General features: G+C 70.2%; 50 protein-coding genes (2 of these 50 running past the window's edge). 28 read left to right on the top strand and 22 right to left on the bottom strand.

Going from position 1 to position 57,516, the window contains the following annotated elements; all coding sequences use genetic code 11:
- Positions 1–1,550, top strand: partial view of a family 20 glycosylhydrolase gene (locus ACIBF5_RS21005; RefSeq protein ID WP_396814308.1) — the 3' portion only. 940 nt of this gene lie to the left of the window's left edge; the window shows 1,550 of its 2,490 coding nt (coding positions 941–2,490); its start codon lies off the left edge, out of view; it ends in the stop codon at positions 1,548–1,550.
- Between the two features lie 102 nt (positions 1,551–1,652).
- On the opposite strand, the gene ACIBF5_RS21010 is transcribed toward ACIBF5_RS21005, so the two are convergent.
- From ACIBF5_RS21010 to ACIBF5_RS21020, 3 genes are all read right to left on the bottom strand, one after another.
- Entirely contained in the window at positions 1,653–2,255 is a 603-nt protein-coding gene (locus ACIBF5_RS21010) for a class I SAM-dependent methyltransferase (RefSeq protein WP_396814048.1), read from the bottom strand.
- A gap of 68 nt (positions 2,256–2,323) precedes the next feature.
- Entirely contained in the window at positions 2,324–3,367 is a 1,044-nt protein-coding gene (locus ACIBF5_RS21015) for a T3SS (YopN, CesT) and YbjN peptide-binding chaperone 1 (RefSeq protein ID WP_396814050.1), read from the bottom strand.
- Positions 3,354–3,710: a hypothetical protein gene (locus ACIBF5_RS21020; protein WP_396814052.1), complete on the bottom strand. Its 357-nt coding sequence runs from the start codon at positions 3,708–3,710 to the stop codon at positions 3,354–3,356. Before ACIBF5_RS21020 ends, ACIBF5_RS21015 begins: the two co-directional genes overlap by 14 nt.
- A 244-nt stretch (positions 3,711–3,954) precedes the next feature.
- Between ACIBF5_RS21020 and ACIBF5_RS21025 the strand changes: the two genes are divergently transcribed.
- Positions 3,955–5,604: a hypothetical protein gene (locus ACIBF5_RS21025; protein WP_396814310.1), complete on the top strand. Its 1,650-nt coding sequence runs from the start codon at positions 3,955–3,957 to the stop codon at positions 5,602–5,604.
- A 212-nt stretch (positions 5,605–5,816) separates the two neighbouring features.
- Here the strand turns inward: ACIBF5_RS21025 and ACIBF5_RS21030 are convergent, their stop codons facing one another.
- The 6 genes from ACIBF5_RS21030 to ACIBF5_RS21055 form a co-directional block, all read right to left on the bottom strand.
- Positions 5,817–6,356, bottom strand: coding sequence for a hypothetical protein (locus ACIBF5_RS21030; protein WP_396814054.1), 540 nt, complete (start codon positions 6,354–6,356; stop codon positions 5,817–5,819).
- A gap of 340 nt (positions 6,357–6,696) precedes the next feature.
- Positions 6,697–7,734 carry a glycosyltransferase family 2 protein gene (locus tag ACIBF5_RS21035; protein WP_396814056.1) on the bottom strand — a complete coding sequence of 346 codons (1,038 nt, stop codon included), beginning with the start codon at positions 7,732–7,734 and terminating at the stop codon, positions 6,697–6,699.
- Positions 7,731–8,744 (bottom strand): glycosyltransferase family 2 protein, encoded by a 1,014-nt coding sequence (locus ACIBF5_RS21040; protein ID WP_396814058.1) that lies wholly within the window; start codon positions 8,742–8,744, stop codon positions 7,731–7,733. Before ACIBF5_RS21040 ends, ACIBF5_RS21035 begins: the two co-directional genes overlap by 4 nt.
- Positions 8,741–9,712, bottom strand: coding sequence for a UbiA prenyltransferase family protein (locus ACIBF5_RS21045; RefSeq protein WP_396814060.1), 972 nt, complete (start codon positions 9,710–9,712; stop codon positions 8,741–8,743). The genes ACIBF5_RS21040 and ACIBF5_RS21045 overlap by 4 nt, the downstream gene beginning before the upstream one ends.
- A gap of 12 nt (positions 9,713–9,724) precedes the next feature.
- Positions 9,725–10,774 (bottom strand): NAD-dependent epimerase/dehydratase family protein, encoded by a 1,050-nt coding sequence (locus tag ACIBF5_RS21050; protein WP_396814062.1) that lies wholly within the window; start codon positions 10,772–10,774, stop codon positions 9,725–9,727.
- Positions 10,768–12,081, bottom strand: a complete 1,314-nt coding sequence (locus ACIBF5_RS21055; RefSeq protein ID WP_396814312.1) for an aspartate aminotransferase family protein — start codon at positions 12,079–12,081, stop codon at positions 10,768–10,770. Before ACIBF5_RS21055 ends, ACIBF5_RS21050 begins: the two co-directional genes overlap by 7 nt.
- A 275-nt stretch (positions 12,082–12,356) precedes the next feature.
- On the opposite strand from ACIBF5_RS21055, the gene ACIBF5_RS21060 reads away from it, so the two are divergent.
- The 3 genes from ACIBF5_RS21060 (at position 12,357) to ACIBF5_RS21070 (ending at position 14,971) form a co-directional block, all read left to right on the top strand.
- Positions 12,357–13,358 (top strand): glycosyltransferase family 2 protein, encoded by a 1,002-nt coding sequence (locus ACIBF5_RS21060; protein ID WP_396814064.1) that lies wholly within the window; start codon positions 12,357–12,359, stop codon positions 13,356–13,358.
- On the top strand, positions 13,355–14,071 hold the full coding sequence (locus ACIBF5_RS21065) for a polysaccharide deacetylase family protein (RefSeq protein WP_396814066.1): 717 nt from the start codon (positions 13,355–13,357) through the stop codon (positions 14,069–14,071). Before ACIBF5_RS21060 ends, ACIBF5_RS21065 begins: the two co-directional genes overlap by 4 nt.
- A 93-nt stretch (positions 14,072–14,164) precedes the next feature.
- Positions 14,165–14,971: a BTAD domain-containing putative transcriptional regulator gene (locus ACIBF5_RS21070; protein ID WP_396814068.1), complete on the top strand. Its 807-nt coding sequence runs from the start codon at positions 14,165–14,167 to the stop codon at positions 14,969–14,971.
- Positions 14,972–15,030: 59 nt separating this feature from the next.
- Here ACIBF5_RS21070 and ACIBF5_RS21075 read toward each other — a convergent pair whose 3' ends face one another.
- The 5 genes from ACIBF5_RS21075 to ACIBF5_RS21095 all read right to left on the bottom strand — a co-directional run bounded on the left by ACIBF5_RS21075 (position 15,031) and on the right by ACIBF5_RS21095 (position 20,497).
- On the bottom strand, positions 15,031–15,699 hold the full coding sequence (locus tag ACIBF5_RS21075) for a class I SAM-dependent methyltransferase (protein ID WP_396814070.1): 669 nt from the start codon (positions 15,697–15,699) through the stop codon (positions 15,031–15,033).
- Positions 15,700–15,726: 27 nt separating this feature from the next.
- Entirely contained in the window at positions 15,727–16,728 is a 1,002-nt protein-coding gene (locus ACIBF5_RS21080) for a lysylphosphatidylglycerol synthase domain-containing protein (RefSeq protein ID WP_396814071.1), read from the bottom strand.
- Entirely contained in the window at positions 16,725–17,792 is a 1,068-nt protein-coding gene (locus tag ACIBF5_RS21085; protein ID WP_396814073.1) for a glycosyltransferase family 2 protein, read from the bottom strand. The genes ACIBF5_RS21080 and ACIBF5_RS21085 overlap by 4 nt, the downstream gene beginning before the upstream one ends.
- A 195-nt stretch (positions 17,793–17,987) precedes the next feature.
- On the bottom strand, positions 17,988–19,100 hold the full coding sequence (locus ACIBF5_RS21090) for an endonuclease/exonuclease/phosphatase family protein (RefSeq protein ID WP_396814075.1): 1,113 nt from the start codon (positions 19,098–19,100) through the stop codon (positions 17,988–17,990).
- A 176-nt stretch (positions 19,101–19,276) separates the two neighbouring features.
- Complete coding sequence (locus ACIBF5_RS21095) at positions 19,277–20,497, bottom strand: glycosyltransferase 87 family protein (protein WP_396814077.1); 1,221 nt, start codon at positions 20,495–20,497, stop codon at positions 19,277–19,279.
- A gap of 330 nt (positions 20,498–20,827) precedes the next feature.
- On the opposite strand from ACIBF5_RS21095, the gene ACIBF5_RS21100 reads away from it, so the two are divergent.
- Positions 20,828–25,207, top strand: coding sequence for a S8 family serine peptidase (locus ACIBF5_RS21100; RefSeq protein ID WP_396814079.1), 4,380 nt, complete (start codon positions 20,828–20,830; stop codon positions 25,205–25,207).
- An 81-nt stretch (positions 25,208–25,288) separates the two neighbouring features.
- Here the strand turns inward: ACIBF5_RS21100 and ACIBF5_RS21105 are convergent, their stop codons facing one another.
- Positions 25,289–25,600, bottom strand: coding sequence for a DUF6289 family protein (locus ACIBF5_RS21105; RefSeq protein WP_396814315.1), 312 nt, complete (start codon positions 25,598–25,600; stop codon positions 25,289–25,291).
- Between the two features lie 420 nt (positions 25,601–26,020).
- Here ACIBF5_RS21105 and ACIBF5_RS21110 point away from each other — a divergent pair, with 420 nt between their 5' ends.
- The 5 genes from ACIBF5_RS21110 to ACIBF5_RS21130 all read left to right on the top strand — a co-directional run bounded on the left by ACIBF5_RS21110 (position 26,021) and on the right by ACIBF5_RS21130 (position 30,055).
- Positions 26,021–26,233, top strand: coding sequence for a hypothetical protein (locus ACIBF5_RS21110; RefSeq protein WP_396814081.1), 213 nt, complete (start codon positions 26,021–26,023; stop codon positions 26,231–26,233).
- Positions 26,217–26,735 carry a DUF6879 family protein gene (locus ACIBF5_RS21115; RefSeq protein WP_396814083.1) on the top strand — a complete coding sequence of 173 codons (519 nt, stop codon included), beginning with the start codon at positions 26,217–26,219 and terminating at the stop codon, positions 26,733–26,735. The genes ACIBF5_RS21110 and ACIBF5_RS21115 overlap by 17 nt, the downstream gene beginning before the upstream one ends.
- The gene (locus tag ACIBF5_RS21120; protein ID WP_396814084.1) at positions 26,716–27,567 is read left to right on the top strand and encodes a helix-turn-helix domain-containing protein; all 852 of its coding nucleotides are present in this window, start codon (positions 26,716–26,718) and stop codon (positions 27,565–27,567) included. Before ACIBF5_RS21115 ends, ACIBF5_RS21120 begins: the two co-directional genes overlap by 20 nt.
- Positions 27,568–28,118: 551 nt before the next feature.
- Positions 28,119–28,364, top strand: coding sequence for a hypothetical protein (locus ACIBF5_RS21125; RefSeq protein WP_396814086.1), 246 nt, complete (start codon positions 28,119–28,121; stop codon positions 28,362–28,364).
- Between the two features lie 143 nt (positions 28,365–28,507).
- The gene (locus tag ACIBF5_RS21130; protein WP_396814088.1) at positions 28,508–30,055 is read left to right on the top strand and encodes an MFS transporter; all 1,548 of its coding nucleotides are present in this window, start codon (positions 28,508–28,510) and stop codon (positions 30,053–30,055) included.
- Positions 30,056–30,088: 33 nt separating this feature from the next.
- Here ACIBF5_RS21130 and ACIBF5_RS21135 read toward each other — a convergent pair whose 3' ends face one another.
- Positions 30,089–30,505 (bottom strand): winged helix-turn-helix transcriptional regulator, encoded by a 417-nt coding sequence (locus ACIBF5_RS21135; RefSeq protein ID WP_396814317.1) that lies wholly within the window; start codon positions 30,503–30,505, stop codon positions 30,089–30,091.
- 108 nt (positions 30,506–30,613) lie between these two features.
- Here ACIBF5_RS21135 and ACIBF5_RS21140 point away from each other — a divergent pair, with 108 nt between their 5' ends.
- Positions 30,614–31,156, top strand: a complete 543-nt coding sequence (locus ACIBF5_RS21140) for a PaaI family thioesterase (protein WP_396814090.1) — start codon at positions 30,614–30,616, stop codon at positions 31,154–31,156.
- A gap of 63 nt (positions 31,157–31,219) precedes the next feature.
- Here ACIBF5_RS21140 and ACIBF5_RS21145 read toward each other — a convergent pair whose 3' ends face one another.
- The gene (locus ACIBF5_RS21145; protein WP_396814092.1) at positions 31,220–32,677 is read right to left on the bottom strand and encodes a PLP-dependent aminotransferase family protein; all 1,458 of its coding nucleotides are present in this window, start codon (positions 32,675–32,677) and stop codon (positions 31,220–31,222) included.
- A gap of 169 nt (positions 32,678–32,846) precedes the next feature.
- Here ACIBF5_RS21145 and ACIBF5_RS21150 point away from each other — a divergent pair, with 169 nt between their 5' ends.
- A complete protein-coding gene (locus ACIBF5_RS21150) occupies positions 32,847–36,104 on the top strand; it encodes an AfsR/SARP family transcriptional regulator (RefSeq protein ID WP_396814094.1) in 3,258 nt (1,085 codons plus the stop codon).
- A gap of 13 nt (positions 36,105–36,117) precedes the next feature.
- On the opposite strand, the gene ACIBF5_RS21155 is transcribed toward ACIBF5_RS21150, so the two are convergent.
- Positions 36,118–36,612, bottom strand: coding sequence for a Calx-beta domain-containing protein (locus ACIBF5_RS21155; protein WP_396814096.1), 495 nt, complete (start codon positions 36,610–36,612; stop codon positions 36,118–36,120).
- Positions 36,613–36,824: 212 nt separating this feature from the next.
- On the opposite strand from ACIBF5_RS21155, the gene ACIBF5_RS21160 reads away from it, so the two are divergent.
- The 10 genes from ACIBF5_RS21160 (at position 36,825) to mmsB (ending at position 48,990) form a co-directional block, all read left to right on the top strand.
- A complete protein-coding gene (locus ACIBF5_RS21160; RefSeq protein WP_396814098.1) occupies positions 36,825–37,439 on the top strand; it encodes a hypothetical protein in 615 nt (204 codons plus the stop codon).
- A 22-nt stretch (positions 37,440–37,461) separates the two neighbouring features.
- Positions 37,462–38,157 carry an SdpA family antimicrobial peptide system protein gene (locus ACIBF5_RS21165; RefSeq protein ID WP_396814100.1) on the top strand — a complete coding sequence of 232 codons (696 nt, stop codon included), beginning with the start codon at positions 37,462–37,464 and terminating at the stop codon, positions 38,155–38,157.
- Entirely contained in the window at positions 38,151–39,161 is a 1,011-nt protein-coding gene (locus ACIBF5_RS21170; RefSeq protein WP_396814102.1) for a sporulation-delaying protein SdpB family protein, read from the top strand. The genes ACIBF5_RS21165 and ACIBF5_RS21170 overlap by 7 nt, the downstream gene beginning before the upstream one ends.
- A 447-nt stretch (positions 39,162–39,608) precedes the next feature.
- Positions 39,609–40,595 (top strand): LacI family DNA-binding transcriptional regulator, encoded by a 987-nt coding sequence (locus ACIBF5_RS21175; protein WP_396814320.1) that lies wholly within the window; start codon positions 39,609–39,611, stop codon positions 40,593–40,595.
- Between the two features lie 255 nt (positions 40,596–40,850).
- A complete protein-coding gene (araB, locus tag ACIBF5_RS21180; protein WP_396814104.1) occupies positions 40,851–42,590 on the top strand; it encodes a ribulokinase in 1,740 nt (579 codons plus the stop codon).
- The gene (locus ACIBF5_RS21185; protein ID WP_396814106.1) at positions 42,587–43,264 is read left to right on the top strand and encodes an L-ribulose-5-phosphate 4-epimerase; all 678 of its coding nucleotides are present in this window, start codon (positions 42,587–42,589) and stop codon (positions 43,262–43,264) included. Before araB ends, ACIBF5_RS21185 begins: the two co-directional genes overlap by 4 nt.
- A 2-nt stretch (positions 43,265–43,266) precedes the next feature.
- A complete protein-coding gene (gene araA, locus ACIBF5_RS21190; protein WP_396814108.1) occupies positions 43,267–44,808 on the top strand; it encodes an L-arabinose isomerase in 1,542 nt (513 codons plus the stop codon).
- A gap of 140 nt (positions 44,809–44,948) precedes the next feature.
- Positions 44,949–46,076 carry a multiple monosaccharide ABC transporter substrate-binding protein gene (gene chvE / locus ACIBF5_RS21195; protein WP_396814110.1) on the top strand — a complete coding sequence of 376 codons (1,128 nt, stop codon included), beginning with the start codon at positions 44,949–44,951 and terminating at the stop codon, positions 46,074–46,076.
- A 106-nt stretch (positions 46,077–46,182) separates the two neighbouring features.
- Entirely contained in the window at positions 46,183–47,715 is a 1,533-nt protein-coding gene (mmsA, locus tag ACIBF5_RS21200; protein ID WP_396814112.1) for a multiple monosaccharide ABC transporter ATP-binding protein, read from the top strand.
- A gap of 6 nt (positions 47,716–47,721) precedes the next feature.
- Entirely contained in the window at positions 47,722–48,990 is a 1,269-nt protein-coding gene (gene mmsB / locus ACIBF5_RS21205) for a multiple monosaccharide ABC transporter permease (protein ID WP_396814114.1), read from the top strand.
- A gap of 118 nt (positions 48,991–49,108) precedes the next feature.
- Here mmsB and ACIBF5_RS21210 read toward each other — a convergent pair whose 3' ends face one another.
- The gene (locus ACIBF5_RS21210; RefSeq protein ID WP_396814116.1) at positions 49,109–49,843 is read right to left on the bottom strand and encodes a hypothetical protein; all 735 of its coding nucleotides are present in this window, start codon (positions 49,841–49,843) and stop codon (positions 49,109–49,111) included.
- A gap of 62 nt (positions 49,844–49,905) precedes the next feature.
- Complete coding sequence (locus tag ACIBF5_RS21215; RefSeq protein ID WP_396814118.1) at positions 49,906–50,919, bottom strand: zinc-binding dehydrogenase; 1,014 nt, start codon at positions 50,917–50,919, stop codon at positions 49,906–49,908.
- A 203-nt stretch (positions 50,920–51,122) separates the two neighbouring features.
- Here ACIBF5_RS21215 and ACIBF5_RS21220 point away from each other — a divergent pair, with 203 nt between their 5' ends.
- Positions 51,123–52,835 carry a dihydroxy-acid dehydratase gene (locus ACIBF5_RS21220; protein ID WP_396814120.1) on the top strand — a complete coding sequence of 571 codons (1,713 nt, stop codon included), beginning with the start codon at positions 51,123–51,125 and terminating at the stop codon, positions 52,833–52,835.
- A gap of 60 nt (positions 52,836–52,895) precedes the next feature.
- Here the strand turns inward: ACIBF5_RS21220 and ACIBF5_RS21225 are convergent, their stop codons facing one another.
- Complete coding sequence (locus ACIBF5_RS21225; RefSeq protein ID WP_396814122.1) at positions 52,896–54,545, bottom strand: ABC-F family ATP-binding cassette domain-containing protein; 1,650 nt, start codon at positions 54,543–54,545, stop codon at positions 52,896–52,898.
- A 271-nt stretch (positions 54,546–54,816) separates the two neighbouring features.
- On the opposite strand from ACIBF5_RS21225, the gene ACIBF5_RS21230 reads away from it, so the two are divergent.
- From ACIBF5_RS21230 to ACIBF5_RS21240, 3 genes are all read left to right on the top strand, one after another.
- On the top strand, positions 54,817–55,155 hold the full coding sequence (locus tag ACIBF5_RS21230; RefSeq protein ID WP_396814124.1) for a hypothetical protein: 339 nt from the start codon (positions 54,817–54,819) through the stop codon (positions 55,153–55,155).
- Between the two features lie 104 nt (positions 55,156–55,259).
- Positions 55,260–55,592 (top strand): putative quinol monooxygenase, encoded by a 333-nt coding sequence (locus tag ACIBF5_RS21235; RefSeq protein WP_396814126.1) that lies wholly within the window; start codon positions 55,260–55,262, stop codon positions 55,590–55,592.
- Positions 55,593–55,600: 8 nt separating this feature from the next.
- Positions 55,601–56,161 carry a gamma carbonic anhydrase family protein gene (locus ACIBF5_RS21240; RefSeq protein ID WP_396814128.1) on the top strand — a complete coding sequence of 187 codons (561 nt, stop codon included), beginning with the start codon at positions 55,601–55,603 and terminating at the stop codon, positions 56,159–56,161.
- Here the strand turns inward: ACIBF5_RS21240 and ACIBF5_RS21245 are convergent.
- Positions 56,148–57,098 carry an N-acetylglucosamine kinase gene (locus tag ACIBF5_RS21245; RefSeq protein ID WP_396814130.1) on the bottom strand — a complete coding sequence of 317 codons (951 nt, stop codon included), beginning with the start codon at positions 57,096–57,098 and terminating at the stop codon, positions 56,148–56,150. The genes ACIBF5_RS21240 and ACIBF5_RS21245 overlap by 14 nt on opposite strands.
- Positions 57,099–57,227: 129 nt before the next feature.
- Here ACIBF5_RS21245 and ACIBF5_RS21250 point away from each other — a divergent pair, with 129 nt between their 5' ends.
- Positions 57,228–57,516 carry the beginning of a MurR/RpiR family transcriptional regulator gene (locus ACIBF5_RS21250; protein ID WP_396814132.1) on the top strand. It continues 629 nt past the right edge of the window, so the window shows 289 of its 918 coding nt (coding positions 1–289); its start codon is at positions 57,228–57,230; its stop codon lies off the right edge, out of view.

A 57,516-nucleotide genomic window follows, 5' to 3' on the forward strand; every position in this document is an offset into this window, starting at 1 on the left:
ACCCGGTGCTGCCCGACATCAACTGCACGAACCGTACGCCGCCGGTCTGGAACCTCACCGGGGCGGTCGGTTACAGCGCGTTGTGCCCGGAGAGCCCCAACACCTGGGCGATCCTCAGCGACATCACCGCACAGCTCAGTGCGCTGAGTCCCGGCCCGTACTACCACCTCGGCGGGGACGAGGTCCCGGCGTCGACCCTGGCCCACGCCCGGTATGTCAACTTCGTTGACCAGGCGGCCCAGGTCGTCAAGGCCCAGAACAAGATTGTCATGGGTTGGTCGGAAATCGCCGCCGCCAACTTCGACCGCCCCGACGCGCCGGCCGCGGTGGCCCAGTACTGGAACAACGGGAACCCGACCGGCGCCGCCGGTGACACCGCCCGGACGGCCGTGCAGAAGGGCATGAAGGTCGTCATGTCGCCGGCCAACCACACCTACCTCGACATGCAGCAGTTCGTCGGCAGCCCGCTCGGGTTGAGCTGGGCCGGCCGGCTCGACGTCTCCCAGTTCTACAACTGGTCCGGCAACACCAGCGACCCGGCCACCTACATCCCGGCGCGGACCGCCGGCGGGGTCACCCTGCCCGCGGTGACCGACACCCACATCCTCGGCGTCGAGTCGCCGATCTGGTCCGAGACCCTACGCACGCTGCCCGACATCGAGTTCCAGGTCTTCCCCCGGATGCCGGCCACGGCGGAGATCGGCTGGTCGCCGAAGGTGCACCCGGACCGCAACCTCGCCTCGTTCGTCGGCCGGCTGGCCGCGCACGCACCCCGCTGGCAGTTGCTCGGTCAGAACTTTTACCCCTCCCCGCAGGTGCCGTGGCGGGTCGACGTGGCCGCGCCGGACCGCACCACCGGTGACCGTACGGTCGGTGGCGAGGTCGCGTCCGTCGTCGCCCCGGGCACGACGGCCGGCCAGGTGTCGGTGACCGTCGACTGGGGCGACGGGACCAGTTCACCGGCGACGCTGAGCGGCACTCCCGGCACCAACAAGAGCGTCAACGGCATCTACTCCGCCACGGCGGGCCACACCTACGCCCGGGACGGTGTCTACCAGGCCACGGTCACCGCGACCAGGCCGGGCGGCGCCCCGACCACCGCCGAGTTCACCGTGACCGCGACAAGCTGCACCACCTCGGTCTCCGGTACCCACCGAGGGCCGCTGGTGGTGGCGGACGGGGTCACCTGCCTGGCCGGGGCCACCGTCTCCGGACCGGTGGTGGTACGCCCCGGCGCTTCCCTGATCGCCACCGGCGCGTCGATCCAGGGCCCGGTGACCGCCACCGGTGCGGTTCTGGTCGAGCTGCTCGGTGGTGTGGTCAACGGGCCGGTCAGCATCAACGGGACCACCGGCGACGTGATCGTGGAGCGGGTGGGGGTGAGCGGACCGGTCGTCCTGCACGGCAGCGCCACCGGCCCGTCGCCCCTGGTCTCCGGTAACACGATCAACGGCCCGCTCTCCTGTACCGGCAACAACCCGGCCCCGGCCAACAACGGCCTGCCGAACATCGTGCGCGGCCCGACCTTCGGGCAGTGCGCGGGCCTCTGACCGATCGTCGCCCACCGGTGGACGGTGGTGCGGGCGGCGGGTCCGGCCGGAACCCCGGTCGGACCCGCCGTCAGGCGGGGCGGCGGCGCACGGCGACTGGGGTCAGGCGGGGCGGCGAAGCACCGTGACCGCGAAGTCCGCCTCCTCCCGCCAGGGGCGTAGGTCCCACGTGGCGAAGCGTTGCTCCAGCCGTAGGCCGGCGGCGGACGCGTGCTGGTCGAAGTCCTCCAGCCGGTAACCCCGGTCGGTGCCGAAGCCGACCACCACCGGCCCGTCCGGGCGTACGTGCGCGGCGATCCGCCGCAGTATCTCCTCCTCGGTACCGGGCGCGACGAACGTCATCACGTTGCCGGCGACCACGACCGCGTCGAACGGTTCCGGTTCCCCTGCCGAGGGAAGGTCGAGTTCGGCCAGGTCACCGACGAGCAGGGTGAGGTCGGGGTGGTCGGCGCGGGCGGACTCGACCAGGTCGGCGTCGGCGTCGACGCCGACCACCCGGTGACCGCGGGCGGCGAGCGCGGCACCGACCCGCCCGGTCCCGCAGCCGGCGTCGAGGATCCGGGACGCCGGCGCCACCATGGCATCCAGCAACCGTGCCTCGCCGGCGAGGTCCGCGCCCTCGGCCGCCAGTCGGCGGAACCGGTCGATGTACCACTGTGAGTGTCCGGGTTTGGTGTCGGTCACCCAGCGCGTCGGTTGTCCCATGCCCTCACCGTAGACACACTGGTAGCGGCGTCGACTGCCGGCCGGTCATTCCGTTCGGGCCGGCGGAATCAGCGGTCGGACCGGTGCCGATCCGTACGCTCCTGGAGCAGTTGGACCGCCTCGTCGACCCGGCCGACCTCGGTCAGCAACGCGAGCAGGAGCCCGACCGCTCGCCAGTCCGCCTCCATCTCCTCACGGAGCAGGTCGATCGCCTCATCGAGGCGTCCCTTGCCGACCAGCAGGCTGGCCAACTCGGTACGGGCGGCGGGCTCGCCCTGGTCGGCGGCGAGGCGCCAGAAGTGTTCGGCGTCGTCGGTCTGCCCCTGTTCGCGCAGGAGGGCCGCGAGGCGGGCGGCGGCGTGCCCGTTACCGTTCTCGGCCCGAGTCCGGAGTTCTTCGGTACGCCCACGGTCGGCCAACAGGTCGGCCAGGATTCGGCCGGCGCGGGACTCACCGGAGTCGGCGAGGTCCCGCAGGTAGCCGGTGGGATCGGGGACGGGAGTGATGCCGGATGCCTCCGCGCCGAAGAATCTGCTGCCGCCGAACTCCTGGCGGAGGTGGTCGTCGAGGTCGTCGGCGAGTTCGATCATCGCCTGGATCGCCAGCAGCAGGTGGGTCGGCTGGAAGTCCTGTCCGAAGACGGGGATGGAGGCCCAGATCGTGTCGCCGGTGCAGTAGATCCGACCGATGACCATTCCGTTGGTCAGGTCGGAGAGTCGCCGGTAGAGCGTCTCGGTCGGCTGTACGCCGGTGAGCAGCGGGGAGAAGACGTCCACCAGTGGCGGGTCCTCCTGGGCCCGTACGAAGATGATCGCCGAGCCGGCGCGGATGCCGATGTCTCCATCGGAGTCGACCCGCAACTGGTCGGGTTCGGTGCCGAGCAGGTGCGCCAGCACCCACTTGACGCGATCGGCGAGTTTGTCGCTGTGTGCGGTGTGCCGGTCCAGCGCAGGGCTCCGGCCGTGCGTGGCACCCGTACGGGCGACCGGTCGGGCGGCGAGCGCGGCGGCGAGGCGGGTACGGGTCGGCAGTGGCGCGGAGGCGGTGGTGGTGGAGGGGTGGGCCGACAGTGCCCAGGCCAGTCGGCGGAGGTAGCTGTCAGGCGGCGTCATCATCGCTTCCCCCCGACCGGACGTCCTCTTTCGAGGGTTGGTCCAGCACCCTGATCTGGTCGAATATCTTGGCGATGACCAGGGGGGCCGCCACGCCGAAGGTGAACGTGGCGAAGGCGGTGGTGGCCATCCCGCCGGCCCATGCGGCAGCCGCCAGGCCGGTGCCGGCGAGCGCCCGGAGCGCCACCGCGAACAGCACGATCGGGCGGTCGCGTCTGTCTCGCCATGGCCACTGCCAGCGACCCTTGGACTCCGTCGTGGGTCGCATCATGGCGTAGAGGTTCAGCGCCTCGGAGACGGCGCTGCCGACAAGTCCCCAGACTGCGGCGATCCATAGAGACACGTCCCTACTGTACTGATCGTGGTCGCACGCCTACCTACCCGGTGCCGGTCCGGTAACGACCCCCCTGTCCGACTCCCGTTCCGTCCGACGGTAGCGGGCGAGGACAAGGGGCCTTGTACCAAATGTGTGAAGTCTTCATATAAGCCCGCATTGCCGGGAACCTCCACCTACGGTAATGATCAGTGGCCCCGAGCCCGTTTGGTGGCCCGTCGGCCAGTCACGTAGGAGGAAGGAACAGCCAGTGATGATGTCCAACCAACTACCGGAACACCAAGATGCCCCGCGCGGTGCCCAGGACGACCGTTCTGTGCCGTCGGGCAAGGCTCGGCGGCTCCGCAGGTACGTGACCGGTGCCGTCAGCCTGGCAGGTGTGGCCAGCCTGGCGGCTGTGGCCGGAATGAGCGGCGCGCCGGCTGTGGCCAGTGCGACCGATGCGCTGGGACTGCCGAGGCTCTTCCTGAGTGCGGATGGTGGCGTCGACGATGGCGGCTACGACAATGGCGGCCAGGATCCCGGGGGTTGGCGTCCGGAGTGGGACAAGGACGCCAAACAGGTGGGGTGCGACTCGAACGAGCTGATCTCGGCGTTGGTCGAGGCGAACGCGGGACACGGCGCCAAGCTCAAGCTGACCAAGGGGTGCACGTACAGCCTGACCGTGTACCAGGGGCCGGACGGGCTACCGCTGATCACCCAGCCGATCGCGATCAAGGGCGAGGGGGCGACGATCGAGCGCGCGGCGAACGCCGACCCGTTCCGCATCTTCAACGTCGCGACCGGCGGCGAGCTGGTTCTGCGTGACGTCACTGTTGCCGGCGGGGATGACCGGAGCGGCGCCGGCGGCGGTGGGCTGCTGGTCCAGGCCGGTGGCAAGGCGGTGATCGAGAAGAGCGCCGTGGTCGCGAACCGCAGCACGGGTGACGGTGGCGGAATCGCCAACTACGGCATCACCGCGCTGCTCTCCGGCGAGGAGAAGGACTCGAAGCGGGACAAGGATCCCGAGCAGTCGAAGGACGCGCAGTCACCGGCGGCCGAGGCTGAGGAAGCGGTGATGGACGGCGCCACGGCAGAGCCCGCGGACGCGTCCGACGCCGGTGGCGGCAGCGAGTCGGGCCCGAACGACTGGACCGAGGAAGGCTGGAGCAAGGACGGCTGGGACCACGACAAGACCGAGTACGTGACCAAGGTCAGTGGCAACAGCGCCCTCGGTGACGGCGGCGGGATCTACAGCGGAGGGCTCCTCGTCCTCGACGGTGCCGAGGTGAGCCGGAACAACACCGCCCAGGACGGTGGCGGGATCTCCAACACCGGCGGCACCGCCTCCCTGACCCGGAGCAAGGTCTCGGACAACGTCTCCGTGGGGCTCGGTGGTGGCGTCCACGCCGGCTACGGCGCCGTTACCAAGATCGTGTACAGCGGGGTGATCGGCAACGAGAGCACCGCCCCCACCGCCGCCGGCGGCGGCATCCTCAACTACGACTCGTCCCTGTACATCCGGCACAGCGAGGTCGTCCGCAACAACGCGGGTGGCCTGGCCGGGGGTGTCTACAACGGCGGCGGCCGGGCCGTGGTCGAGCAGACCAAGGTCGGCGAGAACACCGCCCAGGTCAACGGCGGCGGCCTCTACAACGTGGACGGCACCCTGGTCGTCCGCAAGAGCCTCGTCGACTCGAACCGTACGGTCGGCGCCAATTCGGTCGGCGGTGGCATCTTCACTGTCGACGGAAGCCTCGCGCTCACCGAGAGCCGTGTGTCGCGCAACGACGCGGTGAACCCGCCCGGCGGCATCTTCGCCGACGGCACGCTGGTGACCGTGGACGAGCGGACCGTCATCGGCAACAACCGGCCGACGAACTGTGTGGGCAGCCCGGACCCGGTGCCCAACTGCTTCGGCTGACCGTTTCGCAACGGCGAGACCGCCGTCCGGGATCGAGGAAACGTACTCGGCCCGGACGGCGGTTCGTCGCGTGCGCGGGTGCGCCCGCCGCACGGGCGAAAGCCGCTGCACGGGCACAAGCCGCCGCGCGGGCAAAAAGAAGGGCCGGGCATCCACGGGGGGAGATGACCGGCCTTTCTGGCACCAATGTAAGCACGATCGCGGCGATCGCGCTACCCGGGAAGGGGATCGACTGTCGCGGAGGTCGAACGGGGCGTCTCGATCCGGTCGAGCCCTTCGAGCTGTCGGCAGCGTTCGACGATCCGCTCGATCAGCTCGGAGGTATCGGCGGAGAGTCCCTGCTGCCGTAGCACCCAACGCAGGGCCACCTGACGTACGTCGAGCTGGCGCAGTTCGTTGAGCAGGTCGATCTGCTCCTGCACGTTCCTGGCCGCTCGACGGTCGATGAGGAATCCCGGATCCACGCCGAACGCCCGGGCCAGGGCCAGAATGTGGGAGGCCCGGGGATCGGTGCTCACGCCCCGGCGCATCTCGCCGATGTAGGCCGCGCTGATCGTCGGAGCGTCGGGATCCGTCTCGGCCGCTTGATTGATCTTGTTCGCGATCTCCCTGATCGTGTACCGGCGCCCGGGTTCGTCGTTCACGCCCAACTCCTCGGCGGTGGGCCGGATGTTGTCGAACAGGTACTCAAGCTTTCCAGCCAGGGTGTCGAGGTCGGGCAACTCGGCGCCGCACGGGCTCTCCTCGACCATCGTCACTCCTCCGGTGAACGACCGATGAACGCCCGTACGGTACCGCCGTCGGCCGAAGAGGCAACTGTTGAGACGGTTTCTCATGCGGGCGTATGCTCACCGCCGTCGCGCGCAACAGGCGTAGCCTGAAGGACGGAATTTACGCAACAGGTGTGCCCTGGAGCGCGGCGGCCGTCGATTGCGGCGGATGGATGGAGGCGCTCGCCGCCACGGCGGCAACGGGGGAGTGTTCTCACCACTGCCGCCGATGGCCGTGGCCGCCCAGGGCTGCTGCGTCAGCTCGCAGCCCTGGGGCCGCCCGATCTCCGCTCGCCGGCCGGGCCGCCGCCGCCGACCGTTGTCATGCCGCCCCCGGCAGTGCCCTCCCCTCGACCGGGAAGGACGCGTCGTAGAGCTGCCGGAAGGTTCGCGACCCGAGCCACTGGAGCGCGCCGGTCGCCACCCCGAGTGTGATCGTGACGTTGACCACGAAATGCAGCCCCGCGAAGAAGAGCAGGAAGGGGAGGCCGTGACGGCGGTGGACGAAGGCGTACATGCCGGCGTCGCAGGCGAGGGAGGCGGCCAACAGCCCGATCGGGAGCACCGCCGCCCACGGGCCGAACAGCAGCGGTGCCACGAGCGCCGGTAACACGGCGAACGCGGCGAGGCTGCCCCAGGCGCGGGACGCCGTTTCGAAGCCCTTGCCGAAGCGGCGTGCACGGGCGTACAGCGGGATCCGTAACCGGCCACGGTGGAACAGCTTGCGCAGCAGCCCGCGCAGCTCGTGGTCGTGGTCGTGCCGACCACGTACGGTCGAGGTCAGCACCATCCGATAGCGCCGGGTCAGCCGGTAGCCGTAGTCGACCTCCTCGGTCTGCCGCAGCGCCGGATTGAACGGGCCGATCTCGTCGAAGACAGCCCGTCTGATCAGACAGACCGCGGGGAACAGGAAACCGATGTCCCCCTCCGAGCTGATCGACCAGAAGTGGTACTGGAGTCCCCGGTAGCGGGCCACGGCCGTGTCGTGCAGCAGCGGCTCCGGATCCTCGATTCCGCAGACGGCCCCGACGTCCGGCTGCTCGCGGAGTAGACGCACCGCGTTCGCCACCGCGTCCGGGGCCATTACCAGGTCGGAGTCGACGTAACAGAGCAACTCACCGGCGGTGTTCGCGGCGCCGATGTTGCGGGCCTGCCCGCAGCCACCGTTCACCCCGGTGCTGACCACCCGCACCCCGAGCGTCTCGGCGACCTCGATCGACTGGTCCGTGCTGCAGTCGTCGACGACGAGGATCTCGATGTTCGGGTACGTCTGGTCGAGAATGGAGCGCAGACACAGGTCCAGCGACTCGGCGTAGTTGTAGTTCGGCACGATCACCGAGACGAGTGGCATCGACCTCATCGGGTGACCGCCTCCGGACGCTGGTAGAGCCGGCGGAACCGGCCGGAGGTCAACCACGCCACCACCCCACTGAACGCGGCAGCGGCGATGACCAGGTTCAGGAGGAAGTGCATCGCCACGAAGTAGACCAGGAAGAGCGGTCCCCGCTCCCGGGCCACGAACCGGTGCATCGGCAGGTCCCCGGCGACGAACGCGGCGAAGGCCACCAGAGGAACCAGCAGGTACGCCGCTCCGAACAGCGCCGGTAGGGCCAGAGCGAGTACGGTCGCCAGCGCGGCGATGCTCACCCACGCCCGGGGACCGCTGCTCAACCCGCCGGGAAACTCCGGCTTGTGGGCGTACATCGGAATGTGCAGGGCGGTCCGGGTGAACACCTTGCGGACCAGCACCCGCAGCTCGTGGTCGTGGTCGTGCACTCCGCGCACCCTCGGGGTGAGCCAGATCTGGTAACGCTGCGCCAGCCGCAGCCCGTAGTCGGCGTTCTCGGTCTCGCGGAGCCGGGGGTTGAACGGGCCGATCTCGGCGAAGACCCGTGCCGGCACGGCGAGCAGCGCGGTGTAGAGCGTCATGATCCGGCCCTCGTCGGCGATCAGCCAGTAGGACTGTTGCAGGCAGCGGTACTCCTCGACCAGGCTGTCGCGGATCAGTGGCACCGGGTCGTAGTTTCCGCAGACAGCACCGATCTCGGGGTCGGAGCCGAGCAGTTCCACCGCGTTGGCGACAGCGTCCGGCTTGGCCGCCACGTCCGAGTCGATGAAGAAGAGGATCTCGCCGGAGGCGTTCGCCGCGCCCAGGTTGCGGGCCGCCGCCGGTCCGGAGTTCTCCGGCGTACGGAGCACCCGCGCGCCGTACGACTCGGCGACCCGTACGGAGTCGTCGGTGCTGCAGTCGTCCACCACGATGAGTTCGAGGTTCGGGTAGGTCTGTTCCTTGACCGAGGTGAGGCACAGGCCCAACGCGCGGGCGTAGTTGTAGTTCGGCACGATGACCGACACGAGCGGCTTGTTCACTTGTCCATCCATCTCAGCAGTTCCGGATAGCGGGCAGCGACCTCCGCGACGACCAGCGTCGTACCGATCAGCACGGCACTGGTCACGATCATGCGATCCCGGAGCAGGGCCCGGATGGGGTCACCGCCCAGCCGGAGTACCAGGACCGATTGAAGGTAGCGAAAGGCGGCGAGCAGGCCCAGCGGCACCACGACCGCCAGCACCACCGGGCGGTACGGGTCGATCGGCGCCTCCGTGTGCAGGTAGAACAGCCCGGTGGCGGCGGCCAGCGAGGCGTTGAGGCCGAGCAGGTGGTCGGCGAGCAGGACGTTGTAGCCGGCCAGCGCCGGGCGGTGGGTGACGCCGGCCGAGGAGAGTTCGGCGCGGCGCTTGCCGAGCACCAGCACCAGGCAACCGGTGAAGACGGCGGTCAGCAGCAGGCCGGACGGTGGGCCGTCGGCTGCGGCGTATCCCTGGAGCACACGCAGCACGAACCCGGTCGCGATCACGCAGATGTCCAGCAGCGGCAGGTGCTTGAGTCGCCGGCTGTATGCGGCGCACAGCGCGAGGTAGGCCACCAGAGGCCACCAGGACATGCCCGGTCCGGCGACGACGCTGACGGTCAGCAGCCCGGCCAGGCCGGCGGCGAGCAGCCAGGCTACCGGCAGCGGAACCAGGCCGGAGGCGATCGGACGGTGTCGCTTGACCGGGTGCGCCCGGTCCAGTCGGCGGTCGGCGATGTCGTTGACGACGTAGACCAGGGACGAGGCGAGTGTGAACGCCACCACCGCCCAGCCGGTACGCAGCAGCGTCGACGCGTTCCAGACCGGCGCGTCGACCAGCGCCAGCGGTACGGCCAGGAGGTTCTTGACCCAGTGTCCGGGGCGGGTCAACGTGATGAGGTGCCGGGCCAGCGCGGGTGCGCTGGCCGCACGGCCGGTCGCGGGGGCCGGGACGGCCCGTTCGACCGTGGTCTCGACGGCGGTCATGATGCCCCCGGCTCAGAAGAAGATCTTCGCGAAGGCCAGGGCACCCTGCCGCCAGGGATCGCGGCTGGTCCGGCCGCGCTGTCCGGCGCGGCCCGACCCGTCTCCCGACGCGTCCGATGGGACCTGGTGCCGCTCCTGGCGCCACCATTGGTAGGTGTGCAGGATGGCGTCGGCGTTGGAGAACGTGGGGGAGAAGCCGAGGCGCTGCCGGGCCTTGTCGATGCTCACGTACGAGTCGCCCATGAGTTTGTGCAGCAACCGGCCGTACACCGGAGAGAGCCGGGTGCGTTCCAGCAGGCCGAGCGCGGCGAGGGCGGGGCGGGCCGGCATCGACACCACCCGTTTGCCGTGGCCGGCCGTGTCCAGCACCGCCTGGAAGTCCTCGCGCAGGGTGCCGAACCGTTCCGCCCCGAGGTTGTAGGTGTCGTTCGCCACCTCGTCCGGCGCGTGCAGCACGGTCACCACCGCGTCGACCAGGTCCTCGACGGCGAACATCTGGATGCGTACGTCGCCTCGGCCGAGCACGGGGAAGTTGCGTCCCTCCTCGGCCCACTCGAAGAGCATGGCGAACAGTCCCATCCGCCCGGGACCGAGAAAGGTCTTCGGACGCAGGATCGACACCAGCGCCCCGTCGGCCCGGTGACGTTCGGCGATTTCCTCGGCGGCTGCCTTGGCCGCGCTGTACGGGTCGACGGGCGCGCGGGGGTGCTCCTCAGGGGTGGGCACCACCTTCGGCAGGCCGTACACGGCGGTGGAGGAGATGTGGACGAGGTGGCGTACCCCGGCCCGATGTGCCGCGCCGAGCACGTTCTCGGTGCCGTCCACGATGATCGAGCGGATCTCGTTGGTGGGGTAGCTGGGCAGGGCCGCGGCGCAGTGGATCAGGGTGGTGGCGCCGGCGGTGGCGCGGGCCATCACGTCCGCGTCCCGGATGTCGCCGATGACCCGGGCCCCGGGCCCCGGGCGCAGGTCCACCCCGCGTACCTCGTGTCCGTCGGCGGCGAACCGCTCGGCCAGCCGACCACCGAGCATGCCGGCGGCCCCGGTAATCGTGATCACCACAGCGACGACCCCACCTTCTGCGCGACGAACCGGGTGACCAGTCGGGTCAGGCCGTGGCTGAGGACCTCACCGAGCGCGTCGGTGGCGCGCTGCACGTCGACCGGCTCGGTGACCAGCGAGGGGCCGAGGATGAGTGGGTTGAGGCCGTTGAGGGTGTAGTAGGTGAAGATCTGGTGGTCCTGGTAGAGCGCGTTGATCACCGCGCAGGTGACCAGCTTGGCCTTGAACCTCGGATCCCGGGCCATGCCGGCCGGGGCGATCCGGGCCACCAGGTCGAGGATCTTCGGCCCACCGTCGATGTGTACGCCCCAGAGCGCGCCGGCGCCGGCCACCCGCCCGACCGCGTCCGGGAATTCCTTCGCCAGCCGGTGCAGGGCCGGTTCGAGTACGCGCTCCAGTTCCCGGGCCCGCCCCGGAAAGTCGTCCTCCACCACGATGTTGATCGCCTCCAGGGCGGTGACGCACTCCTCGCCCATGCCGTAGTACGTGGTACTGGTGCTCTGTAACAGCGCGTCGGTGAGGTTGTCGTACGCCTTGCGGAAGATCGGCTGGCGCGCGACGAAGGCCGAAATGGACGACTTTCCGCCGCCAAAGGACTTGCTCGTGGTGAGTACGTCCGGCACCAGACCGGGGTAGCGCATGAAATAGAACAGGCTGCCGGTCTTGCCCCACCCGGTGTAAATCTCATCGAAGATGAGCACTATGTCATGTCGGTTGCAGAGCTCGCGGACGCCACGCAGGAACTCTTCGTCGCACCACTGTATGGTGGACGCGCTGAACGGCTCGACGATCAACGCGTAAACGTCATCGGGATGGGCCGACACCGCCGCCTTGACCGACTCCAGGTCGCCGTAGGTGAAAGGAACAATGCCGGGAATGGTGGGGAAGGCGAACTGCGGTTGACCAGTCAGACCTCCCGATCCGAGCAGCTTGCCATGGAATCCGCAGTCGGCCCGGAGGATCTTCTGTCGTCGGCCGCCGTGGTACTTGTAGGCGAGCTTCACGGCGCCCTCGACCGCTTCCGCGCCCGAGTTGGGCAGGAACGACATGGCGAGGTCGCCGGGGAGGAGCTGGGCCAGGTTGTGCCCGAGCGCCGCGAGATAGGGCGAGAAGTACGTCTTGTGCACTTCCATCCGCCGTTGCTCGGCGAACCGCTGCCGAGCCGCGAGTATGCGGGGGTGGTTGTGCCCGTGGTTGAGTACGCCGACGCCGCCGGTGAGGTCGAGGATGCGCCGCCCGTCGCGCAGCACCAGGTACGCGCCCTCCGCGTGGTCGACCAATTCCCGGCCGAACCCGAAGGAGGTCATGAGGCTGACCTGGCTGGAGTTCACGTATCGGCGATAGAGGTCATGCACCTCACGAACAGTGAGCCGGTCGCAATCGTCGAGGCTGACCAAATTGGACATACTGCGACGCTATAGATCGGTCCGGAATCTTTTCTGGACTGGTCCTGGACGGAACCTTGACTACGTAAGGCAACGCTTGCCAGTGTGAAACAGGGTCGATAGCGTGGGCGCGGCACGATCGTTTTCGATGCGTCAATGTCCTGACCATTAACCCCCGCCCTGGTGAGGTTTTGATCATGCGCCCGACGGTGTCGGTCATCATCCCCGCGTACAACAGTGCCAAAACGCTGCGGGCATGTCTCGAAGCCGTCTACGCACAGCGACACCCCGTCACCGAAGTCATCGTCGTCGACGACGCGAGCGCCGACGAGACCCGGGCCATCGCCGGCGAGTTCCCGTGCCGGCTGCTGGTCTCCGACCACAATCGCGGACCCGCCGCCGGACGGAACCGGGGAATTCGGGCCAGCACCGGCGAGCTGCTCTTCTTCGTCGACTCGGACTGCGCTCCGGAGCCGGACGCGCTGGAGAACGCCCTCGCGATCCTCCGGGACCAACCCGACGTCGCCTGCGTCCACGGCATCTACGCGCTCCGGCCGATGTTCGACGACGGGCCGGTCGAGGCGTACCGGCTGCTGCACGGCCACCACTGGCGGCTGCGCAACGTCGGACGGGTGCGTACCACGCTCTTCGCGGTCTGCGTCACCCGCCGGGTGGCGTTCGACGAGGTCGGCCTCTTCGACGAGAACCTGCGCGCCTCCGAGGACGTCGAGTTCGGCGACCGGCTCGCCGGCCGGTACGCGACCGTACTGACCGACACCGTGGTCTGCCGGCACGACGACGACAGCCACCTCGGAAAGCTCCTGCGCAAGCAGTTCGGGCGCTCGCAACTGCTGGTCCCGGTCGCCCTCGCCGAGCGTGGCCCCGCCGGCATCCGCGCCAACACCCCGGCCGGTCTGCTGACCGCCCTGCTGGTCCCGCTCACCGTGCCGCTGGTCCTGGTCGGCCCGCTCTTGCTGCTGCTGCCGCTCGGTTTCTTCGGACTTTTCGCCGCCGCCGAACCGGCGTTACTGCGATTCGTCCTACGTCAGCGTGGTCCCGGGTTCGCGGTGTTCTTCTACGGCGTACATCTGCTGGTCCAGTGGAGCGTGATCGCCGGGGCGGTGGTCGGCGGGCTTCGGCACCTGACGGACCGGGACTTCGGCCCGACCCGGGTCGCACCGGTGGAGCCGCACCGATGAACACCGCCCCGGACCATGCCGTGTCGCCCTGGGCGTACCTCTCCGCGCAGGCGTTGCACTATCTGTTCTTCGCGGTCCGGGGTCAGCAGTTCCTGCGTCGTCAGGCCACGGTCGGCGGTCGCCACTGGCCGGCGTTCGGCGTGCCGGGCCCCGGAGTGGCGCTGACCATCGACGACGGTCCGCACCCGCAGTGGACGCCCCGAATGCTCGACCTGCTCGACCGGCACCAGGTCCGGGCCACCTTCTTCCTCATCGGCGACCGGGTGCGCGAGCGGCCGGAGCTGGTACGCCGGATCGTCGCCGCCGGGCATGCCATCGGCAACCACTCGATGTCGCACCCGCAGCCGTTCGCCGCGCTTGCGCCACCCCGGCTGCGGGCCGAGATCGCCCGGACCCAGGCCGAGATCGAGGACGCGGTCGGTCTGCGCCCCGCGCTGTTCCGCGCCCCCGGTGGCAACTGGTCCCCAGACGTCCTACGAGCCACGGCGGAGATTGGGCTGACCGCAATCGACTGGACGGTTAACCCGAGCGACTGGCGCAGCCCGGGCGTGTCCCGGATCATCCGTTCCCTGTCTCGCGGCCGTCCCGGTCAGGTGCTGCTCTGTCACGACGGCGGGGGAGACCGTTCGCAGACCGTCGAAGCCCTCGACACCGTGCTACCCCGAATGCTCGACCGCGGGCTGCGGTTCGTCATTCCCGGCGACGGTCGGTAGCCGGTGAGCGCGCTGGAGCGGTCCCCACCGGAGCAGGGGAGCAGACGTTGGGAAGCCGGGTCACGGGGTCGACAGCTTGAGTGGGAGAGACCTATGCCGGACGACGACCTCTCGATCTTGCTCCTTGGGCCGATCAGGGCCGAGCGCTGCGCGGTGAACCTCTACCTCGGTACGCCCCGGCAACGGGAGGTGCTGGCAGTGCTCGCGCTGCGCAGCGGCATGGTGATGTCGGTGGCGCAGATCGTGGACGCGATCTGGATCGGCCGCCGGCCGAACTCGGTCGAGAACATGGTCCACACGTACATCGGACGGCTGCGCCGGGTCCTGGAGCCACCCGGTCGCCGACCCGCGCTCGCCCGGGTGCTGCGCTCCACCCGTCCCGGCTACACCCTCGACATCCCGGACGGCTCGGTCGACATCACCCGGTTCGAGTGGGACATCAAGCTGGCCCGCGCCGCCCGTGCCCAGGCCGACCTGCCGCAGGCGCTGCGACTGTTCCAGTTGGCGTTGGGGCGCTGGTCCGGACCGGCGTTGCAGGAGGCCACCGGACCGCTCGCGGAGGCGGAGCGGATCCGCCTGACCGAGCTGCGCCAGGACGTCGTCGAGGAGACCACGGGCGTACGGCTGCTGCTCGGTGACGACGAGAACCTGATCTCGGAGCTGCGTTGGATGCTGGCCGAGCAGCCGATGCGGGAGCGGCTCTGGGAACTGCTCCTGGTTGCCCTCGGACAGACCTCGCGCCGCGCGGAGGCGCTCACCGCCTTCGAGGACGCCCGGGTCACCCTGGCGGACCGGCTCGGCGTCGAGCCGGGACACCAGTTGCAGGACCTGCACCGCAGATTGCTGCGGAGCGAACCGGTCGCGGTACGTCCGTGGTGGGACCGGCGCGTCTCTGTCTGACCGGGTGATCGGCCACCCCCGGGGCAACGGGTGTGACCGGTCACCCGGGACGGCGGGAGCTAGGATCGCGCGGCCTCGCCGGTCAGTTCCCCGGGAGACGGGCTCGTCGGCAGGGCCGGAGCCGCGAGGACGAAGAGGGCACCGGTCGGCCCGTCGCCGAGTCGGGTCGGGATCTCCGCCACCAGGGGTAGGCCGCAGTTGCGGATCAGGCGGACGAACTCCTCGGTCTGGGACACGTCATAGACCTGCACCACGATCCGCCCACGTGGCGTGAGCAGCGTGGGCAGGCGGCGCAGCAGCGCCACCGATTCGGTGCCGGACAGGTAGTAGATGACCTCGCGCAACAGGATCGCGTCGTAACGGTCGGTGGACCGGAAGTGACGGATGTCCGCCACCTCGAACGAGGTGTCCGGCCGGGCGAGCGCCCGTGCCTGCGCGATCGCCTGACGACTGATGTCGACACCGTGGTAGTGCCGGTACCGTCCCGGCGTCAGGGGCAGGTTGGCGCTGGTGCCGCAGCCGAGATCCAGAATGGTCGGTCGGGGTGCCCACGATTCGATGAGCGACAGCGGTACGGTGCCGTCGGACATGCCGTCGAGATAGCTCCAGAGTCCCAGTGCGTACTGCGTGTCCCACATCGCCGCGTTGATTCTGCGATGGGGGCGGACGAATATCCGTACCGGTATTCTGGTCAGCCGGGACAGGGCCTGGAACAGTCCTTTGGACATGAGATCACCGACATTCCTCGACGTGATTCAGGTGACGGACGGATCGGGTACGGAATGAGCCGCCCCGGGTGCCGGATCGGATACGGCCCGGCGACGGTGCATGTACTGCGCCAAGGCCAGGCCGCCGGCACCGATGGCGACCTCGCTGAGCGCACAGACCAGCCGACTGGCGAGCACCACCGGAGTGGCGATCGACACCGGCATCACCGTGGCCAGTCCGACCATGAGCACGGCCTCCCGTACGCCCAGCCCGTCGGGGACGACCATGACCAGGAGGCCGGCGACGGTGGCGGCGGCGAACCCGGCCACGCAGATCAGGTACGACCGCACCGGCGGAGCGCCAGCGGTGACGGCGAGGAGCCAGAGGTGGTGCCCGGAGACCACCCAGGACAGTGACTGTGCGGTGATCGCCCGACGCAGTCCGGTCGGAGAGGCGCTGACCTGCGGCGGTGGCCGCCGTAGCAGTCGGCTCGCGGTGGTGAGCCCTCGGTCGAGCAGGTGCGGCCGGGCGAAGAGGATCACCAGTGGGACCGTGGCGAGCAGCATCCAGGCGGCGCTGCCACCGAGCAGTGCCGGCCCTGCGGCGAGCCCGACCGTCATGCCGGTCAGCGCGACGACGGCCCAGCTCAGCACGAAGACACCGGCGAGCCGGACCGGCCCGACGTTGATCTGCTTGCCCAGTCGGAGCAGCACCGGCAGAGCGACGAACCGGCCCGGTACGAACTTGGCGAGGAAGCCCACGAAGAAGATCCGGTAGGCGGTCCACCGGCCGACCGGGGCACCGAGGTCGACGAAGATCGCCCGCCAGGAGACGAGCCCCAGCAACAACCCGGACGCGTTGATCAGCACCGCGGCGACCAGGGCCGCTCCGACCTGGATCGGATCGAGTTGGGCAGCCAGGGTCCGCACCGGTGCCCAGTCCTGGTCGCGTACGAACAGCACCAGGCCGATCGCCAGCCCGACCACGAAGACCACGACCAGCACCTGGTTCAGCAGTCGCCACCAGCCGAACCTGTCCGGGGCGCTCACCGCTGCGGCTCCGGCGCCACCGGCCGGAACCGACCGGGACCCGCCCGCCGGACGAGCGCGCGGACGACGCCGACGGTCAGGCCGACGAACTCGGTCAGGTGGGTGAGCAGGCGCATCACCGTGGCGAAGAGCAGGAAACCCGGCCCACGTTCGCGTCGGGCGAAGCCGAGCAGCTCGCGATCGGCGGTGAGGAAGACCGCCAGCAGCCCGAGCGGCACGGCGAGCAGCCAGGGGGAGAGCATGGCCAGCGGCACGGTGGCGACCGCCAGCGAGCAGGCCAGCATGCCGGCGACGGCCGCGAGGTCGACCCGGTGCGGCGTCCGCCCGTCGTCCCGACGCCCGGTCCCGGCTCCCGGGACGGGTGGATCGGCCGCCGGTCGCGGGGCCCACCGGGCCAGGACCACCGCGTCGGCATAGGTCAAAGCCCGGCGGTACAGCTCGGACACGTACGGCCAGAGCCGGTCCACGTCGTCGTGCCGGCCGACCACCTGATCGCTCGTCCGGATCTCGTACGTCGCCGGCAGCCGGGTGCCGAACTCGATGTCCTCGGCGTCTCGCAACCCCTCGTCGAAGCCTCCTACCAGCTCGAACACCGCTCGGGGTACGGCGGTCAGGGCGAACATGGTGGTGGTTGTCAACCCGGCTGCACGGCGCCGCCAGAAGTGCTCGAAGAGCGTTTTGTAGGACTCGACCGGCCCGTCGGGGAAGAGCGGGTGCAGATCGTAGATGCCCTGGACCACCCCACAGTCGGGATGCTCGCGCAGGACCCGCAACGCGTTCGCGAGGGCGTCCGGCGCCAACGCGATGTCGGAGTCGACGAAGAAGAGCACGTCCCCGTCGGCCCGCGCCGCCCCGATGTTGCGCGCCGCGGAGACGCCCATGTTGGTCGGGAGCCCGACCAGCGTGCAGTCGAACTCGGCGACGATCTGTCGTGACCGGTCGGTGCTGGCGTCGTCCACGACGAGCACTTCGGCCGGGGCGTGGGTCTGCGTGTGGACAGCCGTCAGGCAGGCCCGGATCGTCTTTTCCTTGTTGTAATTCGGAATGACCACCGACACTCGCACAAATCGAGGCTAGCGCCGAGGCGACTGGAAAACAATGGCCGTGAATGTATTCGTCGAGCGTCGTCGGATTTTGTACGCGGCCCGGCGTACGACAATTTCGCGCGTCTATTTCCGCGCCGCGATCCCAGGTGGCGTGGCACGGTGACGGCGGTGTTCACGGCGCCCCCGAAAGGAATTCTGCGTCCCCGCCCGGGATCACCCCGGCGTTATCACCAGTTCTTGTGAGCGGTGGTCGGAGACTCCGCCGGCCGGGCCGAACCGGTAGGAGTGGACGCGGACACCCGGCGAGACGAACGCCCAGTCCAGCCGCCAGAGCCGGGGCCACGGGGGAAGGTCGGACCAGGACGCCGGATACAGCGAACGCATCGCGTAGCTGGCGTCGCGCAGCCCTTCCGGAAGGTCCCGCAGGTCACCCATGGCAGGGCTGGTGTTCAGGTCACCCGCGAGCAGGATCGGATTGTCGTTGGTGGCCACGTCCCGGGCCAGCGCCCGCAGTTGCGGCTCCCGCTGACGGTGCTGCTCCCGGAGAACCCGGTAGAAGTCCGGGTGGAACGGACCGGTGTCGGGCGACAACTGCACCGGCAGGTGCGAGTTGTACGTCGACAGCACCCGACCGTCACCCAGATCCAGATCGGTACGGAGGGTCTTGTACAGCCAGTGGTCGGTGGAGCCCGCCGCCGGTGGTGGCATGTCCGGCGCCACCAGTGGGGTCTGCCGCAGGATCGGGAAGCGGGAGAGGGTGACGAGTTCTCCGACAAGCGCGACGTGGAAGCCGGGGAACTCGGCGCGCAGTCGGGTCGCCGCCGGGTCGAGCGGTTCGGGCGTCTGCGCGTACCAGTACTCCTGGAGCAGGTAGACGTCGGCGTCGGCCTCCCTGAGCAGGCGGTAGAGCGCCTCGGTCTCGCCGCCCTCGTCCCAGTAACCGGTGTTCCAGGAGAAGACCCGGATCGCGTTCGCCGGGGCCGGGCCGTCGCCGCCGCGCCAGGCCCGCACGTTCACGCCGGACTGGGCCGCGCCCAACAGCAGGGCGGCGGCGGCGAGCAGTGCCACCGGCCGCCGCGACCGTCGGCACGGCGCCGCGCCCACGGCCAGCACGACCGGGATGACCAGGAAGAACAGCGGCGGAATGGCATCGACCGCGAGCCAGAGCCACCACCGGCCGCTGAGCACCAGGTGCGCCACGGTGAAGGCCAGCCAGAGCGCCCCGGCGGCGACCAGGGTCGAGTAGAGCCACCAGCGCCAGCCACGCCGTGGCCGGGTCGGCTGCGCGACCGGCTCGGTCGGCGCCTGCGGTGCGGTAACCGTCACGCGGCCCTCCACGGACCGGGTCGGGACCGGAGCGGCGGCGTCACGCCGGCGACCGTACCCGTGCTTGCCAAGGACATGACGTGACGTTACCGAGCGGGTGCGGGTTTCGTCTGGACCGACGGTGGACGGAACCTTGACTACGTTCGGCGACGTACCCGCCGACGGTGGGCGGTCGGTCATGCGGCACCGACCCGGGGCCGACCACGCAGGTGGAACGGGAGGTAGCCGAGCGCGGCGAGCCCGAGCAGTACGTAGAGGTTGCTGTAGACCAGCCCCGGCCCGTGGAAGTGCAGGTCCCAGCCCTGGAGGCCGGCGAGCACGCCGGTGGTGGAGGCGACCAGGACGAGCCAGAGCGCGGCGGCGACGGCGAGGCCGTGCCGGCTCCGTGTCGACCACGAGCGCCCGGCGACCAGGACCAGCGCGGGCACCCACCAGACCCAGTGGTGGTGCCACGAGACCGGGGAGACCAGCAGGCCGGTCGCCGCGCAGGTGAGCACTCCGAGCAGGTGGTCACCGGTTCGGGCGCACCATGCGGCGAGGGCGACTCCGGCCACCGCGACCAGGGCCGCCACCGGGAGCCACACACCCTGGACGTCGGCCGAGTCGGCGAGCCGGGCGAGCGCGCCGTGCAACGACTGGTTCAGGATCGTACGGGGGTCGCCGGTGACCCGGGACGAGTCGAGCAGCGCGCCGCCCCAGAACCGGGACGAGTCAGCGGGGTGCCAGGCGAAGCCGACCGCCACCGTGCCGAGGAATCCGGCCAGCGCCGTACCTGCTGCTCGCCAACGACCGGTCGCGACCAGGTAGACCACGAAGACGAGCGGGGTGAGCTTGATTCCGGCGGCGACGCCGACGCCGAGCCCGTACCAGCGGCGACCGGGATCACCGGTCAGGTCGAGGAGCACGATCAGCATCAGGAAGAGGCCGACCTGCCCGGCCTGGAGATGCCCGGAGACCGCGAAGAGCGGCAGCGCGGCCACCGTGGCGACCAGCACCGGCAGCGTCGCCGGCCGGGTCGTCGGTACGGCCGCCCGCCAGCTCACCTGGATCACGGCCAGCAGCGCCAGGACCGAGGCGAAGGCCCAGAGCCCGATTCCGACGTCCACGCCGAGGTGTGCGAGCGGCTGGAACAGCAGCGCGGCGAACGGTGGGTACGTGAAGCCGAGTTCGATTCCGTCCGCGCCCCGGACCACGGCGTCGTACAGATTCCCGTCGCCGGTCGCGGCGGCCGTCGCACCGGTGCGGTAAGCGGCGAGGTCCCACCAGAACTGCCCGGTGACCCGGTGGACCACCACGGCACCGGCCGCGACCAGTGCGGCGAGCACCACCGGTGCGAGGGTGGGCAACGGGCGGCGGGACCGGAGGCGGTTCGGCGCCTGGGTGGTCAGAGCGGACATCGGCACCGCGTCTCCCCTCGGGTTCGCCAGCGAGGAAACGGTAGCGAGCGGGGCCCTACGGTTCCTGGAACCGACCTGGATTACCCAGCGTCGTCCCCGAGCCGGATCCGGCCCGCTGTTCCGGCGAACTTCTGGGCCGAACGTATTGATCTTGAGCGTTGTTGATCAGAAGATGACCGGGGTCCGGTGTGGACGGTCATGGATGGCCGAACACCGACCCGGCGGTACCGGACATCCCGGACCCGTCGATGCCGGCGCCACGATCCCATCGGGCGCCGCTGGACTGGAGGAAAGTTGTCAGCACGACACACACGTCGAGGCGCGGGCCGGATGCTCCGACCCGCCGTCGCCATCGCGGCGGCCGTCGTCCTCGGCTTCACGGCCCCACCGGTGGTCGCCGTCGCGGCCCCGGCTCCGGCCTCGGCTCTGGTCGACAATCAGGTGCTCAGGGAATCGTCCGGCGCCGGCGGTACGACCTTCATGGTCTATCTGAAGGAGCGGGCCACACTGGACGCGGCGGCGAGGCTCCGTGACGCTGACGCCCGTTCGGCCGAGGTGCACCGCCAGTTGACCGCGACCGCTGATCGTACCCAGTCCGGCCTGCGTGGCCTGCTGAACACCAAGCGGGTGCGGTACACCTCGTACTGGATCGCGAACGCCCTGCGGGTCGAGGGGGACCGGGCCCTGGTCGACGCGATCGCGGCCCGGCCCGAGGTCGCCCGGATCGAGCCGGTGCGGACGTACGAGGTGGTCGAGCCCGCGCCCGGGAACACCGCCGCCAAGGCCGGTGCGGCCGGGGCCGAGTGGGGGATCGCCAACATCGAAGCGCCCCGGGTCTGGGACGAGTTCGGTGACCGGGGCGAGGGCATCGTGGTCGCCAACATCGACGGTGGCGTCCAGTACGACCACCCGGCACTGGTCGGCAAGTACCGGGGCAACAACGGCGACGGCACCTTCACCAACGACTACAACTGGTACGACCCGTCCGGCGTCTGCACCGGGGAAACGCCGTGCGACACGTCCGGCCACGGCACCCACACCATGGGCACCATGGTCGGTGACGGCGGCGCCGGCAACCAGACCGGTGTCGCGCCCGGGGCGAAGTGGATCGCCGCCAAGGCGTGCGAGGGCTCCTGGTGCTCGGACGCCTCGCTGCTGAACGCGGGTCAGTGGATGCTGGCCCCGACCGACCGCAACGGCCAGAACCCGCGCCCGGACCTGCGGCCCGACATCGTCAACAACTCGTGGGGCGGCGGCCAGGGCAACCTCTGGTACAAGCAGGTCGTCGACGCCTGGCGGGCGGCTGGCATCTTCGCGGTCTTCTCCGCCGGCAACTCCGGTCCCGCCTGCAACACCGCCAACTCGCCGGGCGACTACCCCGGGTCGTACGCGGTCGGTGGCTTCAACGTCGCCAACCAGGTCTACTCCTACTCCAGCCGGGGTAGCTCCTCGGCGGACGGCGGAATCAAGCCGAACATCTCCGCGCCGGGCGAGGACGTCCGGTCCACCTGGCCCGGCAACGGGTACGCGACGATCAGCGGCACCTCCATGGCGGCCCCGCACGTCTCCGGAACGGTGGCGCTGATCTGGTCCGCCGCGCCGAGTCTGCGGCGCGACCTCGCCGCGACCGAGAAACTGCTCGGTGAGACCGCCATCGACGTCGACGCGACGGAGTGCGGTGGTACCGCCACCAACAACAACGTCTTCGGCGAGGGCCGGCTCAACGCGTACCAGGCGGTGCTCAAGGCGCCGCGCGGCGACGTCGGCCGGATCAGCGGTCGGGTCACCGACGCGGCCACCGGCGAGCCCCTGGCCGGTGTCACGATCACGAGCGGCGGACCACACGGCGTCACCGGTGCCGACGGCGGCTACACGTTGAGCCTGCCGCCCGGCGAGCACACGTTGACCGCCAGCGCGTACGGCTACACGAGCCGGACCGTGGCCATCACCGTGGTCGTGGGCGGCACACTGACCGAGAACTTCGCGCTGGCACCGCAGGAGATGGTGACGGTCTCGGGCCGGGTGACCGACGGCTCCGGCCACGGATGGCCGCTCTACGCCAGGATCGACGTCAGCGGTCGGCCCGGCGGCCCGGTCTTCACCGACCCGATCACCGGAAAGTACTCGTTCACCGCGCCGGCCAACACCGCGTACACCCTCGGCACGACGGCCCACTACTCCGGATACCGGAAGGTCACCAGCACCGTGCCGGTGGCCGACGTGGCGAAGACGGTCAACATCAAGGTCCCCGTCGACCACGGCTGCGCCGCCGCCGGCTACTCGGGCAGCTTCACCGCGCCGCTGTTCCCCACCGAGACCTTCGACGGCACCGGGGTACCGACGGGCTGGTCCGTGGTCAACCGCACCGAGTCTCCGGGCTGGGCCTTCGACGACCCGGGCAACCGGGGCAACTCGACCGGCGGTAGCGGCAACTTCGCGATGGTCGACAGCATCCGTCAGGGTCTCGATGCCCGCCAGGACACCGACCTGATCTCCCCGGTGTTCGACCTCAGCAGGGCCGGCGCGCCGTACCTGCGGTTCAACAGCGACCTCTACGCCACCGCCACGGACGACATGGGCGACGTCGACGTCTCCACCGACGGCGGTACGACCTGGACGAACGTCTGGCACGGTGACGACTACCGGCGCGGCCCGGTCCAGGAACTGGTCCCGCTCGCACCCGCCGCGAACCAGGCCAATGTCCGGGTGCGGTTCCGTTACACCGCCAACTTCGGCTGGTGGTGGGGGGTCGACAACGTCGAGCTGATCAACCGGGCCTGCACGCCGACCCCCGCCGGCCTGGTCGCCGGGTTCGTCACGGACAAGAACACCGGTGTCGGACTCAACGGGGTCACCGTCGCCAGCCCGGACGCGTCGGCCGAGACGGCGGTCACCGCGGCGACGCCGCAGGACCCGAACATCCCCGACGGGTTCTACTGGTTCCTCTCCACCCTGACCGGGTCCCACCCGGTGGAGGCGAACCTGCGTCCGTACCAGGCGGTGCGCAACGAACTCGCGATCGACGTGGACCGGGTGAACAAGGCGAACTTCGCCCTCAAGGCCGGGCGGATCACCGTCAGCCAGACCTCCGTCGAGGCGAACCAGCCGTACGGCAGCACCCGGAGCACCTCGGTCACGCTGAAGAACACCGGCAGCGCGGCAGCGACGGTGGAGGTTCTGGAGCGCGCCGGGCAGTTCGAGGTGCTTGCCCCAAAGGCGGCGCCGCTGGTCGAACAGCGGGTTTCCGGCATCTCGAAGGGCATGCGCGGAGCCCTCTCCGCCAGCACCGGGGCGTCGGTCCCCGGGCCCGCGAACACCGGGCCGCAGTCGACCGACCCCGCGTGGAGCCGGATCGCCAACGCCCCGGCGCAGATCTCCGACAACTCCGCCATCAACCTCGGTGGCAAGGTCTACTCCGTCGGTGGCGGCTCGGGTAGCGGGTCGGAGCGCTCCACCTGGGTGTACGACCCGGACACCAACGTGTGGAGCGGGTTGCCCGAGATGCCCAGGGGGCGTGCCAAGGCGTCGGCGGCGGCGGTGAACGGCAAGATCTACGTGCTCGGCGGCTGGTCTGCCGAGGGCTCCCCGATTCCCTCGGTGGACGTCTTCGATCCGCAGCAGGGCACCTGGAGCACGCTCGTCGGTGTGCTCCACCCGGCGCCCCGCGCGGCGGCCGGCACGGCCGTGGTGGATGGAAAGATCATCATGGTGGGGGGCTGTGCCGACGCGGACTGCACCGACACCAAGAACCTGGTGATCTTCGATCCGAGCAGCCGTACGTTCACCACCGGGGCGGACTACCCGGTGGCGGTGTCGTACGCCGCCTGTGGCGCTGTCGGTGGCGGCGTCTACTGCGCCGGTGGCATCTCCACGGGGACCTACCGGGACACCTACGGCTACGACCTGGCCGCCAACGCCTGGACCCGGCTGCCCGACCTGCCGATCGATCTGTGGGGCTCGCAGACCACCGTGGCCGGCGAGACGCTGATCGTGTCCGGCGGTGTGACCGCGAACTCCAGCGTGATCACCAACCGGACGATGGCCTACGACCCGGCCGGCCAAGCCTGGCGGGATCTGCCGAACGCCCAGGTCGCGGCCTTCCGGGGCGCGATGGCCTGCGGGGTGTACAAGATCGGTGGTGCGGTGGGCGCCACGGTCACCAGTGAGTCCGAGCGGTTGAGCGGACTCGGCGACTGCGCGACGGCGGGGGCTCCGTGGCTCCAGACGACGCCGGTCAGCTTCACCCTGGCGGCGGGAGCGTCGAAGACGATCGCGCTCACCCTGACCGCGACGCCCGAGGCGGGCATCGCCCAGCCCGGCACCTACCGGGCCCAGCTCGGGTTCCGGGCGGACACCCCGTACCCGGTGTCGACGGTCGACGTCAACGTCGGGGTCGCCGCCCCCGCCGACTGGGGCAAGATCCAGGGGACCGTTACCGGCCAGAGCTGCGACGGCCAACGGCTGCCGCTGGCGGCCACCGTCCGGCTCAACCTCGCCGGTACGGGTGGCAAGACCGGCTACACCCTGCGGGCCGACGCCCAGGGGCGCTTCGTCTACTGGCTGCCGGCGGGCGCGTACCAGGTGGTGGTGAGCCGGGAGGGCTGGACACCGAAGGTCAAGCAGCAGAAGGTCGAGGCCGGCTTCACGCTGACGTACGACCTGGTGCTCGCCCCGGCTTCGCCCTGCGGCAACCGGGCGGGTGGGATCTGACGAGGATGCTGCCCTGAGTGACGGCGGTGGCTGTCGGACCCCGACGGGGTTCGGCGGCCACCGCCGCGTGGCTGGCGCCGGTCAGAGAGGTTCGGGGCACTGCGCGCTGACCATCTCCAGCCAGCGGGTGGTGGTGCCAAACGAGTCGACGGTGCCGTCACAGAACTTGGTCCGGCCGCCGACGACGGTCTCGAAGGTGGCGGAACTGTAGTAGGTGTACGTGCACTGGTACCCGGACTTGCAGACCGGGATGGCCTGAGCGGGTGAGGCGGGGCCGACCAGGACGACGGCGGCACCGGTACCGTGCCCAGGATGCCTGGCGATCCGGGAAGTCCGCGCAACCCGCGCCGACGGCCGAGGTCTCCGGTTCCACCCGCAAGACTGACTGACGATCGTCTGGGCGGACGGGACGAAGGCGCCCGCCTACGAACTGGTCGCCTAGCTTCCAACCGGACGGAACGCCCTCGGCACCGCCCGGGGGCGTTCTGCGTTCTGCGGGTGACATTGCGGTAACGCGGGGTGTGCGGGAGGCGCGCGGGGTGATGGAACTGCCGGAAGTTCCGTCATCTTCATATAGCTGCTTTAGAGGGCTTCCCCTCCTCCTCTACAACCTGAATGGGGGGATGACGAAACTTTCGGGTTCCGTCGTCCGAGGAGGTCTCGCAGGGCGTCACCGGCCCGCCCTGGGCAGACCGAGGGGGCGCCACCAGACCGCCGCCCCCGGCACTTACTTCAGGGCTTGACGCCCGTACATTCAGCAACCACGATGCTCTGACCGCAACTTTCCGCAACCACGAGGACAAGGAGCGAACCGTGAAGTTAACGTTCGTGGGTAAGGATCCGGAGTCGAACCCGACCGGCTCTCCCACCGTGTACCGCACGGACCGGGGTAGCTGGGTGGTCCAAGGCTGGGTGAGCGACCAGGGCGCCCTCGCGCAGATGAACATCCCCGATGGGGAGAGCTGTGTCGAGATTCCCGACAGGATGCTTCAGTTCTTCAAGGAGGGCCGTGACCCCGATCAGTGAGGCCGAGTTCGACAGCTTGCTACGCACCTTCGAGCGTGATTCCTTGCACCTGGAGACGCGCGACGCCTACGGAACGGCGATCGAACTGCCGTACATGGCGAAGTGGGCAGCGGGCGAGCCGGACGACCTCGCATGGCTCGGCGACTGGTGCAGCACTCTCCGGAAGCACGTGAAGGCGGGCAAGTCGGTACGCCGCGCCCGCATCGTTTCCGAACCCCTGAGCGAGTATCAGCGGTGGTCACACAGCATCGCCGGCCCAATGGTCGAGGCGGGTGAGGACATCCGCTGGGTACCGCGTCGCCTCGTTTCGTCGGTCCCCATCCCCGGTAACGATTTCTATCTCTTCGATAACCGCCTGGCCGTCTTCCTGATCTACACGGGTGGCGGTCTGAATGCGGCAATGCTGTCCTCCACTAACCCGGCAGACCTTGAGCTATGCCGATCGGCGTTCGAGGCAGTCTGGCACTTGTCCATACCCCACTGTGACTACCAACCCGTCTAGCGCTGCCCGCCAGGCACAAGACGCGCTTGGCGTCCGCCTCAGGGAGATCCGCAAAGATGCGGGCCTCTCTGGGCGGGTGCTGGCCGAGGCCACCGGCCAGCACTACACCCGCGTCAGCAAGATCGAACACGGCGTACAGCCCCCGACCGACGCCGATATTCGCGCTTGGTGCCGGGTGTGCGACGCAGATGACCAAGCCCCAGACCTAATTGCCACGCTGCGCGCCGTCGAGTCTGCGTATCTCGAATTCCGCCGGCAGGGCCGAGCGGGCATGAAACGGGTTCTCGGAGCACACACCGTCGCACTGTACGAGCAGACCAAGCTGTTCCGGATTTACGAGCACAACGTCATACCTGGCCTGTTTCAAACGGCGGATTACTCAGCCGCGATGCTGTCGTTCTGGATTGATTTCCTCGAAACTCCTAATGACCTAGACGAGGCGGTCGCGGCGCGGATGGAGCGACAGCGGGTCATCTACCGGCGTGGTAAACGGTTCGCGGTGGTGCTAGAGGAACAGGCGCTTCGAACGTGGTTCGGCGACGCCGAGACGCAGGCCGGACAGCTCGACCGGCTGCTAGCCGTGATGTCGCTGCCTAACGTGTCAGTCGGAATCATCCCGCTCATGACCGAACGCGGGGCCGTGCCGTCGGCGGGGTTCTGGATCTTTGATGACGGCCTAGCTGCCCTGGAAACCCCGACAGCCAGCATCGAGGTCTCCCGCCCGCACGAGATCGAACTTTACGGTCGTATGTTCGAGCGCCTGCAAGCCGCCGCCGAGTACGGGCGGCCCGCCCGCGCGCTCATCTCCAAGGCGCTCGCCGAACTGGATTGACGCAACAACTCGCAACTTCGTGGACCGCCGGCCGCGCACCGTCCTAGGTTCAGACGGACCCGACAACGGCGCCGCACCGGAGGAGATGCGCGATGTTTGTCTTCCGTCGCTGGTCCGGCTGGCCCTGGAAGAGGCTCGCCCGACCCGTTCCCGAGCCGACCACCGCAGTCCCGCACCGCCGCGTCTGGCGCGGACTCCGCCGGTACTGCGTGTGTGGCCTGCCCTGGCCCTGCCTGGACAAGGGCGCGCCCCCACAGGGCGCGCCGCGCCTGCACGGCGGCGCTCCGGTACAGCGCCCGGCGTGGGCTGTTGAGCCGACGGCAACCTGGGTCCGCTACTCACCCTCGGGCAGCGCAGCTTCGAGGAGAGTAGCCCGGCAGCACCAGAAGGCGCCGCAAAAAATGCAGAACGGGCCCGCCCTGGACGCGCGTTGTCTTCCCCGTGGACGACGCCCAAGGGAGGGTCTTTTTTGTTTGCCGTGAACACCACCCGTGACCCTGGCCCACTTACTCGGTGTCACCGAAACCCGGACGTCGAGGGAGACCCGAACCATGTCTGAATTCTCCGCCGTAGCCGCGATCACTGCGCGGATGGTCGGCGCGAGCCCGGCCGATCACCCCTTCGTCAACGAGCCAATGTCGGTCGAGCTTCACGAAGCCGTCGCCCGCCTGCTCAACGAAATCGGCGTAGCGCTGACCGCCTTCGCGGCCTGGCCCGGACGTTCCACGCCGCTGTCCAGGCGAGTCCGTCCACATCGGATGGCGGACTCGACACATTCTGTGACGGTCACCCTTTGAGAGCAACGGGTAGCCGGAGGATTCCGTAGAGTGCCAGCATCCGTAGAACCGGCACGAGCACACCTTGCGAACGCGGTATACGCCCTGGCAGACGTCATGATCGGCGAGGATTGGCCTGGGAGGCCCGTACCGAAGGAACAGCGATGAACCCGACCCGCGACGACCAGGCCGGCGGTCTGGTCCGGTACGGCCAACCCGCAGGCCGTTGGGTGCTGCTCGCCACCGTGCTCGGCTCCGGCCTGGCCTTCGTCGACTCGACCGTGGTCAACATTGCGCTGCCCCGCATGGGTGACGACTTCCACGCCGATGCCGCCGCCCTGCAGTGGACCGTCAACGGATACACACTCAGCCTGGCCTCGCTGATCCTGCTCGGCGGCTCGCTGGGTGACCGGTTCGGCCGCCGTCGGATCTTCGTCGTCGGCGTCGTCTGGTTCGCCATCGCCTCCTTGCTCTGCGGGTTGGCGCCGAACGAGGGAATCCTGGTCGGGGCTCGTGTCCTGCAAGGCATCGGTGGGGCGCTGCTCACCCCGGGAGCGCTCGCCATCCTCGGTGCGTCGTTCCATCCGGACGACCGGGCCAAGGCGATCGGGGCGTGGTCGGGCCTGGGTGGCATCGCCGGTGCCCTCGGGCCGTTCCTCGGGGGGTGGCTGGTCGAGGTCGCCAGTTGGCGGCTGGTCTTCCTGATCAACGTACCGCTGGCGGCGGTGGTCGCGCTGGTCGCGATCCGGCACGTACCCGAGTCGCGTGATCCCGACGCGCCCCACCGGTTCGACGTCGTCGGGTTGCTCACCGGGGCGGCGGGTCTCGCCGGTCTCACCTACGGGTTCACCGAGTGGCCGACCGCCGGGCCGCAGTCGCCGACCGTGCTGGTCACTCTGGCCGTCGGAGTCGCCGGGATGGTCGGGTTCGTCGTCGCCGAACGGCGCTCGCCGCACCCGATGCTGCCGCTGGAGGTCTTCAGTATTCGGGCGTTCAGCGCGGTGAACCTGGTGACCTTCGCCGTCTACGCCGCGCTCGGCGGCGTGTTCTTCCTGGTCGTGTTGAATCTCCAGGTCGTCGTGGGGTTCAGTCCGTTGGCGGCGGGGACGGCGATGCTTCCGGTCACCGTGCTGATGCTGCTGCTCTCGGCCCGCGCCGGGGCACTGGGGCAGCGCATCGGCCCGAGGATCCCGATGACGGTCGGGCCGGCGGTCTGTGCCGGGGCACTGGTGCTGTTCGCCGGTGTCGGGCCGGGGGCCACCTATCTCTCCGGGGTTCTGCCGGCGGTGCTCCTGCTCGGCCTGGGACTCTCCCTGACCGTGGCGCCGCTGACCGCCACCGCGCTCGGCTCGGTGAACGAGCGGCACGCCGGCATCGCCAGCGGTGTCAACAACGCGGTTGCCCGTGCGGCCGGTCTGCTCGCGGTCGCCGTCCTGCCGCTGGCCTCGGGGATAGGCACCGGCAGCCTGACCGACGCCGCCGACCTGGGGCCGGTCTACCGGGTGGCCATGCTGATCTGTGCGGGGCTGCTGCTGCTCGGTTCGGTGATCGCACTGGTCGGCATCCCGTCCCGGCTTCCCGGGCAACGGCGGTCGGCGGAGCCGGAGGTGGCAGCAGACGCCGCCGAGCCGATCAGTCCGGTACGGGTTCACTGCGCCGTGGACAGCCCACCGCTGCACCCGCAGCCGGCCGAGGCGTCGGAGCGACAGTAGTCGAAGTCGGTGGCACTGCGGCGTGCCGACCGGTCAGCGACGGCGCAGTCCCGGTCCGGGCCGGGGCACCACGGCCCGGGGTGTGCTCACCTCGTGTCCGTCGGCGCAGCGCAGTTCGATCCGGACCGGCGCCTCGCAGTCGCGGTGGGCGGCGACCAGGGGGGAACCCTCCGGGTCGGCGAGGTAGCGGTCGCCCCAGGTCAGGAGTGCGACCAGCACCGGCCAGAGGTCGAGTCCCTTCTCGGTGAGTCGGTATTCGTGCCGCTGTCGGGCACCGGGCTCTCGGTACGGTTCCTTCCGCAGCAGCCCCTGGTCGACGAGTCGGGTCAGCCGGTTCGTCAACACCTGCCGGGGGATGCCGGTCCGTTCGCGCATGTCGTCGAAGCGGCGTACGCCGGTGAAGACCTCGCGGAGCACCACCACGGTCCAGCGCTCGCCGAGGATCGCCATTGCCCGCGCGATGGTGCAGTTGTCCGGCTCCCAGTCCAGTGGTGTCGAGGTCACACCGACAGGCTAGGTCTTGTTGACAGACTCAGCAACGCCTGCGACGCTGCGTCTGTGACTCAGACTCAGCAGGCCGGCGTCGTGGACGAGATACCGCAACCGCGCAGCCGTACCTTCACCTGGTCCGACCCGGCGATCAACGCGGCGAGTCTGGGGCGGCGCGGCGGCCTCGAACTGCTCCGTTCGATGATCGCGGGAGAGCTGCCGCCACCACCGGTGATGCACCTGATCGACATGACCCGGATGACGGCCGACGAGGGCCGGGTGACCGTCGAGATGCCGGTCCAGGAGTTCCACTACAACCCACTCGGCAGTGTGCACGGTGGAGTGCTCTCCACCCTGCTGGACACCGCCGCCGGCTGCGCCGTGCACAGCACCCTGCCGGCCGGAGTCGGTTACACCTCACTCGACCTGAACGTGAAGTTCCTCCGTCCGGCGACCGTGGCGTCGGGCGTACTGCGCGGTGAGGCAACGGTGCTGCAACGCGGACGACGCACCGCGCTGGCCGAGGCGAAGGTGCTCGACAGCAGCGGCAGATTGATCGCCCACGCCACCTCCAGTTGCCTGATCTTCGAGCTGGAACCACCGACGACCTGAGCCGCGATGCCGGTGCCACCGTCGTGGCCCGGCCTGCGGGAACGGCTCCACCGAAAGCGCCGGCTACCCTGCCGTGGCGAGGACGTCGACCAGGCGGGACATGCTCAGCCGCAGCTCCGCGTCCGGTTGGTGCCCGAAACCGATCACGACTGCCGGCGGCACCGCCCGCCCCGAGAAGTGGTACGGCGACAGCGTCGCCACCCGTACACCCTGGGCGAGCGCCAGGTCGGCGACCCGACGCGGGTCGAGCCGATCCGGCAGGTAGAGCACCTCGGTGTTGACCGCGTGCGGGGCGCCGAGCCGGATCCGGCGCAACGGCGAGACCGCGGACTCGACGATCCGGCGACGAGCGGTGAAGCGGCGGTCGAGCCGGTGCATCAGCCGGACGATCACTCCGTCGCGCAGCAGCGACGCCAGCGCGAGCTGGGTCAGGTACGGGGGCTGCCCGGCGTACTCGCCGAGCAGCCGACCGACGGTGGCGGTGAGATCGCGCGGCACCAGGGCGTACCCGAGGTTGAGTGCCGGGGTCAGCAGCTCGCAGAAGCCTCCGACGAGGACCGACCGCGCACCCGCGGTCCCGTACAGCCGGGGTAGCTGACTCACCGAGGGCCGAAAGACCGCGTCGCAGGCGATCTCGACGACGTGCCCGCCGCTGCCCGCAGCCCAGGCCACCGCCGCCCGGCGTCGTTGCGCCGAGAGCACGTGTCCCAGCGGCACCTGGGCGTCCGCGCTCAACACGATCGCCCGGCAGGCTGGTCCCACCCCGTCCAGCCGGGCGCCGTCACGGTCGACGGGCAGCGCGGCCGGGCGCTCCAGGTCCCCGCCGGCCGCCCGGTGCAGCGCAGGCGGCACCGGCTCCTCGATCGCCACCTGGCGTCCCCGCAGCCCCAACGCGTCCAGCACCAGCCGCAACCCGTGCGCCGTGCCACCGGTGATCACCACGTCCCGACCGGCGAGCGGCACACCCCGGCTCCGGGCCAGGTGCTCGGCGACCGCGCGGCGCAGCTCGGGCAGGCCGAGTGCGGGCAACGGCTGCGCCGGCGGCCGGTGGAAACTCGCCCGTCGCCACGCCGCGCGCCAGGCGGGCAGGGGGCACGCCTCGATGTCGACCTGTCCCGGCCGCAGGTCGAGCACGCCGACCCGGCCGGGCGGTACCCGAGGGCGGGTGGGTGCCGTCCGGCCCGCAGGTGCTGTCAGCCGCCGTGTGTCCAGGGTCGGGCCGGCCCGCCCCGACCGGCCGTCCGGCTGGCGTGGTGCCGGGCGGCCGGCGACGTACGTCCCCGAGCCCGGCTGGCTCTCCAGGTAGCCACGGGTGAACAGCAGTTCGTACGCCGCGGTCGTCACCCCCCGGGAGACGCCGAGCAGCGCGGCGAGCGTCCGGGTTGACGGCAGTTGCGTCCGGCAGGCCAGCAACCCGTGTTCCACGGCGGTGCCGACCTGCGCGGCGATCTGCTCGTGCAGCGGTTCCCGGCTGTGCCGGGTGACCGTGATCGGAATGGTGAGGATGGTCTGGTGCCGCATGACCCAGGTCTACGGAACCCGGGCTGCAAGCCGGTTGTGCCACGGTTGTGGCGAGCCGCCGACGGTTGCGGCGGATCTAGGTCAATTGCTGTCCATCGATCGATTCTGGACCTATGCTGCGGTGGAGGCGACTTCGTGACGCGTGTTCGCCCGCGCGGAAGGGGGGACCGTGGGGGGCACGTCGGCGGCCGGAGAAGCCACCGTCCCGGCCCCGGGCCAACCGGTCGGGGTGAGCCCAGCGGTGGTGCCCGCCGGCAGCGGTGGCGGGGACACCCCGGCGCGGCGGCAGGTTCGCCTGCTCGGGCCGGTGGAGGTGCTCGGCCCGGCCGGCCCCGCGTTGCTCGTCGGCGCGCGACAGCGTGCCGTGGTCGGACTGCTCGCGCTGAAGGCCGGCACGGTGGTGCCGCAGTGGCGGCTGGTCGACGCCCTCTGGGGGCAACACCCACCCCGTACGGCGGTCAAGTCCCTGCACAGTCACGTCGCCCGGGTCCGGTCGGCGCTGACCCTCTGCGGCCTGCCCGACGTGCTGGTCACCCGCGAGTCCGGGTACGCGTTGCGGGTGGCGCCGGAGACGGTCGACGCGATCCGCTTCGAGGAGTTCGCCCGCCGGGGCCGCGACGACCTGGCCGCCGGGGCGCCCGAGCGGGCCGTCGCCCGGCTACGTGAGGGCCTGGGACTCTGGCGACACGAGGTGGCCCTCGCCGACGCCGAGCCGACCGGTTGGGGCGCGGCGGAGGTGGACCGCCTCTCCGAGGTGCGGCTGGCCGCCATCGAGGACCGGTGGGATGCGGAACTCCAGTTGGGTCGGCACGTCGACGCGGTCGGTGAGCTGGAACGTCTCCTGGTCGAATACCCGTCGCGGGAACGGTTGGTCGCCCTGCTGATGCTGGCGTTCTACCGCTGCGGCCGACAGACCGACGCCCTCGACGCGTACCAGCGGCTGCGGGCCGGGATCGCGGAGGAGTTCGGCGTTGATCCCGGTCCGGAACTGGCCCGCCTGCACACCCGGATCCTCCGACGCGACCCGGGCCTCGACCCCGAGCCGGCACCGGTCACCGGGGCGCCGGCCGTGCCGGTCGCCGTAGGACCGACCAGCGCAGGGCGCGTGGTCGCCACCGGGATCACCACGGGTACGGACGCACCGGCCGGGCCGCCGATGCCGACGCCGATGCAGTTACCCGCCCCGGTCGGGTTCTTCACCGGTCGGGCACCGGAACTCTCCCTCCTGGACCACCTCCTCGACGACCCGGGCGGGGACCTGCGGCTGGCACTCATCTCCGGTCCGGGGGGCATCGGCAAGACCGCGCTCGCGGTGCAGTGGGGCCGCCGGGTCGCCGACCGTTTCCCCGACGGGCAACTCTTCGTCGACCTGCGCGGTCACGACCGGGAGTCGACGCTGCCACCGGGGCACGCGCTCTCGCACATGCTGCGCAGTCTCGGCGTACCGGCGGACCGGATCCCGGCCGAGCCGACCGAACAGGCCAGTCTCTACCGATCGCTGCTGCACGGCCGCCGCATCCTGATCGTGCTCGACAACGCCGGCACCGCCGACGACGTACTGCCGCTGGTTCCCGCCAGTGTCGGCACCATGCTGGTGGTCACCAGCCGCAGTGCCATCGCCGCGCTCAACACCCACCACGCCGTCTGTGCGCTCAGCCTCGACGTGTTGCCGGACCACGAGGCGCTGACCGTGCTGACCCGGCTGCTCGGCGGCGGGGCGGTGCAGCGGGAGCGGACCGCCGCGGCTGAGCTGGTCCGGCTCTGCGACCGGATGCCGTTGGCGCTGCGGATCGCGGCGGCGAAGCTGGCCAGCCGGCCCAGCCGTACGATCGGCAACCTGGTGGCGGAACTCGCCGGTGCGAACCGGCTCGACGCGCTCACCGTCGACGGTGACTCGCGCAGCGTACGGACCGTCTTCGCCAGTGCGTACCGGGCGCTGAGCGCACCCGCTGCCCGGCTGTTCCGGTTGCTCGGCCTCCACCCCGGCCCGACGTTCCACACCCTGCTCGCCGCCGCCGTGGCGAACCTGCCGCCGCACGAGGCGCGGCGGATCGTCGACGAACTGGTGGTGGCGCACCTCGCCGTCGAGACCGGTGTGGACCAGTACCGCTTCCACGACCTGATCGCGCTCTTCGCCCAACAGTGCGCGGCCGTCGACGAGACCGCGACGGGGCGGGACGAGGCGGTGCTGCGGATCGTCGACTGGTACCTCGCGGTCGCCACGGCCGCGAACCGGGTGCTCGACCCGGGCCGGGACCGGGTCACCGCGGTGCTGCGCCACCCACCGGCCGCGCCGCCGTTCCCGGCCGAACACCACGCCGCGCTCGCCTTTCTCGACGCCGAGCGGGGCAACCTGCTGCCGATCACCCGGTACGCGGCCGAACACGGCCTGCCGACCGCCGCGTGGCAGTTGACGTACCTGTTGATCGGCTTCTACGACTCGCGAGGGCACTGGCCCGAGCGGGTGGAGATGTGCCGCTTCGCGGTCTCCGCCGCCCGGCAGATCGGGGATCCGGCCACCGAGGGGCTGATGCTCAGCGGGCTCGGCGTCGCCCACATCATGGCGCGCCGTTTCGACGCGGCGCTGACCAGCCTGCACGAGGCGCTGCCGCTGATGTTGGCCAGCGGCGACCAGCGCGGGGCGGGGCACGTCTACAACAACATCGCGGCCGCGTACAGCGGGTTGCGCCGGTTCGACGAGGCGGTCACGGCGTTCCGGCACGCGCTCGCGATCCACACCGCGAGCGGCTACCGGCTCGGCATCGCCCTGGCACTCAACAACACCGGCCACACCTATGTCCGGATGGGCCGGCCCGAGCGCAGCACCCCTGACCTTGCCGAGGCGCTGGCGATCGCCCGGGAGGTCGGCAACCCCCGACTGGAGGCCGCGGTCCTGCACAGTCTCGGTGAGGCCGACCTGGGCCGTGGTGCGCTCGACGAGGCGCTCGACCATCTCGGCCGGGCACTCCTGGTCTACCAGGCGATCGGCGACCGCCGGTACGAGGCGGAGACGATGAACGGCCTCGGGCTGGCCTTGCTGCGCAAGGGGGATCCGGTCGCCGCGACGAGCCCGCTGCGGCGCGCCCTGCTGCTCACCCGTGACCTCGCCGACCAGCACCTGGAGGCGGTCACCCGGCACAACATCGGGCAGGCGTACCTGGCGGCGGGTGACCTCGCCGCCGCGGGGGAGGAACTGGGGCACGCGTTGGCGCTGCGTGGGCGGATACCGGACCCGTACGAGGAGGCGCGGGTCCGACGTGACCTCGGCGAGTTGGGTCGGCGCCTCGGTGACCGGACCGGTACGGAGCAGCACTGGCGGCTGGCCGTGGCGCTCTACCGGCGGGCGAACGCGGTCGCCGAGGCGGGAGAGCTGGCCGTGCGCCTCGAACGGCACGCACGGCCGGTCGCCGCTCCGGGTACCTTCTGACCCTTCGGTGTGCCTACCGACTCTTCGGCGGGGCACCGTCCTTGATCACGACTTCTGCCCGGCCCTGGCCGATCGTGCCGGTCGACGGGTCGGAGATGGTCACGCCGAACCACTCGTCGGGTTCCCGTCGGTTGTCGGCCTGGATCTGCACCGGCACCTCGACGCCCTTCGCACCGGCGGGGATGGTCACCCGGCGTTGCCCGATCGCGATGTAGTCGTCCGGCGCCACCGCGGTCCCGTCGGTGGTGCGGAACAGCACCGTCACCGGTTCCTTCAACGGCTGCGACAGGGTCACGGTGACGATGGCCGTGCCGCCCCGCTCGGCTGTGGTGGCCGGTACGTCGGCTGGTATCTGTTCCCAGCAGATCGTGCCGTTGACGGAGACCAGTACCCGGTCGTCCTCGGGGTCGCAGCAGGCGTGACTGGCGGCCGGGGTCAGGCCGAGCAGCGCCGTGGGGATTACGACGGTGGCGGCGAGCCTGCCGACTCGCCAGCGCGTACGTGTCATCGGGTCCTCTCCTTCGGTTGCCCTGTGGGTCTCCATTAACACCGTCGGCGGTTGTGGCGGGGTTGTGGCGCACATCGATGCCGCTCACGTCCAGAGCCAGTACGGCGGCGAAGTGTGCCGGGAAGTGGTCCTGTCCGCCGTCGCCCGGCCCGGCTGATCCTGATCGCAGGCGGCTGCCGAGGGGGCAGTCGCCGCATCGCAGGTCAGAGAGGGTGAACGAGTTGGTATTCATCGACGCAGTTCGAAGGCAGTGGGTGTGGGCGGCGGCGCTGTTCGCGGTCGTCGCGCTCGGCATCGGCTACGCCGGGCAGGTACGGGCGGAGGCACCGGCGGCGGCGCCGGTCTACAAGGCGGTGGATCTCGCCGACGCGATCCTGTTCGCCGACGGTCCGGCGGCGCGGCACCTGGCCGGGCTGGAGCGGCCGGCGATCGAGTGGACCGAGGAGGCGAAGCGTTCCAAGGAGGCGATCGGCGCGGCGATCAGCCGTGACGGGAAGTGGGGCGAGTCGTTCGCCAGCCGGGTTCAGTCCGGTGACCCGAACCAGATCGCCCCGGCGCTGCACGACCTCGGGGTGAAGTCCCGGCTCGCGCTGGACGACCTGTGGGGTCGGGACACGATGGACAAGGCCATGGAGGCGGCGGTCGGCGGCTCCGCTGCCAGCACGATTCTGGCCTGGCAGCGGTACGTGGTCATCTACCGGATCATCGTGATCGTCCGGCACATCTACGTTGTCTGGTCGCTGCGCATCGATGACCGGTTCGCCACCGGGAACCTGCCGGACGAGATCACCATCCGCGCCATCGCGCAGAACCTCAGCGTGCGCTGACCCGGGGACGGAGGGAAGCCTGATGGATACCAGCAGCGCGGTGTGGCGGCACCGCACACCGGCGGAGAGCGCCGGCACAGTCGAGGGCACGGACCGTCCCGAAGCGTCCGGCGAGGTCGACGGGACCGCCCTCGCGGGTTGTGACGGGCAGCCGGAACCGGAGACCTCCGCCGGGGACCGGGCGGATCTGCGGCTCGGCCGGAGCATCGCGTCGTTGATCGCGCTCGCCGTGGTCGCCGTGGTGTACGTGCTCCACGCCGCGCTGCCGGCCACCCCCTTCGAGTTGCCGTTCGGGAACCCGCAGGCGTTCCGGACCGTGGTGCCGGAGGGCTGGGGGTTCTTCACGATGAGCCCGCGTACGCCGGACGTCCTGGTGTACGGAGCCCGTGCCGACGGCGGCTGGCGGCAGTTGACCGTGGGCGCGCACGAGGGACCGGCGAGTCTGATGGGGTTGAACCGGCGTAACCGGTCGCAGGGGACCGAGGTGGCGATCGTGGCCAACCAGTTGCGGCCGGAGGAGTGGAGCGCGTGCGAGCGGGAGCCGCTCGACTGTCTCTCGGCCCTGCGTCCCCGGGAGGTACGGGTGACGAACTTCTCCACCCTGCACAGCGTCTGTGGCGAGGTCGGTCTGGTGATGCAGGACGTGCTGCCGTGGGCGTGGCGCGGGTTGCCGACGGAGATGCCGTCGAAGGTCGTACGGGTGGTGGTCTCATGTTGACCCGTTGGTTGGTCTCGCTCGGGCGGTGGGCCCGACCGAGGTTGGCCGAGGCGCCGTGGGGTTCCGGCCTGGGCCTGGCCCGTACGCTGCTCGCCCTGGCCACCCTCGGTACGTTGCTCGCCACCGCGCCGTCGGTGCTGATGTCGCCGTTGGCCGACGGGAGCCGGGGACCGGTCTGCGCCGGTCCGATGCAGGCGGGTGTCTGGTGCGTCGTGCCGGCCTGGCAGGGCGAGGCGGCCCGTTGGCTGAGTGTGGCGATCCTGCTCGTCGTCGCTTCCGGTTGGAGACCCCGGTTCACCGGTGTCCTGCACTGGTGGGTCTCCTGGAGTCTGCTGGTCAACGCCTCGATCGTGGACGGCGGTGACCAGGTGGCCGCCGTGCTGACCCTGCTGTTGCTTCCGGTGACGCTGACCGATCCGCGTCGTTGGCACTGGCAGCGACCGCCGGACCGAGAGCCGGGTTTGGCCAGGTTGGTGGCTTATGTAGCTCTGGTCCTGATCCAGATCCAGGTGGCCGTTCTGTACCTGCACGCCTCGGTGGCGAAGCTCGGCGTACGCGAGTGGGCCGACGGGACGTCGATGTTCTACTGGCTGCGCAACCCGACCTTCGGCGCTCCCGACTGGCTGCGTCCACTGGTCGACGTGATCACCGACTCCTCGGTCGGGGTCGCACTGCTCACCTGGTCGGCGGTTGCCTTCGAGTTCGCCCTCGCGCTGGCGATCCTGCTCGGCCCGGCGGCCCGGCGTCGGTTGCTGGTCGGCGGGTTGATCTTCCACGGCATGATCGCGGTCGCGATGGGACTGATCAGCTTCAGTACGGCGATGAGCGCGGCGCTGCTGCTCTATCTTCTGCCGATCGGGCGGCACCTGCCGTTGCCCAGTGCGGCGGTGCGGCTCGGTGGGCGACTGTCGCTGCTCCGGTCGCGTCGGCGGGCGCGACGGCGTGAGCGGCGGAGTCCGGAGTTTCCGACCGTACCGTCGGTCGGACGGCCGATCCAGTGGTGAGGGCGCCCGTCTGAGCTGGGGGCGGTACGGATCGGGGCGTGTCCCGTCGGCGGCGGGACACGCCCCACCGCGCGTGGTCGAGGCGTTCGGCGAGTGGTTGTCGGTGGGGCAGAACGGCTGCGCGGAGGGATCGGCACTCTTGACGATCGCATTGTTATCGCTAACATGATCGCAGTCAGGGTGACGTCGACTCCGGTGGGGGAGGAGCGAAACCCGATCCGGTCCGTCCGGCGTACGACATGACGCAGAGTGTCGATCCGGACGGGGCCGACGCCGGCGTACCGAGCCGGTTCGCTGTGGTTACCCGTGCGACGGGCTGATGAATCCCGCGCAGGCACCCGACGATAATCGGTTCCCGAGCGGCGCTCGTTGCCCGGGGTGGTGGCCCGCGAGCAATTCGGCGAATGAGGTAGCGAAGTGGATAACAGGATGGCGCGCAACCCCGCGATGACCGACGTCGCGCGGCTCGCCGGGGTGTCCCACCAGACGGTGTCCCGGGTCCTCAACGACCATCCGAACGTCCGCGAGCAGACCCGCAGCCGGGTCCGCGCCGCCATCGCCGAACTGGGCTACCGACCGAACCGGGCGGCCCGCACCCTGGTCACCGGGCGGTCCCAGTCGATCGGCGTGGTCACCCAGAACTCCACCCTCTACGGTCCGGCCTCGTTGCTCGCCGCGTTCGAGCAGGCGGCGGCGGAGTCTGGTTTCGCGGTGAGTGTGGCCAGCGTGAGCGTGCTCGACCAGCCGTCCATCGCCGAGGCGGTCACCCGGCACCTCGACCACCGGGTCGCCGGGATCATGGTCATCGCACCGGTCACGTCGGCCAACGAGGCGCTGGACGCGCTGCCCGCGGACGTACCGCTGGTGGCGGTCGACGGCGACCCGGAACGGTCGGCCGCGCTGGTCACCGTCGACCAGGTCTCCGGTGCCCGGGACGCCACCCGGCACCTGCTGGACGCCGGCCACCGGACGGTATGGCACGTTTCCGGCCCGCCCGAGTGGTTCGACAGCGCCGGCCGGATCGAGGGCTGGCGGCAGGCGCTGGAGTTGGCCGGCGTCGAGGTGCCGCCGCTGATGCCCGCCGACTGGACGGCCGCGTCGGGTTACCAAGCTGGGCAGATGCTCGCCCGGATGCCGGAGGTCACCGCGATCTTCGCGGCAAACGACCACCTGGCTCTCGGCATCCTCCGGGCGATGAGCGAGCGGGGTCGTCGGGTGCCGGAGGAGGTGAGCGTCGTCGGCTTCGACGACGTGCCCGAGGCCGCGTACTTCATCCCTCCACTGACGACGGTCCGGCCGGATTTCCGGGCCGTGGCAAGGGCAAGCCTCTCCCTTCTGCTCGAACAGATCGAGTCGGGTCGACCGACGACCGAGCGGCACACGGTCGCCCCGGCGCTGGTTTCCCGGTCCAGCGTCGCCCCGCCGCCCCGCTGAGCCGGGGCGGCCCTGGTTCTGCCCGGCGCGAGTCGCGCCCACCGGGCCCCGGCCGGTACGGGCGACCACACGGTGTCCGGTAGGCAGCCATCAGGTAACGGAATGTAGTCAGGTGGGTTACCTGCAACCACCCCTTCGTTACTGAAATGTTACGGCGTCCGGTTGACCCGAGAATTGTTAGCGATAACACTCTGGGTCCGAGCCTGCGATCCGAGGCCGCCGCCCCTGCCCGCCCGCCCCTCGAAGGTGTCAGAGATGCCGATCGATACGTCAGAAGCGCTCGTAGTCGGAGTCGACTATGGGACGTTGTCCGGCCGTGCCGTCGTGGTACGGGTGGCGGACGGCGCCGAACTCGGTTCTGCGGTGTTCGAGTACCCGCACGCCGTACTCACCGACGCGTTGCCGGTCGGCGACGTCCGGCTCGGTCCCGACTGGGCACTTCAGGTTCCGCAGGACTACGTCGACGTGCTGCGGTACGCCGTACCGGCAGCCCTGGCCGAGGCCGGCGTGGACCCGGCGGCGGTGATCGGCATCGGCACCGACTTCACCGCCTGCACCATGGTCCCGACCCTCGCCGACGGCACGCCTCTCAACGAACTGCCCCGGTTCGCCGACCGTCCACACGCGTACGTCAAGCTCTGGCGTCACCACGCCGCCCAGCCGCAGGCCGACCGGATCAACGAACTCGCCGCCACGCGAGGCGAATCCTGGCTGCCCCGCTACGGCGGGCTGATCTCCTCGGAGTGGGAGTTCGCCAAGGCGCTGCAACTGTTGGAAGAGGACCCCGAGGTCTACGCCACGATGGAGCGCTGGGTCGAGGCCGCCGACTGGATCGTCTGGCAGCTCACCGGCAGCTACGTACGCAACGCCTGTAGCGCGGGCTACAAGGGCATCCTCCAGGATGGTCAGTACCCGGACCAGGAGTTTCTCGCCGCGCTCAACCCGGGCTTCGCGGACTTTGTCACGACCAAGCTCGACCAGCCGATCGGTGCCCTCGGCGCCGCCGCCGGCACCCTCACCGCCGAGGCCGCCGCCTGGACCGGGCTCCCGGTCGGCATCCCGGTCGCGGTCGGCAACGTCGACGCGCACGTCACCGCCGCCGCCGGCAACGCCGTCGAACCCGGGCAGATGGTCGCCATCATGGGGACCTCGACCTGCCACGTGATGAACGGCGCCGAGCTGCGCGAGGTACCGGGCATGTGCGGCGTGGTCGACGGCGGGATCGTCGCCGGTAGCTGGGGTTACGAGGCCGGTCAGAGCGGCGTCGGGGACATCTTCGGCCACTTCGTCGAGACCCAGGTGCCGGCGAGCTACAGCCAGGCCGCCGAGGCCGAGGGGCTGACCGTGCACGAGTACCTCACCCGACTGGCCGCGACCCAGCGGGTCGGCCAGCACGGTCTGGTCGCCCTCGACTGGCACAGCGGAAACCGTTCGGTACTGGTCGACCACGAACTCTCCGGACTGCTGCTGGGGGAGACCCTGGCGACCCGCCCGGAGGACATCTACCGGGCCCTGCTTGAGGCGACCGCCTTCGGCACCCGGACCATCATCGAAACCTTCGCCGGTGCCGGCGTGCCGGTCTCCGAACTCTTCGTCGTCGGCGGCCTCACCAAGAACAAGCTGCTGATGCAGATCTACAGCGATGTCACCCGACTGCCGCTATCACTGATCACCTCCGCCCAGGGGCCGGCGCTCGGCTCGGCGATCCACGCGGCGGTCGCGGCCGGGGCCTACCCCGACGTCCGCGCCGCGGCGGCCCGGATGGGACGGGTGGAACGCGCCGTCTACACCCCGGACGAGGCAGCCGCCGCCCGCTACGACCAGCTCTACGACGAGTACCGCCAGCTCCACGACCACTTCGGCAGGGGAGGTAACCGGGTGATGCGCAGGCTGCGCGCGATCCGGCGGGAGGCGATGGCCGAGGCGACCGCCGCCGGCACCGCCCCGAACGGAGCGACCGACGGCGCCTTGCAGACCGAGGAGGTGGCCCGGTGACCGTCACCGAATCCGTCGCCACGACGATCCGCACCATCCAGGCGCAGGTCGCCGCGCTCCACGCCGAACTCCCCCGCAACGGGCTGGTGGTCTGGACCGCGGGCAACGTCTCCGCCCGCGTACCCGGCGCCGACCTGCTGGTGATCAAGCCGTCGGGGGTGAGCTACGACGAGATCACCGCCGACAACATGGTGGTGACCGACCTCGACGCCAACCTCGTCGACGGAGAGCTGGCCCCCTCGTCGGACACCGCCGCGCACGCCTACGTCTACAAGCACATGCCGCACGTGAACGGTGTCGTGCACACCCACTCCACGTACGCGACCGCCTGGTCGGCGCGGGCCGAGCCGATCCCGTGCGTACTGACGATGATCGCCGACGAGTTCGGCGGGGAGATCCCGGTCGGACCGTTCGCGCTGATCGGTGACGACTCGATCGGACAGGGCATCGTCGCCACCCTCAGCGGGCACCGCTCGCCCGCCGTACTCATGCGTAACCACGGTGTCTTCACCATCGGGGCGAGTGCCCGCGCCGCGGTCAAGGCCGCGGTGATGTGCGAGGACGTGGCGCGCACCGTGCACATCGCCCGCCAGCTCGGCACCCCGTTGCCGATCGAGCAGCGCGACGTCGACTCGCTCTACGCCCGATACCAGAACGTGTACGGGCAGGCGTGATCATGCCCGGGACAGGAGGATCCGCCATCACTACCACCACCACTCCCCAGATCTGGTTCCTCACCGGCAGCCAGCACCTGTACGGACCGGAGACGCTCCAGCAGGTTGCCGAGCAGTCGCAGGAGATCCAGCGGACCCTCACCGCGACCGGACCGGTCGCCGCCGAACTGGTGTGGCAGCCGGTGCTCACCGACGCGGGCGCGATCCGCCAGGTGATGCTCGCGGCGAACGCCGACCCGGACTGCGTCGGTGTGATCGCCTGGATGCACACCTTCTCGCCGGCGAAGATGTGGATCAGCGGGCTCGACGTCCTGCGCAAGCCGCTGCTGCACCTGCACACCCAGCTCAACGCGGCACTGCCGTGGGAGTCCATCGACATGGACTTCATGAACCTCAACCAGGCCGCCCACGGCGACCGGGAGTTCGGGTTCATCCAGACCCGGCTCGGGGTGGCCCGCAAGACCGTCGCCGGCCACGCCTCCGACCCGGCCCTGGTGGCCCGGATCGACGGCTGGGCCCGCGCCGCCACCGGCTACGCCCACCTGCGTACCCTGCGGCTGGCCCGATTCGGCGACAACATGCGGGACGTGGCCGTCACCGAAGGCGACAAGGTCGAGGCCGAGCTGCGCTTCGGTGTCTCGGTGAACACCTACGGCGTCAACGACCTGGTCGAGCTGGTCGACCAGGTGGCAGACGACGCGATCGACAACGTGGTCTCCGAGTACGCCGAGCTCTACCGGCTCGCCCCGGGACTCGGCCGGGGTGGCGACCGGCACCAGGAACTGCGGTACGCCGCCCGGATCGAACTCGGACTGCGCGAGTTCCTCACCACCGGCGGCTTCGGTGCCTTCACCACCAATTTCCAGGACCTGGGCGGGCTGCGCCAGCTTCCGGGCATCGCCGTACAGCGGCTGATGGCAGACGGCTACGGCTTCGGCGGCGAGGGTGACTGGAAGACCTCCGCGCTGCTCGCCACGGTGAAGGCGATGGGTGTCGGCACCGGCCGGGGGACCTCCTTCATGGAGGACTACACCTACCACTTCGGGCCCGGCGAGCCGAAGATCCTCGGCGCGCACATGCTGGAGGTCTGCCCCAGCATCGCCACCGGCCAGCCGTCGTGCGAGATCCACCCGCTCGGCATCGGCGACCGGGAGGACCCGGTCCGCCTGGTCTTCGACGCCCAGTCCGGCCCCGCCGTGGTGATCGGCCTGGCCGACCTCGGTGACCGGTTCCGGTTCGTGGCCAACGAGATCGAGGTCGTGCCGCCGGACGAGCCGCTGCCCAAGCTGCCGGTCGCCCGGGCGGTCTGGAAGCCGGCGCCGTCGCTCTCCACCTCCGCCGAGTCGTGGCTGACCGCCGGTGGACCCCACCACACGGTGCTGACCCAGGCCGTCGGGGTGGAGACACTGCAGGACTTCGCGCACATGCTCCGTACCGAGCTGCTGGTGATCGACCAGCAGACCACCACCGCCGGTTTCGCTGACCGGATGCGGTGGAACCAGGCCTACTACCGGCTCGCCCAAGGGCTGCCGGGCAGGGGATGAGGCCGGCCCACGGCCCTGTCCGCACTACCCGTCGACGGGCCATCGGTACGTCGACATCAGAAAAGAACGAATCGCGGCGACCTGCACTGCGGGATTTCTTGAACCCGGTCGACCCGCGCTCTGTACTCAAAGGAGAGAACATGAGATTCGTACGGCTCGCGTCGGTGGCTGGCGCCATCACGCTCGCCGCTGCCCTTGCGGCCTGCGGCTCAAGCACCAAGACGGTCGACCAGGAGGCCGGCAGCGGTGACAACACCGGTGCGCTGGTCGGCGTCACCATGCCGACCCGCTCCTCGGAGCGGTGGATCCACGACGGTGACAACGTCAAGGCCGCCCTGGAGAAGCTGGGCTACAAGGTCGACCTGCAGTACGCGGAGAACGACATCCCGACCCAGGTCAACCAGATCGAGAACCAGATCACCAAGGGTGCCAAGCTGCTGATCGTCGCGTCGATCGACGGCACCGCGCTCACCACCCAGTTGCAGGAGGCCGGGGACAAGAAGATCCCGGTCATCTCCTACGACCGCCTGATCCGTAACAGCCCGAACGTGGACTACTACGCCACCTTCGACAACTTCAAGGTCGGCGTCGAGCAGGCCAACTCGCTCCTGATCGGCCTGGGCCTGAAGAAGGCCGACGGCACCGACGGCGACGCCAAGGGCCCGTTCAACATCGAGCTCTTCGCCGGCTCGCCGGACGACAACAACGCCACCTTCTTCTTCAACGGCGCGATGTCGGTCCTGCAGTCGTACATCGACAAGGGCACGCTGGTGGTGAAGAGCGGTCAGAAGGACTTCAAGACCGTCGCCATCCTGCGCTGGGACCCGGCCACCGCGCAGAAGCGGATGGAGGACCTGCTCTCCAAGACGTACAACGGTGGCACCAAGGTCCAGGGCGTGCTCTCCCCGTACGACGGACTGTCGATCGGCATCCTCTCGGCGCTGAAGAGCAACGGGTACGGCACCGCCGGTCAGCCCTACCCGGTCGTGACCGGTCAGGACGCCGAGCTGGCCTCGGTGAAGTCCATCATCGCCGGTGAGCAGTACTCGACCGTCTACAAGGACACCGCGCAGCTCGCCGACGTCACGGTCAAGATGGCCGACACCGTGCTCAAGGGCGGCAAGGCTGAGGTCAACAACACCACCGACTACGACAACGGCAACAAGGTCGTCCCGTCGTTCCTGCTCCAGCCGGTCGTGGTGGACAAGTCGAACTACCAGAAGGCCCTGGTCGACTCCGGCTTCTACACCGCCGACCAGCTGAAGTAGTCAGCACCGCGTGGTCCTGCCGCCGGTCCCGGGACCGGGCCGGCGGCAGGAACGACGTGTCATCGCGGCGGTAGGGCGATCAGCACGGCCCGGAGGGACCACAGGCATGACCGACGACAACATCCTGCGAATGCGCGGGATCACGAAGACGTTCCCCGGGGTGAAGGCGCTCCAGGACGTCAACCTGTCCGTACGCCGGGGCGAGATCCACGCGATCTGCGGCGAGAACGGCGCGGGCAAGTCGACTTTGATGAAGGTGCTCTCGGGCGTCTACCCGCACGGGTCGTACGAGGGCGAAATCCACGTCGACGGTGAACTGGCCAAGTTCGCCGACATCCGACAGAGCGAGCAGCGCGGCATCGCGATCATCCACCAGGAGCTGGCGCTCGCCCAGCAGCTCTCCATCGCGGAGAACATCTACCTCGGCAACGAGTTGGCGACCCGTGGGCTGATCGACTGGAACCGGACCAACCACGAGGCGGCCGTACTGCTGCGTCGGGTCGGGTTGGCCGAGAACCCGGTGACGCCGGTGCTCGACCTCGGCGTGGGCAAGCAGCAGTTGGTCGAGATCGCCAAGGCGCTCGCGAAGAAGGTACGGCTGCTGATCCTCGACGAGCCGACCGCCGCGTTGAACGACGACGACTCCGCCCACCTGCTCGACCTGCTGCGTGGGCTGCGGGACGAGGGAATCACGTCTGTGATCATCTCGCACAAGCTGAACGAGGTCAGGGCGATCGCGGATCGGATCACGATCCTGCGCGACGGGCGCTCGATCGAGACCCTGGATCCGGCGGTCGAGGAGGTGAGCGAGGACCGCATCATCTCCGGGATGGTCGGCCGGGCGCTGGAGCACCGCTTCCCACCGCACCAGCCGCGCATCGGCGAGGAGGTCCTGCGGATCGAGGACTGGACCGTACACAGTCCGACCCAGCGGGGCCGGGTGGTGGTGTCGAAGGCGAACCTGACACTGCGCCGGGGCGAGATCGTCGGGCTGGCCGGACTGATGGGGGCCGGACGGACCGAGCTGGCGATGAGCGTCTTCGGCCGCTCCTACGGCAGGGACATCTCCGGTCGCATCCTCAAGGACGGCAAGCCGATCGAGTTGCGCTCGGTACGCGACGCGATCCAGCACGGAATCGCGTACGTCACCGAGGACCGCAAGCGGTACGGACTCAACCTCATCGACGACATCAAACGCAACGTGTCCGCGGCCGGGCTGCGCAAGCTCGCCCGTCGGGGCTGGGTGAACGAGAACGAGGAGTACCGGGTCGCCAACGACTTCCGGGCGAGCATGAACATCAAGGCGCCGAGCGTGGCGAGCATTACCGGCAAGCTCAGCGGCGGCAACCAGCAGAAGGTCGTGCTGTCCAAGTGGATCTTCACTGATCCGGACGTACTGATTCTCGACGAGCCGACCCGCGGCATCGACGTGGGTGCGAAGTACGAGATCTACACGATCATCAACCGGCTCGCCGACGAGGGCAAGGCGGTCCTGGTCATCTCCTCGGAGCTGCCGGAACTGCTCGGCCTCTGTGACCGCGTCTATGCCCTCTCGGCGGGGCGGATCACCGGTGAGGTCAGTCGGGCGGAAGCCACCCAGGAACGACTCATGCAGTACATGACCAAGGAACAGGAGTAGACCCCGATGAGCAGCATCGCACCCGCGAGCGCCGATGCCGGTGCCGGTGCCTCGGTGGGCGTCGGCGACCCGCGGCCACCGGACGGCAAGCCACTGCGTCGATTCTCGCTGAACCTCCGGCAGAGCGGCATCTACGTCGCGTTCGCCCTGATCATCGTGTTGTTCTCGGTGCTCACCGGTGGCGACCTTCTGCAACCGCAGAACATCTCAAACATCATCGTGCAGAACTCGTACATCCTGATCCTCGCGATCGGGATGATCCTGATCATCATCGCCGGGCACATCGACCTGTCGGTGGGATCGGTGGTCGCGGTCAGCGGTGCGATCGCCGCGGTGCTGATGGTCGAGCACCATGTGCCCTGGCCGCTGGCGCTGCTGATCACCCTGGTGGTCGGCGGCCTGATCGGGGCGTGGCAGGGGTTCTGGATCGCCTACTTCGGCATCCCGGCCTTCATCGTCACGCTCGCCGGCATGCTGCTGTTCCGGGCGTTGACCCTCACCGTCCTGGAGAACCAGGGCATCGGGCCGTTCCCGGACGAGGTACGGACCCTCTCCAACGGGTTCACCAGCGGCTACTTCGGCAACATCGGCCTCGGGCCGCTGGGCGGGGCGGACCTGTTCAGCCTCCTGGTCGGCGTGGTCGCGGTGGTCGGCATCGCCGGCACCCAGTGGCGTACGCGTAAGGCGCGGCTCGGCTACCAGCAGACCGTCGACCCGATGCCGATCTTCCTGCTGCGGATCATCGCGGCGGCGGCGGTGGTGCTGGTGGTCGTGGTGCAGTTGGCCCGGTTCAAGAACCTGCCGTGGGTGCTCGTGCTGCTGGCGGTGCTGGTTCTGGGGTACTCCCTGCTGACCAACCGGGTGGTGTTCGGTCGGCAGATCTACGCCGTCGGTGGCAACCTCCAGGCCGCGACGCTCTCCGGCGTCAAGGTCAAGTCGGTGATCTTCTGGATCTTCGTGAACATGGGGGTACTGGCGGCCCTGGCCGGTGTCATCTTCGCCGGGCGGCTGAACCAGGCCGGTCCGACGGCCGGTAACTCCTTCGAACTGGACGCGATCGCAGCCGCCTTCATCGGTGGCGCGGCGGTGCAGGGCGGCGTGGGCAAGGTGATCGGTGCCATCACCGGTGGCCTGATCATGGGCGTGATCAACAACGGCATGTCCCTGATCGGTGCGCCGAGCGAGCAGGTCATGCTGGTCAAGGGCGTCGTGCTGCTGGCCGCCGTGGCCTTCGACGTCTGGACCAAGCGGCGGGCCGGGCTGTCCAGCCGCTGAGCCGGGGTGGCCGGAATGGCCGCTGATCAACGAGACACGCCATAACGGCGGTCGGCGCCGAACCGGCGCCGACCGCCGTCGGCGTACGTCCTCAGGAACATCGCCCCGGTCGTGCCGCTCAGCGTCGCAACATGGCCAGGCCGTGCGCGACCGACCGTACGACCATCGGCCCTCCCACGCCCTTCGAGACCTGTCGCAGACCACCCGGTACGTGCCGCATCACGCCCGACGCCTGCCGGACCGCCCCCGGGACGTGCCGCATCGCCTTCGAGGCGTACGCCGTCGGGGCGGATGTGTGGCGTACACCTCGGGCCCGTCGCACCATCCCTCGGAAGACCTGGCCCGGTTTCTGCTGTTCCCCGGCGAGTGCGGTGACCACGATCAACGCGCCGGTGAGGGCTGGGATCGCCCACTGCAGCACCCGGAGTTGGCGCTGGCTGGACGCGACCTGTCGGGGTGTCTCGTGACTGGGCTCGGTGGCTCCTTCGACCGGCGCGCCACCGGCCCGTTGCAGCTTCATGCCGAGCACCCGGCTGTATCCGGTCACCGCCAGCGCCGCGACCGTGAGACCGGTCTTGACCAGGCTCATCTTGGCCACCCCAGCCTGGGTGATCACCCGTGGGCTCTCGGTCACCAGCTCGCCGGCGGCACCGGCCACGTGCGCGCCGATCGCGGCGGCATTGACCGGGGTCCACCGGGCCCAGCCGGCCGAGGCCACACCGAGCCGCTGTTTCGAGTCCTCCACCCGTGCTGCCGCGCTGTTGACGCCGACCGCTCCCATGAGCGAGCCGCCGAACCAGGCCGCCAGCCCCAGATCGTGCATCGAGCGCAACACGGTGTGTCGTTCGGACATCTGATCCCTCCCACCTGGTGAGGATCCGCGTTTACCCGTCCCTCCGACGGCTAATCCACGGGTCAGCGGCGAGGGTCGACGTGCACCTTGGGGCCTGGTCCGGCATTCTCGGGTAGCCGGCCGGCCAGTGCCGCCCCGACCTGTGTGAGGCCGATCGTGGCGGCGACCAGCGGCCGGGGGTCGACGGACCCACTGGCGTACCGGGCGATGGTGCCGGCGAGCCCGGCGGAGCCGCCGAGGATGCCGACCGCGGTCACGTCCTTGAGCGCGAACGTCCGGGTGTCGACCAGGCTCGGAGTCCCGGCCAGGCCGATGTAGACCACCCGTCCGCCCGGTTCCACCAGGTCGAGGGCGAGCGCGGGCAGCGCCGGGTCGTTGGCGGCGTCGATCACCGCGTCCCAGGGCAGATCGGGAATCTGGTCGCCGGTCCAGACACCGGTGAAGCCCCGGCTGCGGGCGAACTCCAGGGACCGGGCCGACTTGCCGACGACGTGCACCTCGGCGCCCTCCGCGCGGGCGAACTCCGCCACCAGCAGCCCGATCGTGCCCGGCCCGAGCACCAAGACCCGCTCGCCGGGCTCCAGCGCGGCGCCCTGGACCGCGCGCAGCGCGTTGCCGCCCGGTTCCACCAGCGCACCGGCCGTCTCGTCCACCTCGTCCGGCAGCGGGTGCAGGGCGGTGACCGGTACGGCAAGCTGCTCGGCGAGCGCCCCGGCGAAGCCGCCCCGGATGCCGATCTCGGAACGGTCCGCGCAGACGTGGGCGCGCCCACCGAGGCAGCGCCGGCAGTGGCCGCAGCCGAGCATGGTGTCTCCGGTGACCCGGCGGCCGATCCAGGCGGGATCGACGTCGCGGCCGACCGAGGCGACGGTGCCGCACCACTCGTGCCCCAGTCGCATCGGATACCGCGCGTGCCCCTGGTGCAGGTACGCCATCTCGCCGGTGAAGAATTCGACGTCGGTGCCGCAGATGCCGACCCGGGACACGTCGACCACGACCTGGCCCGGCCCCGCCTTGGGAGGCTCGACCTCCTCGACCGTGCTCCGGTGCGCACCGGTGACGACGAAGGCCCTCACCCGTGCGGTTCCCGGTCCTCGGCACCGTACCCGCTCTGACGGGTGGATGTGCGTTCGGTGCCCGACTCCGTCACGGTCGTCCGGTCTCTCGGGAGCCGACCTGCGGGGCCCGTGACGGGGGTGTTCCGTGACGGATCTTGGGTAGCCCCGAGCACGTTCCAAATCGTAGACTGGTGTTCCAGTAATTGGAAGGCGGTCACCTGGTGGGACAGCGCAGCGCGCAGTGGTACGCCGGCACCGATCGCAACGCCTACATCCATCGCGCCTGGATGCGTCGGGGCCTGCCGGCTCACGCCTTCGACGGCCGCCCGCACATCGCCATCGCGAACAGCGCCTCCGACCTCACCCCGTGCAACGCCCACCTCGACGAGGTCGCCGAGAGCGTCAAACAGGGGGTCTACGAGGCCGGCGGCATCCCGCTGAACCTGCCGGTGGTGTCGTTGGGGGAGACGCAGGTACGGCCGACCGCGATGCTCTGGCGGAACATGGCCGCGATGGCGACGGAGGAGATGCTTCGCGCCAACCCGATCGACGGCGTCGTCCTGCTCGGCGGCTGCGACAAGACCATCCCGGCGCTGCTGATGGCCGCCGCCTCGGTGGACCTGCCGGCCGTGGTCGTCCCCGGCGGACCGATGGTCACCGGCACCTTCCGTGGACTGGCACTCGGCTGCGGCACCGACGTGTGGAAGCTTTCCGAGGAGGTACGCGCAGGAACCCTCTCCGAGCAGCAGTTTCTCCGTTCCGAGTCGTCGATGATCCGCAGTCGCGGGCACTGCAACACGATGGGGACCGCGTCCACGATGGCACTACTCGCGGAGGCTCTCGGCGTCGTCATCCCGGGTGTCGCCGGCACCCCCGCACCGGACAGTCGGCTGCTCGAAGCAGCGCACGACACCGGTCGGCTCGCGGTCGAGATGGTCACCGCCGAGCGCCGACCGAGCGACCTGCTCACCCGGGGGTCGTTCCTCAACGCGATCGTCGCGCTGGCCGCGATCGGCGGCTCGACCAACGCGGTCGTCCACCTGCTCGCCATCGCCGGTCGGCTCGGGATCGAGCTGACCCAGGACGACTTCGACCGCACCGGCGCGAACGTGCCGCTGCTGGTCGACCTCCAACCAGCCGGCCGGTTCCTGATGGACGACCTCCATCGTGCGGGCGGACTGCTGGCCGTGCTGCGTGAGGTCCGCGACCTGCTCGACCCGGACGCGCTGACGGTCACCGGCCGTCCGCTCGTGGACTACCTCGACGAGGCCCAGATCTGGGACCCCGAGGTCATCCGGGTACGCGACGAACCGCTGTTGCCGCACGCCGGGATCGCCGTCCTCTACGGAAACCTCGCCCCGTCCGGTGCGATCATCAAGCCGGCGGCGGCGTCACCGCAACTGTTGCGGCACCGGGGCCGGGCGGTCGTCTTCGAGTCGATCGAGGACCTGCACGCTCGGATCGACGACCCGGATCTCGACGTCGACGCCGACTCGGTGCTGGTGCTGCGGGGCTGCGGGCCCCGGGGCTATCCGGGCATGCCCGAGGTGGCGAACCTGCCGTTGCCGGCCAAACTCCTGCGGGCCGGGGTTCGGGACATGGTGCGGGTCTGCGACGGCCGGATGAGTGGCACCGCGTACGGCACCGTCGTGCTGCACGTGACGCCCGAGGCTGCTGTCGGGGGTCCGCTGGCGCTGGTCCGTACCGGTGACGTCATCGTGCTCGACGTCGCCGCGCGGCGGCTCGACGTGGACCTGCCGGCGCAGGAGTGGGCGCTGCGTACGCCCGACCCGCAGACCGTGCGGGCGTACGCCGAGCCGGCGCGCGGCTGGGAGCGGCTCTACGTCAACACGGTCCAGCAGGCCAACACCGGCGCGGATCTCGACTTCCTGCTCGGGTCGAGCGGACACCAGGTCGCCCGCGAATCCCACTGAGGCCGCTCTCCTGACGGTTGCCCCGGGGCGCCACCGCCGAACCCTGGCCCGCCGCCCGAGCTAGGTGTGCCGCCCCGGAAGGCGGAACTCGCGCCCCGGCCAGCGGGAGCGCAGCCACCGGTCGTGGCTGGCGACCACGATCGCACCGGGGCCGGTGCCGAGCGCCTCCTCCAGTTCGTCGGCGAGTCGGGGCGAGAGGTGGTTGGTCGGCTCGTCGAGCAGCAGCAACTCGGGCGGGTTCGCCACCAGCAGGGCCAGGGCGAGCCGGCGACGCTGTCCGACCGACAGATGCCCGACCGGTCGGTCCAGGTCCGGCACGCTGAGCAGACCGAGCGAGAGCAGCGGTACGGACTCGGCCCGTTCGGCGCCGAGCGCCAGTTCGTAGCTTTCCCGTACGGTCCGGTCCGGCCGCTCGAAGACTGTGTCCTGAGTCAGCAGGCCGATGGTCAGCCCCGGCCGCCGCCGCACCTCGCCGACGGCTCCCAACCGGCCGGCCAGGACCGCGAGCAGGGTCGACTTGCCCGCCCCGTTCGCGCCGGTGACCAGCAGCCGCTCGGTGGCCGGCAGATCGAGGTGATCGAGGGTGAGTCGGCCGGGCACCCGTACGCCCCGCAGTGACACCAGCATCCCGTCGGCGGACTCGGCGGACTCGGCGGACTCGGCGGACTCGGCGGCGAGCGCGGTGGCCCGGAACCGCAGCGGTTCCGGTGGGCGGCCGACCTGGTCTCGCTCCAGTTCGTCGAGCCGGCGGGCGGCGCTGCGCACCCGTCGCGAGATCTGCTGCTGCACTCGGCCGGTGGTGTGGCCGTAGCCCATCTTCTCGTTGTCGCGCTTCACCCGGCCGGGCGCGACCTGGTGGGCGGTCACCTCGACCGAACGGCGCAGTTCGGCGAGTTCCGTCTGTTCCTCGGCGAAGCGCCGCTGCCAGCGGTCCCGTTCCGCTCGTTTCTGCGCCTGGTAGGCGGTGTAGTTGCCGCCGTACCGGGTGGGGCCGTCGACGGCCGGGTCGAGGTCGATCAGGTCCGTGCAGACGGCGTCGAGGAACGCCCGGTCGTGGCTGGCCACCACGACCACCCCGGGCAGGCCGCGCAGCTGATCCTCCAGGAAGCTCGCGGCGGCGTCGTCCAGGTGATTGGTCGGCTCGTCGAGCAGCAGCGCGGCGGGGCGTCGCGCCAGCAGAGCGGCGAGTGCGAGCCGGCCACGCTGCCCGCCGGAGAGGGATCCCAGCTCCCGGTCGTGCGGGACTGTCCCGAGGCCGAGCCCGGCGAGGACGATGTCGGCCCGGCGGTCGGCGTCCCACGCCTCGTGCTCCTGCGCCCGGTCGAGCTGCTGCCCGTACGCGCCGAGCAGGTCGGAGTAGCCGGGGGAGCCCTGGTCGGCGGCGGCGAGTGCCCGGGTGAGCCGGTCCAGTTCGGCGAGGATCTCGTGGGCCTCGCGCAGGGCGTCGTCGAGCACGTCGGCGATGGTCGACCCGGCCTCGAACGGCATCTCCTGGTGCAGGAAGCCGAGGTCGGTGGGACGGACGACGGTGCCGGCGTCGGGTTCGTCCGCCCCGGCAAGCAGCCGCAGCAGGGTGGACTTGCCGACACCGTTCTCGCCGATCAGACCGATCCGGTGCCCGGGGGCGGCGGTGAGGGAGACGCCGTCGAGCACCCGACGGGCGCCGAGCGTACGGACGAGCTCATGGGCGAGCAGTGCGGAACCGGACATACGACACCACCGAGGGGATTGATCTTCCGCCCGCCGGGCAGTGCCTCGGTCGCGGGCGCGGGAAATGTCGGTGGCTCACATCGGGGGTCAGCCTACGGGCGACCCAACGGCACCCGCAACCGATTGACGTCGCCCCCACCTGGGGAGATCCTTCGGGTTCTCACCTCGCGTACAGGCTTCCTGAAGGTTTCTCCCGGTGCCGGGTGGTGCAATTGACGGGTCGCCGGTGGATCGCCGGTGGCTGATCCGGACCCTGTCTGAAGGAGCACCGATGCGCTGGCTGTCCCGGCGGCGGGCCACCGCCGACGATCACACCCCGACCAAGCTCGACCGGGAGGCGAACGCCGACGACCTGGCCGCGTTGGACGCGTTCATCGTCGATCGTCATGGCGTCGAGCTGTACCTCGAACCCGAGACGACCGCCACCGACACGACGGTGGTGGCCATCGCCGACGACGGCGAGTGGATTCGTCGTCGTACCGGCACGCCCCGGGCCGCGCAGCGGCTGGCGCACCGGCGTTCGGTCCCGCTCTACGAGGCGGCCCGGGTCGGTTACCCCGAACGGATGCGGGTCTGGAACCGCAACCACCCCGAGCGCCGGATGCGTTGAGGCCATCGCCGCACACGGAAGATCACGACGGGTTGTCGGCGTATTAGGATCCCCGGGTACGGGGTGGCCCGCCCGCCCGTCGCGCCGAGTGGAGAGAGATCAAGATGATCTTCATTACCGCGAAGTTCCGGATCCTGCCCGAGTATGCCGACCAGTGGGTCGAGATCGCCGGTGACTTCACCCGGGCGACCCGCGCGGAAGAGGGCTGTCTCTGGTTCGACTGGTCCCGCAGCGTCGACGACCCGACCGAGTACGTCCTGGTCGAGGCGTTCCGCGACGGCGACGCAGGGGCGGCGCACGTCCAGTCCGCGCACTTCCGGCAGGCCCAGCAGCAGCTTCCGTCGCACCTCGCCGAGACGCCCCGGATCGTCAACACCACGATCCCGCAGGACGACTGGTCGCTGCTCGGCGAGATGGCCGTGACCGAGCGGAACTGACCCCGGTCATGGCCGGCGAGACCGACGGGTTGGTCCTCGACTACCAGGACCGAAGCCCCGAGATTGACCCGGCGGCGTGGGTGGCGCCGGGCTGCGCCGTGATCGGCTCGGTCCGTCTGGCGGCGGGTGCGAGCGTCTGGTACGGCTCCGTGCTGCGCGGCGACACCGAGCAGATCACCATCGGGCCGGGCAGCAACGTCCAGGACGGTTGTGTGGTGCACGCCGATCCGGGTTTTCCCACCACGGTCGGGGCCGGCGTGTCGGTCGGGCACCGGGCGGTCCTGCACGGCTGCACGGTCGAGGACGGCGCGCTCGTCGGGATGGGTTCGGTGGTCCTCAACGGGGCGCGGATCGGGGCCGGTTCGTTGGTCGCCGCCGGGGCGGTGGTGCTGGCCGGGACGGTGGTGCCACCCGGTTCGCTGGTCGCCGGGGTGCCGGGCCGGGTCCGGCGGGAGCTGACCGAGGCGGAACGCGCCGACCTGGGTCGTACCGCGCGGCAGTACGTGGAACGCAGCCGCGCGCACGCCGAGTCGGCCCGGCCGAGCGGTCAGGCCCTCAACCGGGACTGATCAGCCGGGTGTGCACGAGGCTGTCGGTTCGCGGTGCGACCAGGCGGGTGGCGAGCCAGACGGCGCCGGCCGCGCCGTCACCGGCGACGATGCCGGGTTGCCCGAGCCGGTCGGCCAACTGCCGTTGCACGTCCTCCCGGATCTCCGGCACCCCGCCGAGTACCCCACCGGCGAGCACCACCGGCCCGGGTGCCGGGTGCAGGGAGATCAGGGTGTCGGCGAGCCGGTGCGCGGCGGCGCGGAGGATGTGGCGGGCGTCCGGGTCGCCCTCGCGGGCGGTGCGGGTCACCGTCGGTGCGATCGCCGCGACCCGGTCCCGGCTGAGCTGGTAGACCCGGGTGACGAAGGTGTCCGGCTCGGTCGTGCCGACCTGGAGGCAGACGGCGTCACCGAGTGAGCCGCCTCGGGGTGGCGTGCTCCGGTAGAGCGCCCGGGCGGTCGCCTTGACGGCGGCCAGGCCCAGCCAGTACCCGGAGCCCTCGTCTCCGAGCAACCAGCCCAGACCGTCCGCGATCCGGGTGATGTCTCCCTCGTGCAGCACCGCGGCGACCGCCCCGGTGCCGGCGATGAGCACGGTCCCGGTGCTGGCCGGGGTGCCGGCGGCGAACGCGACGAGCGCGTCACCGACCGGCTGGACGGGGCAGTTCAGCCCGAGCCGGGACCAGTGCTCGGCGTAGAGCGCGCCGATCGCCGGATCGGCCAGTCGTGACACCCCGGCGAGTCCGACCACGGCACCGACGACCTGGGACGGGTCGCGTCCGGCGAGTGCGGATCCGATCGCCGCCGCGAGGGCGCCGGCTGCCTCGGCCGGGTCGATCGCGACCGGGTTGCCGGCGTTGGCGCGGCCCCGCCCCACGATCCTGCCGTCGAGGGTGGCGACGACGGCGCGGGTCGTCGTACCCCCGGCGTCGGCACCGAGGACGAGGGGAGTGGTCACCCTGCCGATGGTGGGGCTGGTCGGCCCCGGACCACAAGGGGTACGGATCGAAAAAGTTAAAGCTATTGACGCGACGACCACTGTGGTCATAGTTTTTCTCATCAACACGCAGCGGTGAAAGGAATGTTGATGGAGGAGAGCGGACTGCTGGGCCGGGTGCGCACCGAGTTGAGCGCGCTGCCGGTCGCCCTACAGCGGGTCGCCGAGCAGATCCTGATCGCCCCGGAGGAGGCCGCCCGGGCGACCATCATCGACCTGGCCGAACGTGCCGGCACCTCCACCGCCACGGTGACCCGGTTCTGCCGGGTCTTCGGCTACCGGGGCTACGCCCAGTTGCGCGTCGCCATCGCCACCGAGACCGGCCGCGCCGCACAGGCCCGCTGGGACACCGACATCGACCGCGAGATCGGGCCCGACG

Origin of the sequence: Micromonospora sp. NPDC050417, assembly GCF_044458865.1 — a bacterium.
GTDB lineage: Bacteria > Actinomycetota > Actinomycetes > Mycobacteriales > Micromonosporaceae > Micromonospora_G.

What these genes read in the sequence shown, in the direction of transcription:
- araA (WP_396814108.1), top strand. Translation starts at nt 43,267, where the DNA reads ATGCCCGGGACAGGAGGATCCGCCATCACTACCACCACCACTCCCCAG.
- ACIBF5_RS21100 (WP_396814079.1), top strand. Translation starts at nt 20,828, where the DNA reads ATGCTCCGACCCGCCGTCGCCATCGCGGCGGCCGTCGTCCTCGGCTTC.
- ACIBF5_RS21030 (WP_396814054.1), bottom strand. Translation starts at nt 6,356, where the DNA reads ATGGTCGAGGAGAGCCCGTGCGGCGCCGAGTTGCCCGACCTCGACACC.
- ACIBF5_RS21240 (WP_396814128.1), top strand. Translation starts at nt 55,601, where the DNA reads ATGGCCGGCGAGACCGACGGGTTGGTCCTCGACTACCAGGACCGAAGC.
- ACIBF5_RS21210 (WP_396814116.1), bottom strand. Translation starts at nt 49,843, where the DNA reads ATGTCCGAACGACACACCGTGTTGCGCTCGATGCACGATCTGGGGCTG.
- chvE (WP_396814110.1), top strand. Translation starts at nt 44,949, where the DNA reads ATGAGATTCGTACGGCTCGCGTCGGTGGCTGGCGCCATCACGCTCGCC.
- mmsB (WP_396814114.1), top strand. Translation starts at nt 47,722, where the DNA reads ATGAGCAGCATCGCACCCGCGAGCGCCGATGCCGGTGCCGGTGCCTCG.
- ACIBF5_RS21055 (WP_396814312.1), bottom strand. Translation starts at nt 12,081, where the DNA reads ATGACCTCCTTCGGGTTCGGCCGGGAATTGGTCGACCACGCGGAGGGC.
- ACIBF5_RS21235 (WP_396814126.1), top strand. Translation starts at nt 55,260, where the DNA reads ATGATCTTCATTACCGCGAAGTTCCGGATCCTGCCCGAGTATGCCGAC.
- ACIBF5_RS21015 (WP_396814050.1), bottom strand. Translation starts at nt 3,367, where the DNA reads ATGACGCCGCCTGACAGCTACCTCCGCCGACTGGCCTGGGCACTGTCG.
- mmsA (WP_396814112.1), top strand. Translation starts at nt 46,183, where the DNA reads ATGACCGACGACAACATCCTGCGAATGCGCGGGATCACGAAGACGTTC.
- ACIBF5_RS21075 (WP_396814070.1), bottom strand. Translation starts at nt 15,699, where the DNA reads ATGTCCAAAGGACTGTTCCAGGCCCTGTCCCGGCTGACCAGAATACCG.
- ACIBF5_RS21070 (WP_396814068.1), top strand. Translation starts at nt 14,165, where the DNA reads ATGCCGGACGACGACCTCTCGATCTTGCTCCTTGGGCCGATCAGGGCC.
- ACIBF5_RS21125 (WP_396814086.1), top strand. Translation starts at nt 28,119, where the DNA reads ATGTCTGAATTCTCCGCCGTAGCCGCGATCACTGCGCGGATGGTCGGC.
- araB (WP_396814104.1), top strand. Translation starts at nt 40,851, where the DNA reads ATGCCGATCGATACGTCAGAAGCGCTCGTAGTCGGAGTCGACTATGGG.
- ACIBF5_RS21170 (WP_396814102.1), top strand. Translation starts at nt 38,151, where the DNA reads ATGTTGACCCGTTGGTTGGTCTCGCTCGGGCGGTGGGCCCGACCGAGG.
- ACIBF5_RS21035 (WP_396814056.1), bottom strand. Translation starts at nt 7,734, where the DNA reads ATGAGGTCGATGCCACTCGTCTCGGTGATCGTGCCGAACTACAACTAC.
- ACIBF5_RS21165 (WP_396814100.1), top strand. Translation starts at nt 37,462, where the DNA reads ATGGATACCAGCAGCGCGGTGTGGCGGCACCGCACACCGGCGGAGAGC.
- ACIBF5_RS21045 (WP_396814060.1), bottom strand. Translation starts at nt 9,712, where the DNA reads ATGACCGCCGTCGAGACCACGGTCGAACGGGCCGTCCCGGCCCCCGCG.
- ACIBF5_RS21135 (WP_396814317.1), bottom strand. Translation starts at nt 30,505, where the DNA reads ATGGCGATCCTCGGCGAGCGCTGGACCGTGGTGGTGCTCCGCGAGGTC.
- ACIBF5_RS21225 (WP_396814122.1), bottom strand. Translation starts at nt 54,545, where the DNA reads ATGTCCGGTTCCGCACTGCTCGCCCATGAGCTCGTCCGTACGCTCGGC.
- ACIBF5_RS21095 (WP_396814077.1), bottom strand. Translation starts at nt 20,497, where the DNA reads ATGTCCGCTCTGACCACCCAGGCGCCGAACCGCCTCCGGTCCCGCCGC.
- ACIBF5_RS21130 (WP_396814088.1), top strand. Translation starts at nt 28,508, where the DNA reads ATGAACCCGACCCGCGACGACCAGGCCGGCGGTCTGGTCCGGTACGGC.
- ACIBF5_RS21010 (WP_396814048.1), bottom strand. Translation starts at nt 2,255, where the DNA reads ATGGGACAACCGACGCGCTGGGTGACCGACACCAAACCCGGACACTCA.
- ACIBF5_RS21175 (WP_396814320.1), top strand. Translation starts at nt 39,609, where the DNA reads ATGACCGACGTCGCGCGGCTCGCCGGGGTGTCCCACCAGACGGTGTCC.
- ACIBF5_RS21145 (WP_396814092.1), bottom strand. Translation starts at nt 32,677, where the DNA reads ATGCGGCACCAGACCATCCTCACCATTCCGATCACGGTCACCCGGCAC.
- ACIBF5_RS21155 (WP_396814096.1), bottom strand. Translation starts at nt 36,612, where the DNA reads ATGACACGTACGCGCTGGCGAGTCGGCAGGCTCGCCGCCACCGTCGTA.
- ACIBF5_RS21060 (WP_396814064.1), top strand. Translation starts at nt 12,357, where the DNA reads ATGCGCCCGACGGTGTCGGTCATCATCCCCGCGTACAACAGTGCCAAA.
- ACIBF5_RS21065 (WP_396814066.1), top strand. Translation starts at nt 13,355, where the DNA reads ATGAACACCGCCCCGGACCATGCCGTGTCGCCCTGGGCGTACCTCTCC.
- ACIBF5_RS21025 (WP_396814310.1), top strand. Translation starts at nt 3,955, where the DNA reads ATGATGTCCAACCAACTACCGGAACACCAAGATGCCCCGCGCGGTGCC.
- ACIBF5_RS21230 (WP_396814124.1), top strand. Translation starts at nt 54,817, where the DNA reads ATGCGCTGGCTGTCCCGGCGGCGGGCCACCGCCGACGATCACACCCCG.